Below are 57,671 nucleotides of genomic sequence, written 5' to 3' on the forward strand. Positions count from 1 at the left end.
CGGGAGAGTAGATATTTTCGGGCTTGATATTGACGTGGTCAAGGAAAGTCTCTTTCAAGACAGCAAGGTTGCTAGCCGATTGAGGTGAAAGCGGGTAGAACTCATAGATGTTGAAAACGATAACGTTATCAAAGCTCAGCCCTTCTTCTTTGTGCATACGGATCAGATCCTGAAAGATGGTCTGCGGTGAGTGCCCGCCGGGCAAAGCAAGTACAAACTGCTCGTTCTTGGACTGCTTGCTGCGGATACGCGAAGCAATCTCACGGGCTACTTCCAATGAAGCTTCAACGGATGATTCGTAAATATTAGTGGTGACTTTCTCGAAACGAGACAGAGCGGAAAGCTCGAACTCATTGTCGGATTTGTAGTAGCGCTGTGGGACACGGTCCAGTACAATCTGTGAACTTAAATCTAAACGCATAATTAATTCTATTTGGTGGTTGTAAATGTATAAACAATTAGATGAAAAGCATTTAAACAAACATCAGACAGGGATAAGTGAGTAAACTATATTTTACACAACTAATTCTCCATGTATAGCAAATAATAATTATTTAAAACTCTTCCTTCTGTACACAAACATAATCATTTTTCGAGAATATACACCCAAGTGCAAACAACCAGTCAAGAGCCAAATAGTTAATATATATAAATATTTTCTTACAATAAGAAAGCGTCCGACTATTTACACAAAATTGAAGATACGCCGAAACATAAACAATTGAACAATTCCCCTTACACATAAATAAGATATAAATGCAAACCAAAGAATATTGTTAGTATAAGTTTGGAAAAATTCAGGAACTATATAACTAAAACCGTAATAGATGGCAAAGAAGGCAAGCATTGCTATAAGCATCGAATTACGCATCTGTCGCGAAGCAGTAGCTCCAACAAATATACCATCCCAAAGAAATGCCGAAAATCCAGCAATAGGAATAAGTAAAACCCAAAATTTGTAATCATGAGCAAGGCTAATAACATTTGCTTTGTCCGTAAGAATACTCAAAATAAAATCAAAACCGAAAGCATAAACAGAAGTAAAGCAGACAACTACAACAAAACCCCATTTAAACAAACTTCTCACAAGAGGTTTCAGCATAATATAATCTTTTCGTCCAATGAATTTTCCAGTCAAAGCTTCACCAGAGTATGCAAAGCCATCCATCAGATAGGAGAATAAGGTAAACATTTGCATCATCAGAGCATTGACTGCTAGCATCTCGGTACCTAATCGAGAAGAAGCCGATACAAAAAATGTAGATACAGTTATCAAAGCTAATGTCCGTAGAAAGATATTTGTGTTTACTCGAAAGAACGGAACGAAATCAGATATTTTCTTTAACACAGAGAAATCAAAGAAACTCTTTAAATAGCGGTGTTTACATAATCCCAGCCATAAGGATGTGATCAGACCACCATATTGTGCGCATAATGCAGCCGTAGCAACTCCTTCGAGTTTCATTCTGAAACCGAATACTAACAACAGGCACAACCCAATATTTACAATATTAATTCCAATGGCGATAAACATCGGTGTTATAGCATCCTGCATGCCAACATACCACCCATTGATGGCATAAAGTCCAAGTACAGCCGGAGCTGCCCAGATATAGATATGAAAATAATCGCTAACGTAGCTACGTACATTCGGATCAACTTCGAAGAAGAAGAAGCCAAGTTTCAATATCAAAAATTGAAGGCTGATTAACAATAACCCACCCAAGAATGCTACAAAAAGCGATCGAAGAAGAATATTGGCTTGCTCGAATTTATCTCCTGCACCATATGCCTGAGCAGCAAAGCCGCTTGTACCCATACGTAGGAATCCGAAGTTCCAATATATAAAATTGAATATCGTGACAGCTACTGCAATTGCTGCAATATAACTTTCCGAATCTAAATGACCAACGACCGCCATATCCACCAATCCTAAGAGGGGAACTGTAATATTAGAAATAATATTAGGAATGGCTAGTCGCAGAATCGCTTTATTCATCTATTCTCCTTTCTCGAACGCATAGATAAATAATTATTTATATGTTATCCAGCGGAATATCTCTTTGAATGTAACTTTTTTACCCATCATCAGGATTCCTGTACGATAAATTTTGCCGGCAAGCATTATAGCAACAACAGCCGTCAGGAATAACAATCCCAACGAAAGACAAATTTCCCACATTGGCACATCCAATGGCAAACGCACCATCATCACTATAGGCGATGTAAGAGGTATAATAGATCCCCAGAAAGCAAGCGCTCCCTCAGGATTACGAGCTGCAGCAAATCCCACATAGAATGCAAGAAGAAGTATTATTGTCAATGGCATTACAAATTGCTGGGCTTCCTGCGAATCGTTTGCAGCTGATCCAAACATTGCATACAATGCAGCATACAACAAATATCCTCCTATGAAGTAAAATAAGAAGCAAACTAACAGTTTCAACCAATTTATACTCTGAATAAACATGATACCTTCCATCATTTTTGGATCCATTCCCATAGCAGCCATATCTTGAGGACTACCAGAGCCTGTCAAAGCACTCATATCGATACCGAAAGCCGGAATTGCAATACCACACCCTACAACTATAATGACAGCCCATAAGGCCAATTGAGTCAATCCCGTTGCTGCAACAGCAACAATCTTGCCCATCATCAAGTCGAAAGGTTTTGCCGAAGAAATAATTACCTCAACAATACGGTTCGTCTTTTCCTCAACAACGCTCTGAAGCACCATAGAACCATTCATCATAATAAAGAAAAACATCAGGAACGTAAATCCCATTCCGATAAAAGTTACAGCTTCGTTAGCTGTTTCTTTTTCTTCTCCATCTTCAGTCCATTGTTTAGTTGAAATATGTATACGATCTTTCGAACTAGTTATTTCTTGTATATCTGCTATAGTCTGTGCATCTATATTGGCTTGAGCTGTATAATCGTTCAGCCTTTTATTATTCACAGCCGTAGTCAGCACATCGTTGATATATTGAGTCAACTCGCGCGGAGCTTGCTGTTTTTCAGAATACAATGTTGCTGCTGTCGGCTTATCGTTTAATACCTCATCAATTGTCAACAAAGCAAAAGACACTTCATTTTCTGCCGAACGTGATGGCATCGCACTCATATCACCAATTTTAATAAACTGATAATCGTTATTCGATTCTAACAATGGATAATAAACGTTCGTTCTATCCATAACGTATATCTGCTTGATATCGTCATTACTCAAAGTAGCTAAGTATTGAGGTAAAAGAATTACCACGATCATAAAGATCGGAGTAAGAAGTGTAGTCCAAAGAAAAGCTTTGGTTTTGACTGCCGCCAGATACTCGCGTGCTATAATAAGTTTTAATGCGTTCATTTGCTTGATTGTGATACGATTTGAATAAATATATCATTCATAGTAGGAAGTTCTTCTTCGAAGCTAAGAATTTCATTCTTCTCGATGATAGTTTTTATAATTTCTGAGTTTGGTGTTTCGGGATCAAGCTTCTTAATCTTTACAATTGTACTTTGTTTTTGAGGCTCGATAAACAAAGTACTAAATAATGGAGACGAAACATCAAAGCCATTCGACCCTGCTATTTCTAGAGTAAAGATATACTCACGGAACTGAGCTCTTACCTCTTTCACATCACCCTGAAGCATCACTTTCGATTTATTGATCAGCGTTATACGATCGCAAAGTTCTTCAACCGATCCCATATTGTGTGTCGAAAGAATCACCGTTTTACCTTGCGCTTTCAATTCGAGAATTTCATTCTTCAAAAGCTCAGCATTAACCGGATCCAATCCACTGAACGGCTCGTCAAGAATCAACAATTCGGGCGAATGGATAACAGTCACAATAAACTGAATTTTCTGCTGCATACCTTTCGATAGCTCCTGAACCCGTTTGTTTTCCCAAGTTGTAATTGCAAATTTGTTCAACCAATAATCCATACGCTTACGCGCTTCCGATTTTGACAAACCACGCAATCTGGCTAAAAACATTATATGCTCACCAACGGTCATTTTTTTATACAAGCCACGCTCTTCGGGCATATAACCGATATTGAATATATCCTGAGGCTCGGATGGACGTCCGTTTAACAGTACTTGCCCATCATCTGGAGCTGTAATTCGATTTATGATACGTATCAACGAACTTTTACCTGCACCATTCGGCCCTAGCAGTCCGTAAATACATCCTTGCGGAACACCAATACTCACTCCGCTAAGAGCTGTATGATCTCCGTATTTTTTTACAATATTCTGTGCTTCGAGATAAAACATCTTCTTTTATTGATCTTTATATTATATAATTGGTCGTAAAGATATTATTCTTATTTAGGAAGTACAATTCGTTCACCTAAAAATTTGTTCAACGGAGCTTTTATTCGCAACTGCAATTCTTTCATTTCTTTCATCAGTGCAATTACAGCCATATCGTCGCCTTCTTTTCCTTTTACGGCAATTTCTTCCATTATTTTATCAATCCGTTGTTGAACATAGAAGTTTTTCAGTTCTGCCAAGGCAACTGGAACTGTACGCTGAAGATTATTTTCTTCCGCTAAAGGTGTTTCTTCGGCAGAGACATTCTCACCGAACTGCTTTGTGTGAACTTTACTCAATTCGTAACGATCGCTCACTATTTCGACTGCTATACGGCTGATTTCGGGATCAGGGTGCGCCAAGAAATAACGCGAAGGGGTAAATCCCTCTAAAGTAGAATGATTAATTGCCTCTTCCAACATTTGCTTATATGGCGGGTGAGTCAGCCATAATCCATCCTGCTCCAAATCCATTTTCACATATTCGATCACATTGATGGGACCATTTTCACCTTCTACAATAACCTCTTTGCCGTAACGAACAACATAGTAAAGTACTGCCAGTTCATAAGTCACTATCGACTTTTGTTTTTTAGATTGTTTTGCTCCTGCCTGTGGCTCAGAATACATTCTATCTTCGGGCGGTAAAAACAAATCTTCGGGTGGAGCCTGCTTCGTTTCATTGAAGCGCTGTTCCAAGTGGTTTCCTCGTTTTCTATTAACCTCGCGTACCAAAACACTTTCCGAGATTTCGAGCAATCGGCTGCAGTCGCGAATATACACGGTTCTTATTATATTATCGGGAATAACAGATATACTGTTTACTATATCTGTTATCAGTTGAGCGCGTTTGATAGGATCCTCCCCTGCCTCATCAAGCAAAAGCTGAGTCTTGAAACGAATAAAATCGACCTCACTACTTTTCAGAAACTTATGTAGCGAATCGGCATTCTGTTTACGTGCAAATGAATCGGGGTCTTCGCCATCAGGCAAAAGTACAACTTTGATATTCAATCCTTGCTCGAGCAACAAATCGATTCCGCGCAAAGCCGCTTTAATACCTGCTGCATCGCCATCATACAAAACGGTTACGTTATTCGTAAAACGATGTATCAACTTGATCTGACCTTGCGTCAAAGCCGTTCCGGACGAAGCAACAACGTTCTCAATGCCGGCTTGATGCATCGATATGACATCGGTATAGCCTTCTACCAGATAGCAGCGATCTTCTTTCGTTATCGCTCGTTTAGCGAAGTAGATACCATATAATTCACTGCTTTTATGATAAATTTCACTTTCGGGTGAATTGACGTATTTTGCCGTTTTTTCATTTTTCTTCAGAATACGACCACCGAATGCAATAACTTTACCCGACAGCGTGTGTACGGGAAACATCACACGACCACGGAATCGGTCGGCAGTATAACCTTCGCCCTCGATAGTAAGCCCCGTTTTGACAAGATATTCTTTTTTGTACCCCGTACGAATTGCTTCCTGCGTGAAAGCATCTCTATCTTCGAGGCTATATCCTAATTGAAATTTCTGTATAATATCTTCGCGAAATCCACGCTCGCGAAAATAACTAAGACCGATACTTTTACCCTCGATATGCTCATGCAAAGTTTTCACAAAGTAATCTCGGGCATATTCATTCAGAATAAACAAACTTTCACGCTCACTTTGTACCCGACGCTCATCGTCGGTCAGTTCACGTTCTTCGATCTCGATATTATATTTTTTTCCTAAAAAACGCAATGCATCGTAATACGACAGCTGCTCATGTTTCATTATGAAATGAACAGAAGTCCCCCCTTCACCACATGCAAAACACTTGCATATACCTTTTGAAGGAGACACGTAAAACGATGGCGTCTTGTCTTCGTGAAACGGACAAAGGCCTACGAAGTTGACACCTCTACGTTTGAGTGTAACATACTGTGAAACAACATCTACTATATCTGCCGCATTGACTATGCGGTCTACTGTTGACTGATCAATCATAATAATGCAAATGTACACATTTTTCAGCCAATAGTATTCAGGCAATTGCCATCATGTTACAACATAAAATCCAATTAGCTCAGACCAACAACTTTAACATTGCTTCCATCAACTAGTATAACCTGACTATTCGAAATCGGACACAATTTTAAGTCAGAATTATATTTTGTAACAACATGTTCTGCTGCTTCCTCGAAAGGGAATTCTCCGTAATGCGGCACAGGATAAAAGTCAATTACACCTAAGGACTGATAGGATATCAATTCTGTCGCAGCCTTCGGATCATCCATATCTTTCACATACTCTATGTTGGGAGATACGATTATTGCTCCGGCAGATTCTCCAACATATAATTTACCTGAATTGATTTCTTCTACGATCAACTTATCGGCTCCAGTTCTTTTCAATTCTTGAAGCAAAAAGAACGTATTGCCTCCTGACACGTAGAAAAAATCATTCTTCTTAATCTTTCCGGATATCATTTCTGCTGAAGCTGTCGAAATATCTAATTCATCTATGACAACTTCCATCTCTCGGAAAGCATTTTTTGCTTCATCCACATAAAATGTTACTTCTTCAACCAGACTTGCCGTAGGAATAAACGTTACCGTTTTACCTTTAACGTCATCTATCAGATAACTTTTAAATATATCAACGACATCACCGAATGAAGATGATAGGAATAGTTTTTTCATTTGCGTTTTAATTTCCATTATAATTAATATTTCGAAGATAGAAAAAAGAGGCTTATCCTAAAATCGGACAAGCCTCAAAATTATTTTGATATATAAGTTTTATCAAATCACTCCTTGAGCAATCATTGCACGTGCAACTTTCATAAATCCGGCAATGTTAGCACCTTTTACATAATTGATAAATTCGCCGTCTTTTCCATATTTCACGCATTGCTCGTGAATGCTCTTCATTATCTCGTGAAGTTTCTTGTCCACTTCTTCTTCCGACCACTGAATATGCATTGCATTCTGAGTCATTTCAAGACCTGAAGTTGCAACTCCACCGGCATTAACCGCTTTACCTGGAGCAAACAATGTTTTCTTTTCGATGAATAAATCCACAGCCTCTGCTGTACAACCCATATTCGAAACCTCAGCCACACACATTGTTCCATTTGCAATCAGCGTTGCTGCATCATTTCCGTTCAATTCGTTCTGAATGGCGCAAGGCATAGCAATATCCACTTTTTCCACCCATGGTTTTACACCTGCATGGAACACTGCATTCGGATATTTCTTAATATATGGAGCAACAATATCTTCACCCGAATTACGAAGTTCAAGCATATAGTCAATTTTCTCACCTGAAATTCCATCAGGATCGTAAACATAACCATCGGGTCCAGAGATAGTAACAACTTTTGCTCCTAATTCAGTTGCTTTCGAAACTGCTCCCCAGGCTACATTTCCGAAACCTGATACCGCTACAGTTTTGCCTTTTATATCTATGCTTTTTTCTTTCAACATTTCTTGCACAAAATACAAAGCTCCATATCCTGTAGCCTCTGGACGAATACGTGATCCGCCAAACTCAAGTCCTTTTCCGGTAAATGTTCCGGTATTCTCGCGAGCTAATTTCTTGTACATACCGTACATATAACCAACTTCGCGTCCTCCAACGCCAATATCCCCCGCAGGAACATCTGTATCAGGACCAATATTACGCCACAATTCGAGTATAAATGCCTGACAGAAACGCATAATTTCTCCGTTCGACTTTCCTTTCGGACTGAAGTCTGAACCTCCTTTTGCCCCACCCATAGGAAGCGTAGTAAGTGCATTTTTAAACGTCTGCTCAAACCCTAAGAATTTCAACGATGAAAGGTTTACCGAATCATGGAATCTGATGCCACCTTTGTATGGACCTATCGCATTGTTAAATTGAACACGATAGCCTATATTCACTTGAGTATCTCCTTTATCATCAACCCATGCCACGCGGAAAGTAAAGATACGATCCGGTTCAACTAGCCTTTCAATAATTCGGTGTTTCTCGAACTCCGGATGCTGATTGTATACTTCTTCAATAGTAACAAGAACTTCTTTTACTGCCTGAAGAAATTCTTTTTCGCCTGGATGTTTTGCTTCCAGATTTGACAAAATTGTTTCAATTTTCATATTAGTCGACAATTATAGGTTAACATTCAACAATATTGTATTTAAATAAGAATCATTTTATCGTTAGCCATTCATCCTGAGACAAAAGGCTTTCATCAAATATAATAAATAATCAAAATTTAAATGATCATTTTGTTAGCAAAAATAGCATCGTCCAATGTTAAATAAGCTTTTATCATTACATTTGCACTAAATACTAAATCGATGATTAGCAAGGAGAATAAACAAATTGCACAATGGGCTATCGATACAGCCCTAGCCAATGGCTGCCAACAAGCGCGTGCATCTATCATAACCGGACAAAACAATTCGTTTGAATACCGCGACAGACAATTAGACAAATTACATCAAAGCTCGGAAAACAAGCTTTATATCGAATTATTTGTCGATGGCAGATACGGTAGTTTCTCAACAAATCGCATTGATAAAAGTATTCTCGATAAATTCATTCGCGACGGAATAGATTCAACTCGTCTACTAGCCGAAGATCCTTGCCGTCAACTACCCGATCCAAGCAGATATTACAAGCCGGATGGCCGCGATCTTGATCTGTTTGACAAATCATTTGCATCGATTGACGCAGAGCGGAAGATAGAAATAGCAAAGCAAGCCGTTGAAGAAATTCTCGACTCGGATGATCGCATCATAACCATTACAGCATCCTACAACGACGGCATGGGAGCCGATTATATGATAGCCAGCAACGGATTCGAAACCGAAAGTGCTGATACTGCTTTCGACCTGACCGTTGAAGTTGCTCTGGAAACAGGCAGCGATGCTCGCGCCGAATCTTATTGGTTCGACAGCAGTCTGTATTGGAATGACTTGCAAAAAACGGGGATTGGTAAAACTGCTCTAAAGCGTGCATTACAAAAAATAGGTCAACGCAAAATTAAATCGGGAATTTATCCGATGCTACTTGACAACACGACCTCAAGTCGACTACTGGCACCGATGATCAGTGCTATGTTTGGCTCGGCTCTTCATCAGAAGAATTCTTTTCTACTCGACCGTTTGGGTGATCAAATTCTTTCCGAAAAGCTAACATTAATAGACACTCCCCATCTCAAAAGAGCCTTTGGCGCTCGTTGGCACGACGGCGAAGGTGTTGCAACCAAAGAGCAGCGTATTATAGAAAAAGGAGTACTAAATACATATTTTATCGATACATACTCCTCATTGAAAATGGGTGTAGAGCCTACAATCGCGTCTCCATCAATTCTTAATCTGGAACTCGGAAACAAAAGCTTCGATCAATTGTTATTAACTATTGACAAAGGTATTTGGGTAACCGGCTTCAATGGTGGAAATACGAATAGCACGACCGGCGATTTTTCATTCGGAATTGAAGGATTTCTCATAGAAAACGGCGTTGCAACAACTCCTATCAGCGAGATGAATATAACAGGAAATATCCTTACATTATGGCAAAATCTGATGGAAATAGGAAACGATCCACGCGAAAAATCTACACGCCGCATCCCTTCTTTACTATTCGATAACGTTAATTTCAGTGGACTATAATGTATAAACTTCGAAGCTTTCTACTTTCTGCAATATTCTTATTGACGCTACACATTTCGGCCCGACAACCGGCTATCGAAATCAGGGCTGTATGGCTTACAACAAGCTGGGGACTGGATTGGCCTACACAAAACAGAAGTGTAGATCAGCAAAAAGCCGAATTAAGAGCAATGTTGGATGAGTTTCAGAAATTAAATTTCAATGTCGTATTTTTTCAAACACGTGCGCGCGGAACTGTATTCTACAATTCTAAAATAGAGCCTAAAAACAGCTATTTCAATCGCAATAACAATTTCGATCCTCTAGCATTTACTATCGAGGAATGCCACAAGCGCGGCATGGAATGTCATGCTTGGATAGTTACTTTCCCAATGGGAAGTGAACGTAAGGCAGTTCCTAAAAAAAGACAAAAAGCTTTACTCGCTAAAAAGCCGGAGAACTATAAACTCGTAAATAACATTGAATGGTATCTCGATCCTGGACATCCGAAGACAAACGATCATATAGTTTCTCTTGTACAAGAAATCGTCACCAATTACGATGTAGATGGCGTACAATTCGACTACATTCGTTATCCCAATAACGATCGTACATTTCCCGATAACGATACATACAAAAAATACGGGAATGGCAAATCGCTGCACGACTGGAGACGCGACAATATAAATCGTCTCGTAAGCAATATATACGATGCTGTAAAAGCAATCAAACCATGGGTGCAAGTCAGCAGTTCGCCTTTAGGCAGATATCAGCCACTGCCTCATCGACCTAACGATGGGTGGACTGCCCGCGAAACTGTTTTTCAGGATGCAGCCCGTTGGTTGAAAGAAGGAAAGCACGATATGCTTTTCCCTATGATGTATTACAAAGACGACCTATTCTATCCATTTGTAGAAGATTGGGTTGCCAACTCCAACAATCGCCCTATAGTTCCCGGATTGGGCATCTATCAGATGCTACCCGAAGAAAAGAAATGGCCTTTATCGGACATTACCAAACAGATGGAATTCACAAGAAACAGCAAAGCTGGAGGACAAGCATATTTTAGAGCCAAGAATGTAACAACAAACCTAAAAGGGCTGAAAGATTCTCTAGAGGTATTTTATCCTTATCAGGCCAAGCTGCCGCCAATGACATGGTTGGACAATGTAGCTCCGAATTCACCACTCGACCTACAGGTATACAAAGAAGGCGATTTATTGAATATTGAATGGAATGCTCCTGACAACTCCGAAGGGTTTACTTATACGGTTTACTACTCAACAGAAGAGCAGCCCGATGTAAATGATCCGAAATATATAATAGCTTCAGGAATAAGGGGGAATAAAATAAAATTTCCGGTAAATACCGGCGAATATGGATTTTACTATTCAGTCACGGCAAGCGATCGTTTTCACAACGAAAGTGTACCATGCTTTGCTGCTTACTTCTCGCATTCGGAGAATGAACAATAATTCATTTACTTAGTTCAGCAAGCAATTTCTCTATCGTTCTCCCGAATAATGGATGTTCTACATTTGCAGCTATTTCGGCTAAAGGTTTCAACACAAACTCACGCTTATGCATTTCGGGGTGAGGAATTATCAAGTGAGGATATTCTAATACAAGATCATCATACAGCAGAATATCAATATCAATAATACGATCTTTATATTCTTTATTATATGACTTGGAATTACGCCCCATCTCACGTTCGATAACCTGCGTATATTCCAACACTTCCAAAGGCGACAATTCAGTTTCTATCTTACAAGCCGCATTAAGGAACGAATTGTCGGACTCGAAACCGACTGGTTCGGTCGTAAAAAAAACGGAGCAGGCAATTATCTTGCCCACCCGTTCATCAATATTTTTCAATGCTTGATGCATATTCGCCTCTTTATCGCCCAAGTTCGTACCCAGACTCAAGTAGACTGTATGCAGCTTTGACTCAACCATTATCAGATAATTAACATGGCATCGCCATAAGTACCGAAACGATATTTTTCTTTGATTGCCTGATCGTAAAGATCCATAATCAAATCATATCCACCGAAAGCAGCAGTCATCATCAATAGTGTTGATTCTGGCAAGTGGAAGTTTGTAATCATCGAATCAGCAATTCCAAATTCATATGGAGGGAAAACAAATTTATTTGTCCAGCCATTATTTGGTTTCAACTCGCTATTAGTAGTTACTATAGTCTCGATAGCACGCATCACAGAAGTTCCAACTGCACAAATACGATGACCTCCCGATTTGGCTTTATTCACAAGATCGGCAGTTTCTTGAGTAATAAGTAATTGCTCAGAATCCATCTTATGCTTAGTCAAGTCTTCTACGTCTATTTCGCGATAGTTACCTAATCCTGAGTGCAATGTAATGAAAGCCGAATCAACTCCTTTGATTTCCATACGTTTCATCAATTCGCGACTGAAGTGCAAACCTGCAGCCGGAGCAACAACAGCACCTTCGTTTTTAGCGAAAATTGTTTGATAACGCTCTTTGTCAATTGGCTCTTCGCTTCGGTTCAAATATTTAGGAATCGGAGTTTCGCCCAACGAATAAAGGACTTTGCGGAATTCTTCATCTGGTCCATCATACAAGAAACGCAATGTACGTCCACGCGAAGTTGTATTGTCGATAACTTCGGCTACTAATGAATCATCTTCGCCAAAATAAAGTTTATTACCAATACGGATTTTACGAGCAGGATCCACTAACACATCCCATAGATGAAATTCCTCGTTAAGTTCTCTCAACAGAAAAACTTCGATCGTAGCACCGGTCTTTTCTTTGTTACCATACATACGTGCAGGGAAAACCTTCGTATCGTTGAAGACGAACATATCTTTTTCATTGAAGTAATCGAGTACTTCTTTGAATATTTTATGTTCAACCTCTCCCGTTTTACGGTTGACTACCATCATTCGAGCTTCATCTCTATGATTAGCCGGATACGAAGCTATCAGCTCTTCCGGAAGTTTAAATTTAAATTGCGAAAGTTTCATATATATTTCCTTATTATATTCTCTTTATTTATTCAACATCAAAGCATCAATCATATCTTCGGCTTGTGCGCCATCAATACAATCTGCCAAAGTCACATCACCTACACGTGTTCTCTCCAAAGCAGCCAAATGCGCCCCTGAACCTAGTGCCAATCCGATATCTCGTGTCAAAGCACGTATATATGTTCCCTTGCTGCATACTACCCTAATCTTAACGATCGGCATCGCATATTCCAGCAATTCTATTTCATCAATAACCAATAATTTTGGTTTCAATTCTACTTCTTCGCCCTCACGAGCATATTTGTAAGCACGTTTACCATCAACCTTACATGCTGAGTATACAGGCGGAACCTGTTGTATTTCTCCTACAAATTCTTGAATTTTAGTCTCAACCAACTCTTTCGTTATATGATCGGTCGGAAATACTGCATCTACTTCAGTCTCTTTATCAAAAGATGGTGTAGTTGCTCCTACTTCCAACGTTGCTATATATTCTTTTGTCTGATACTGAAAAGTCTCGATCAGTTTCGTTTTCTTTCCCGTACAAATAATCATTACACCCGTAGCCAAAGGATCAAGCGTTCCGGCATGACCGACTTTTAACTTCTTAATATTCAGATTACGACATATTCTAGTGCGCAATTTCCGTACCAAAGTGAACGATGTCCAATTCAATGGTTTGCTGACGTATAGTATTTCTCCTTCTATAAAATCCATCAAATAACTGCTAATTCGTGTCCGGTAAACATCAGGATCAGGATCAATGCCCCTACTACAATACGATACCAGCCGAATAGTTTAAACCCGTATTTAGTAACAAATCCAATAAAAAATTTAATTGCTAGCAATGCTACAATAAATGCTACGACATTACCTACAATAAGTGCTGACATATTGTCAATCAGTATTGTAAAATCGAAATCGAACAATCCACCATCAGGAACTCGAATCAATTTATATAGGCTGTAACCCGTTGCTGCTGCCATAGTAGGCACAGCTAAGAAGAATGAGAATTCAGCTGCATTCTTACGAGTCAATCCGCGTGTCATTCCCCCCACGATAGTAGCCATCGAACGCGAAACTCCCGGAATCATTGCTATACACTGGAAGAGTCCAATTATGAAGGCACTTTTTTCGGTCATTGTCTGATCTTGTTTAGGCTTGTTAAACCACTGATCGACAAACAACATCACAATACCTCCCAAGACTAACATCACAGCTACAACTGTAACACTCTCCAACATGGCTTCGACATAATCATTCAACAAGAAACCTATTACAGCTGCAGGAATGAATCCGATCAGCAGTTTCCAATAAAAATCGTATTTATAAAGCATTTTCCTCAACCATCCCCCATTCGCTATTTCTGACGGATAGTCTTTCTTCACATTGAAAAAACGTTTCCAGTATAAAACTATGACCGAAAGAATGGCTCCGAATTGAATGATTACTGTAAATGCTTTTACAAACTCGTTGCTCTCTACACCCAGAAGACTTTGGGCAATAATCATATGTCCTGTCGACGACACCGGAAGAAACTCGGTCAATCCTTCGACAATGGCAATGATGATAACTTCAAAAATGCTCATTATTTATTTGTCTTATGCTAGGATGTATATTATTCTTGATCTGATTCTTGATCAACAGCTGTTGAATCTTTCTTTTTATACAGGATACCGACAATCATTAGTATAAATCCTATGAAACATGTTATAGGAGCAACACCTATACGTCGGGTACTGAAAATATCGGGTTCGAATCCGTTTTCGATAGTCGATGCCGGCCCCGTCATCAGTACAAATCCTAAGATAATAACTACAACCGCGACTGCGCAGATTATATAGTTTATCTTTTGAAAAGCAAAGTTTTTGTTATTCATTATTTAAATTAAATATGATAAAGTTTATTCGTTGTCATTCTCAAAAATCTGTTTACAGCAACGATGGCTGCAAGCGCAGTAATTGCAATCCCTGCAATAAGCACAAGTACATATACAAAAATCATCTCTTCGGGACTCACTATATTAGCTAGTTCGGGATAATATTTCACTGCATAATAAGCAAATGCCGTCAAACCTAAATTTGCTAAAATAGCAGCAACAACACCATTCAGCACCATCTGACCTATGAAAGGTCGACGAATAAATCCGTTTGTTGCTCCCACTAGTTGCATTGTATTAATCAAGAAACGCTTAGCGTATATATTCAATTGAATAGTGCTATGTATCAAAACAAAAGATATTGTAAGCAATATAGCAGCAAGTATCAACAGCACTGTACCAACTTTTGTCAGATTCGAATTTGCAAGACTTATATCGTCTTCGCTATATACTATATTTTTTATAGGTTTCAGCCCTTTCAACGAAGATTCGACCAATTTAATGCTATCCGGATTTACATAATCCGACTTGATATAAACATCGTAGAAACTTCGTGCAGGATTGTAGCCCAAAACCTCTTCCGGATCACGTCCGAGATCTCTGATCAACTGCTCTTTAATCTCCTCTTTGCTTATATATTTAGCTTCTTTGACATACGGATTCTTTGTTAGTTTTGTCTTCAGAGCAAGGATGTCAGCATCGGCAGCTTTCTCGTCAATCTCTACTGAGATTGCCATATTTTCTTTAAAATATTCGGAGAAGCTTTTTCCGGTGAAACCCACTAAAAAGATCAAACCCAACAAAAAGAGTACAAGTGCAATACTTATTGTAGTAATCACACCCGATGTAAAAAACGAAATACCTTTAGCTTTGTTGTTAGACATAAATTTTGTCTACGATTAAAAAGGGAACATTATACCTAAAATCGGAGCAAAGAAACAAAATAAATAGCTTTACTCATAAGAAATTCATACTTATTAACTTATTTATGACAAATAAAAAGCTCGAGTTCATACAATTCTATCAAAACTCTAAAAACAAAGTGGACTTTACCAGATGATAAAGCCCACTTCTATATTCAATGTTTAACTAATTCTTAATCTTCCGATTCTTCTTCCTTCGGAGCTTCTGCAGCTTCTTTATTTTTATTCTTTGCCGGAGCTGACTCCTTCTTAGCTACTGGCTTAGCAACTGGTTGCTTTTTAGGAGAAAGCATCATAATCATGCGCTTACCTTCCAATTGAGGCAACTGATCTACTTTTACCAAGTCCTCCAATTCTGTTGCAAAACGAAGCAATAACACTTCACCTTGTTCTTTAAATAGAATTGAACGTCCTTTGAAGAATACATAAGCTTTCACTTTTGCACCTTCTTCCAAGAAGCTTTTTGCATGTTTCAGTTTGAACTGAAAATCATGCTCATCAGTCTGAGGTCCGAAACGGATTTCTTTTACAACTACTTTAACAGATTTAGCTTTAGCCTCTTTCTGCTTCTTCTTTTGTTGATAAAGAAACTTCTGATAGTCCATTATCTTACATACAGGAGGCTCAGCTGTCGGCGATATTTCGACTAAATCAAGTTCTAATTCGTCGGCTAGACGCAAAGCTTCGCTCGTTGGGTATACCCCTGGTTCTACATTGTCGCCTACCAATCTGACTTCTCTGACGCGGATATTATTATTAATACGATGTGCGTCTTCTTTCTTTTTTAAATTAATCCTGCTGTTTCTCATTCAATAATGTTTCTGTTTCTTTATCTACTTTTTAGTTTGTAATTAGTTATTTTCAAGCCTGAGATTTTATTGTTCATTTTCCCAAGCATTCATCATTCTCTCTACTTCGTCGTTTAGTTCTTTTGCAAAGGTAGTAAATTTCATAGAACCTTTATCTCCTTCGCCTTGTTTTCTTACCGAAACGGCTTCTGTCTCTGCTTCTTTCTCGCCTACGATCAACAAATACGGGATACGTTTCAACTCGTTATCACGAATCTTTCGTCCGATTTTCTCGTTACGATCATCTACAGTAGCACGAATATCGTTACGTTTGAAATATGCTGCTACACGGTGTGCATAGTCGTTATACTTATCGCTGATTGGAAGAACCACTACTTGATCAGGAGTCAGCCACAATGGGAATTTACCTGCCGTATGCTCAATCAATACCGCGATGAAACGCTCCATCGAACCGAATGGTGCACGGTGAATCATCACCGGACGATGTTTCTGGTTATCAGCTCCTGTATATTCAAGCTCGAAACGCTCTGGCAAGTTATAGTCTACCTGAATAGTACCTAACTGCCAACGACGGCCTAACGCATCTTTCACCATGAAGTCTAGTTTCGGACCATAGAATGCAGCTTCACCTAACTCGGTACGAGCAGGAAGTCCTTTTTCGGCACAAGCCTCAATGATTGCACGTTCTGCTTTTTCCCAGTTTTCGTCACTACCTATATATTTTTCTTTATTCTCAGGGTCACGAAGTGAAATCTGAGCTTCGAAATTTTCGAAATCCAACGCCTTGAAGATAATGAAGATAATATCCATTACTTTCAGAAACTCGTTTTTCAACTGATCAGGCGTACAGAAGATATGTGCATCATCTTGAGTAAACCCACGAACACGAGTCAAGCCGTGAAGCTCGCCACTTTGCTCGTAACGATACACTGTACCAAACTCAGCCAAACGAAGCGGAAGATCTTTATACGAACGCGGAGTGACTTTATAGATCTCGCAGTGATGCGGACAGTTCATCGGTTTCAACAAGAATTCTTCACCTTCTTCCGGTGTCTGAATTGGCTGAAACGAATCTTTACCATATTTTGCGTAGTGACCAGATGTTACATACAATTCTTTAGAACCAATATGCGGAGTCATTACTTGTTCGTACTCGAAGCGTTTTTGGATTTTCTTTAAGAAATCCTCCAGCTTCAAACGCAATTGAGTTCCACGAGGCAGCCACAATGGAAGACCCTTACCCACTTTTTCTGAAAAAGCGAACAATTCAAGCTCTTTACCAATCTTACGATGGTCGCGTTTTTTAGCTTCTTCAAGTAATACAAGATACTCGTCAAGCATTTTCTTTTTAGGGAAAGTGATACCATACAAACGGGTCAACTGCTTGCGAGTTTCGTCGCCACGCCAGTAAGCACCGGCAGCGCTAAGGATTTTCACAGCCTTGATATACGATGTATTAGGCAAGTGAGGTCCACGGCAAAGGTCGGTAAATACGCCTTGCGTGTATGTTGTTATCGTTCCGTCTTCCAAGTCGTTGATCAGCTCAACCTTGTAATTTTCGTTACGATCGCCAAACATTTTCAATGCATCGGTTTTCGTGATGCTTTGGCGTTTGATTTCTTCTTTGTTAGCTATAAGCTCCATCATTTTGGCTTCGATGCGAGGGAAATCAGCATCTTTGACTGGAGTGTCACCAAAATCGATGTCGTAATAGAATCCGTTTTCGATAGCCGGACCTATTCCGAATTTTGCATGCGGATAAAGTATTTGAACGGCTTCTGCCATCAAGTGAGCCGACGAGTGCCAGTATGCATGCTTTGCATCTTCGTCTTCCCATTTTAGAAGTTCGATTGCAGCATCAGCTTCAATAGGACGGGTCAAATCCCAGATATCTCCATTTACGCGTGCAGCCAATACTTCTTGTGCCAATCGCTGACTAATACTTTCAGCAATTTGCAGCGAGGTAGTTCCTTTTGCGTATTCACGCACCGAACCATCAGGAAATGTAATTTTAATCATGTTTATACTCTGATAAGTTAATATTGGAGCTCTTACGAACGAGCCCACGTTTTTACATAAGCTACAAAGTTAAACAATTTATACATTCAGAATCATTTAGAGACGTTTTTTTATCTTATTGACATTTATGACATCATTCCATATTTTAATTCCCGCTAAAATACCAAATAGCAAGCCCACATATCAACAACAGATACAAAGCCAATAAAACCACTGATATACGAAACAGAATTTTAGCTATTTTAGAATTGTGTAACTTCAAAACGATAAAGGAAACACCCAATAAAACAATCAAACCTAAAAGAATCGAATTTAATGACGACATAATTAATCCTGTAATTTCAATTAGACTATTTTAGAACTAGAAAAATCTCAAAAGAAACAGCTAACGCACCGAAATAAACTTAAAGCGCTTAGCAGCTAATGCAGCTAACAACAATACAATCCCCACTACAATATACTTCGGAGGGTTCTCTCCCTCGCTAGGGTAAAAAAAGAGAATCACACCATTAACAATAAGCAAAGCTCCTATTATTATAAATATATAAACTACAAGCTTTCGATATAGGCGATACAGTTTACTCATATTGCGAAAATACAATTTAAATATTTTTTGGAAACTAGCTCAGCAAAAGGTGCTCCAAAATTACAACAATAATTAGGAATCCGAATAGAAAAGCTAATAGGAGCGTCAATATAAGAGAGACATAAAAGACATTTTTTGCTATCGTCTTATATTTTGGAGAACTTGAATATAACACACCTGACAAGGATATAGCTATCAGTATAGCAGGCTTTAAAAAATTGAATATGGTTAACAACATTCGATTTTAGGTATTTTCTCCAAATATACAAAAACATCGGACATCTCTAACACAAAACAAGAAGACCAATCTTTTATCCAATACTTTATCTATACTATTTTAAGAAAATCATATTTGCAAAATAGAGAAACGTGAACAAACAAAAACATTGAAAAATCTGTACACAAGTGTTACTTTTTAACAATCGCAAAACATAGCGAAAGCAACTATTGCCATATTTCAATAAAAACAGTATATTTGCTTCATTTATAAGATCATTAATTACTAAAACTAAAATACGATAATATGAAATTTGTGGTATCCAGCACAGCTTTACTAAGCCACCTACAGGCTATCAGTAAGGTTATCAACTCAAAAAACACATTACCAATCTTGGATTGTTTTTTATTGGAGCTTAATGGCACCGTTTTGACCTTGACAGCTTCGGATGCCGAAACCCGTTTGGTAACTTCTATCGAAGTTCAAGAATCGACTGGCGACGGAAAGTTTGCAGTGAATGCCAAAAACTTGCTTGATCCGTTAAAAGAATTACCGGAACAACCGTTGACTTTCGAAATCAATGATGATAATCTGGAAACATTCATCTATTTCCACAACGGTAAATACAATTTTATCGGACAAAGCGGCGACGAATATCCTCAGCCTAAAGAGCTAAAAGAATCGGCTATCTCGTTGACTATCGATCCTCAGACATTGTATGCAGGAATCAACCGCACAATCTTTGCAAGTGCCGACGACGAACTTCGTCCCGTGATGAATGGTATCTACTTCGATATCACAACAGACGACCTGACTTTTGTTGCATCAGACGGACACAAATTGGTTCGCTGCAAAGCTTTAGATGTAAAAGGTTCAGAACGCGCATCGTTCATTCTACCTAAAAAACCGGCTAACCTGCTTCGCTCAATCCTACCGAAAGAATCAGAAACTGTAACAATCGGTTTCGACGAGAACAACGCTCAGATCAAAATGTCGGGATACACAATGACTTGTCGTTTCATCGAAGGTCGCTACCCGAACTACAACTCGGTTATTCCACAAAACAACCCTAACAAGGTAACACTTGACCGCATGGCATTCCTTACAGCGTTGAAACGTGTATCGGTATTCTCTAATCAGGCAAGCAACCTCGTAAAACTTCAATTGACAGACAATAAGATTATTATTTCGGCACAAGACATCGACTTCTCGACAGCTGCCGAAGAAACAATTCCATGTCAATACGAAGGCAATGCAATGAATATCGGCTTCAAATCGAGTTTCTTGATCGAGATCCTAAACAATATGCCTTCTGGCGAAGTTTCATTGGAGCTATCTGATCCATCACGCGCAGGACTAATCCTTCCTTCCGAAAACGAAGAAGGCGAAGATCTTCTGATGCTGTTGATGCCGATGATGCTAAACGACTAAGAAAGTAAACATCAATAATATCGAAGACTTTATCATCGGCTTATCAAAGAGGTGATAAAGTCTTTATACTTAAATATACCTCATGGAATTAAACTTAAAAAACCCCATTATATTCTTCGACCTCGAAACAACCGGAACCGATACTGTTCGCGATCGTATCGTCGAAATCTCGTATCTGAAAGTATATCCGAATGGCAAAGAGGAGTCTAAGACCAAACGTCTCAATCCTGAAATGCCAATTCCTGCAGGAGCTTCTGCGATACACGGCATTTACGATGAAGATGTGAAAGATTGCCCAACATTCAAACAAATAGCTAAATCATTAGCAACACAGATGGAAGGCTGCGACCTGGCAGGATTCAACTCTAGTCGTTTCGACATTCCGTTATTGGCAGAAGAATTTCTAAGAGCAGGGATAGACATCGATTTCAGCAAGCGCAAAATGATCGATGTTCAAATTATCTTCCACAAGAAAGAACAACGCACGCTAGAAGCTGCATACAAGTTCTATTGCGACAAGACTCTGGAAAATGCTCACTCGGCCGAAGCCGACACACGAGCTACATACGAAGTGTTGAAAGCTCAGCTGGACAGATATCCAGACCTTGTGAATGATATGGCTTCATTATCTGAAGAATTCTCATTCTTCAACAACAATGTCGATCTTGCTGGACGTATTATCCTTGATGAGAATGGAGTCGAAGTATTCAACTTCGGAAAACACAAAGGCAAGCCTGTAGCCGAAGTTCTGAAGAAAGAACCTAGTTTTTATGCTTGGATGATGGATGCAGATTTCCCGCTAAACACCAAACAGGTTCTAACGAAGATCAAACTAAGAGAGATCAATCAATAAGACAAAAAAAGAGATACCGGATCTGGCATCTCTTTTTTTATATCTTCTCTATACTATTTACAGCAAATCCACTACTTTCTCTAATTGAACGCCACGCGATCCTTTCAATAGCACATAACTGTCTTTGACTGGATTCTTTTCAAGATATTTCTGCAAATCAACTACATCCTCAAAGTACTTATACGAATTACTCAAAGGAGCAAAATTACGACCGACAAGCATTACCTCATCAAAGTCATGATGCTGAACATAATCCACGATATTCTCATGTTCTTTTCCGCTATCAGCACCCAATTCTTTCATTTCGCCAAGAATTAACACCTTACGTCCAACCTCCATCTGATCAAAATTCTGTAATGCAGCAATCATACTAGTTGGATTGGCATTGTAAGCATCTATGATCAGCATATTTGACCCTGTAGCTTTCAACTGCGATCGATTATTAGTCGGCACATATTCGCTGATAGCTTTAGATATCAAATCTCCTTTGATCCCGAAATATTTACCGATGGTTATTGCAGCCAAAGCATTCGAAAGATTGTAGCTACCAATCATCTTTGTCTCTACTTTATGATATTTCGTAGCCATCTTCCATTCAAAAACCAAATAAGGACTGGATGAAAGCACTTTACCTGTTACAAATTGATTATCATCACAGTCAAGCCCATAATATATAGAAGCTATACCTTCTGACATACCACGCAGAAGCTCATTATCGTAATCTACAAAAATCTTTCCATCCTGACGCAAGCGAATATAATCATAAAGCTCTCCTTTAGTCTTGATTATATTTTCATACGAACCGAATCCCTCTATATGTGCATGACCAATATTAGTTATCAAGCCAAAATTGGGTTCAGCTATTTCGCATAGTTCTTTAATCTCTCCCATATGATTAGCTCCCATTTCGACGATAGCAATTTCATGCTCTTTACGAATTCGTAAAAGCGTCAATGGTACACCTATATGATTGTTAAAGTTACCTGAAGTAGCAATAACATTATGTTCTTGAGTCAACACTGCCGACACCAATTCCTTAGTAGTGGTTTTCCCATTAGTTCCGGTAATCCCAATAATTGGAATTCGTAAAGTTTTACGATGATAATTGGCTAATTGCTGCAGAGTTTTAAGGACATCATCTACCAAGATTGTGTTTGGCAATGTAGCATACTCAACCTCGTCAACTATAGCATAACTACAACCCGACTTTATTGCTTGCTCAGCATAAGCATTTCCGTTGAAGCTCGGACCCTTGAGTGCAAAGAAAATAGAATCTGTAGGACAGTTACGCGAATCGGTAGTTATAACGGGGTACTTTTTATAAATCTCGTACAAAGACTGAATACTCATAGCGGTAATATTTACAGACATTTAACCTAAACAAAGGCTAAAAAAATCTAGTCATTTTCTGATTCACTAAGATAATGTATAAATTCGGAATGGATATTGAAATTAACGCTTTTTGACTTAAAAAAACGACACGTAGTTAATCACATTTTTAGGTTTTCTACATCGATATATTTTTCATACATTTGTATTCTTATAAGGAGACTATATTATATGAATGACTATATTGTTTCGGCTCGAAAATATCGCCCGTCAACCTTTCGTTCGGTTGTTGGACAACGCGCGCTAACCACTACCCTACTCAACGCAATAGCATCTAACAAGCTAGCACACGCTTACTTGTTTTGCGGACCACGTGGTGTAGGAAAAACTACTTGTGCTCGTATTTTTGCGAAAACAATAAACTGCTTGACTCCGACTGCTGAAGGCGAAGCATGCAACCAATGCGAATCGTGTACAGCCTTTAACGAAGGACGTTCATATAATATCCACGAACTGGATGCTGCATCGAACAACTCGGTAGAAGATATACGTTCTCTGATCGACCAAGTGCGCATACCTCCGCAGATTGGCAAATACAAAGTCTATATCATTGACGAGGTTCACATGCTATCGCAAGCTGCTTTCAACGCTTTCCTCAAAACGTTGGAAGAGCCTCCTCATCATGCCATATTTATATTGGCCACAACCGAGAAACATAAGATTCTCCCTACAATATTATCTCGCTGTCAGATTTATGATTTCAGCAGAATCACAATCCGAGACATTGTAGATCATCTGGAATATGTAGCTAAGCAAGAAAACGTACAAACTGAACCCGAAGCGCTAAACATCTTGGCACAAAAAGCAGATGGAGGCATGCGTGATGCACTATCCATCTTCGACCAAGCAGTAAGCTTCACAGGAGGTAATGTAACGTATAAGGCTGTTATTGAGAACTTGAACGTCCTCGATTTCGAATATTATTTCAAACTGACAGACAATATCCTTGCAAACAACGTTGTAGAATGCTTCTTAATTCTTGATGAAATCCTCAACAAAGGATTCGATGGTCACAACATTATTACGGGACTTGCTTCGCATTTCCGCGATGTTCTTTTATGCAAAGATACACGCACCGCTCAACTCTTTGAAGTAGGAGCTTCGATCAGACAAAGATATATTGATACCGCAGCCAAATGCAGTAACGAGTTTCTATATAAAGCTATTGATATAACGAACGATTGCGATCTCAAATACAGAGCAAGCCGAAACAAACAGCTTCTAACGCAACTCACTCTGATTCAGCTCTGCCAACTATCTTTACCCTCGGGTGAGGATCAAAAAAAAAAGCAGGTAATTGCTCCGATCAATGCTAATCTGGCAAGCAGTCCACAACAACAGCAAACTGCTTCTGTTCAGCCAAGACAACAAGCTGCTCAGCAACAACCAGCTCAACCGGTAGCAAAAACCGTAACGACAGCTTCTGACACTGTAGGAAAAGTAAACAAGCCCAATATATCAGCTCCACGGACAGGAGGCATAGGCGGTCTTGGCATTTCGTTGTCTGCATTAAACAAAAAAGAGGAGAAAACAGAGTCGGTACAGAACTCGCAAGAGGAAGTTCTCACTGAAAGTTTTACACCGATACAGTTAATTAACGAGTGGAAAAATTTCGCAGAAGCTCTGACTGAAGAGCATCACCTAAAAAACACGATGCTCAACTGCTTACCTTCACTACTGAATAGAGACACTTTCGAGGTGGTTGTAAACAATCCGGTTCAGGAACAACGCATTTTAGATCATGGCGCAGACATTTTGACAAATCTGAAAAGGAAACTCCGCAATACTCAGATAGTCATGCAGATTCGCGTGAGCGAAGACAATGAAAAGAAGTTGGCTTACACACCGATTGAGAAGTTCAATTTGATGGCGGAAGAGAATGAAGCACTACGATATCTGAAAGATCAATTCGGACTGGAACTATCTTAGTATTTCAAATTTTTGAATAGAATTCGACACTCACGTGCCTCGGTCAGATATTTAACAAATTCTTCGCGTGAAAACTCCGAATCAGATTGATTATATATTAATGTAAAGAGATCTTTCATTTCGTCATCAGTCAGCGAATTCAACTGACTATCGAATTCTTCATTATCATCCAACTCAAAATACAATAAGATTATACGTAATTTTACCTCTTTCGAATACGGCTCCATCACAAGTAGTTCTTTCGTAAAGCCTAAAGCTTTCTCATAATTTCCTTTGCGGATATTTATCAACGATAAGCGTTCTACAATATGCGAATTGTCGGGATCATACTCGTAGGCACGCATATAAAAGACATCCGACTTTTCCAGATCATCTTGCTTGAAGTAAATTTCGCCCAACAACATATTCAGTTCTGGGACTAGCATATTTTCATCGTAACAAGAGTTAATTACCTCAAGAGCCTTTTCAAATTCATTTTGCTCCAGAAGAATAGATGCTTTCTTTATCTTTCCGTTCAATGTATCACCTTCAAGTTCTTCGTATATAGTCAAGCATTGCAAAGCATCATCATACATATTGAGAGTGAAATAACACTCAGCCAACAAATAGTACAAAGCTGAATCGTTCGGGTTTTCTTCACTTAAATCTTTCAGAATAGCAATTGCCTCTTCGCCCCTATTCGAAAGCATCAGACAATGAACCTTCAGCTTAAGGAGATCTGAGTCCGAGTCATCGATAGTCAAAGCAAAATCGAACGCATCAATTGCTTTTTCGTACTCGTTTGTCATCGAATAAATCCGTCCTATATTGAACCACGCTACATATGAATAAGGATCTTGATCGAGAACCTTATTGTAAGCAGAAATTGCGCCGTCAAAATCTCCGACTAATTCATAAGCATAGCCTAAATCACTCATAACATCGGCATTAAGCGGATTCAGTTCTAAACTTCGATTAAAGTAGACGATAGCTTGTTCGTATTGATCGACATCCAGATAATTGAAACCCAGTTCTGCCAAAGCATGATCCAAGAACTCACTTTCATAAGACAAGATATTCTGAGCAACTTGATCGGCTTCGTCCATTTGCCCCAAATGAAGCAAACATTCGACACGCAACAAATCGCAATCCATATCCTGCTCTCCAGACAACTTATCCAGAACCGATAGTGCTTTATCATACTCAGCATCGAAGACCCAATAACGAGCACGACGAATTATCAGACCAGTATTACCGGGATGAATCTCCAGAGCACGGGCAATTATCTCTATCGATGTCTCAAAATCATCGTTTTGCTCGAAATAATCAGCAAGATCGATAAATTCATCTGCATCGAAATAAACACTCTGACCCGAAGCCATGCGGTCTTCGTATCTACGAACCAATTCGGTTATGTCTTTCTCAACTTTCATTTAATATATTAAAGTCCGGTAAATCGCTGACGAAATCCGGACTTTATACTTTATTCTATAAATATAGAAATTTATTGTCCTTTCTTCTGCTCTTTACTCCAAGAATCCTTCAGACCGACAGTCTTGTTGAATACCAGATTTTGAGGAGTTGAATCATAATCGACACAGAAATACCCAATACGCTGGAATTGGAATTTATCGAGAGGTTTAGCATCTTTCAAGAAAGGCTCAACCTTACAATTTTTCAACACAGTTAACGAATTAGGGTTCATCATGTCGTGGAAATCTGCATCTTTATCTGCCGAAGTATCTTCGACAGCAAACAGACGATCGTAAACGCGAACTTCGGCATCCAAGCAATCTTCAGTAGATACCCAATGGATTGTTCCTTTCACTTTGCGTCCGCTATCAGGCATACCGCTACGAGTCTGAGAATCGTATTCAGCATACACTTCAACAACATTTCCCGCGTCGTCATACTTACAGCCTGTACACTTTACAATATAAGCATTTTTCAGACGAACCTCGTTACCCGGAGTCAGGCGGAAGTACTTCTTAGGAGCATTCTCCATGAAATCATCTCTTTCGATATATAGCTCGCGAGAGAATAGGAGTTCACGAGTTCCTGCCGATTCATCTTCCGGATTGTTTATAGCGGTTAGCTTTTCGGTTTTTCCTTCCGGATAGTTAGTCAACACCAATTTAACCGGATCGAGAACTGCCGATACACGTGTTGTGTGTTTATTCAGATCTTCGCGAACTGCGAATTCCAACAAACCTACATCTATCAACCCATCGTATTTTGTATATCCAATCTTATCGATAAATCCTTTTACAGCCTCCGGTGTATAACCGCGACGACGATATCCGCAGATAGTAGGCATACGCGGGTCATCCCACCCTGCGACCAATCCTTCTTTCACCAATTGAAGCAGCTTGCGCTTACTCATCACTGTATAAGTCAGATTCAAGCGATTGAACTCGTACTGACGAGGACGATAATCATCGGATTTCAGCCAATCGATGAACAAATCGTAAAGCGGGCGATGCACTTCGAATTCGAGCGTACAAAGAGAGTGTGTAACCCCTTCGAAATAGTCGGATTGTCCATGTGCGAAGTCGTACATCGGATATACTTTCCATGTAGTACCAGTACGATGATGCGGATGGTAAATAATACGATAGATGATAGGGTCGCGCATGTGCATATTTGACGAAGCCATATCTATCTTGGCACGCAACACCATCGAGCCTTCTTCGAATTCACCCTGACTCATTCTCATGAACAGATCAAGGTTCTCTTCAATAGGACGATCGCGAAACGGGCTGTTTTCTCCAGCTTGCGTAGGCGTACCTTTTTGTTTAGCAATAATTTCAGCCGATTGTTCATCGACATAAGCTTTTCCTTCTTTGATCAACTGAACAGCAAAATCGAATAACTGTTGGAAATAATCGGAAGCATAATAGATATTCGCCCAATCGAATCCCAACCATTTGATATCTTCCTGAATAGAATCAACATATTCTACGTCTTCTTTTACAGGATTGGTATCATCAAATCGAAGGTTACAAATTCCATTGTATTTTTGGGCAATACCAAAGTCCATACAAATAGCTTTTGCATGACCAATATGCAAATAACCGTTTGGCTCGGGTGGGAAACGAGTCTGTACCCGTCCTCCATTTACTCCTTCTTTCAAGTCTTTTTCAACGGCTACCTCTATGAAATTGAGGCTGCGTTTTACTTCTTCGTTATTCGAATTTTCGCACATAATTTTATATATTGCTTTATTTATTTTTTATTTCTGAGGAGCTATTGTTTTCTCTCTATAATATTCATTATAGGCTTTCACAAAAGCTTCATAATTATCTGTATTTCTGTACTTAGCTTCTATCTCTCTATATTCTTTATAACGCTCCTCGGCTTTCTTCAGATTTCCTTCTCGGGTATATTCCAACGATTCGGCCACAAGAGTAGCTGCATCTTTAGCATCAGATTTGACTGATGAACAAGAACTTAAAAACGATGAGAATGCTAGAAAAGCAATACTTAAATATTTATTCATATACAATACAAAATAATCAGACAAAGGTAATTAAAATGAACTATATTTGAAACAGAAACACACAATATGAAAGAAATAACATACTTAAAAGGTGACGCTACTCAGCCGCAAGCATCGGGGAACAAAATCATAGCACATATATGTAACGATATCGGCGGATGGGGAAAAGGTTTTGTATTGGCCATATCCCGAAGATGGGCGGAACCAGAGAAAGCCTACCGCGAATGGTACAACAATCGCTTGAGCGAAAGCTTCGAACTAGGAGATATACAAATCGTACAAGCCGAAAATGAAATATATGTAGCAAACATGATAGCTCAGCACGGGATAATACCGACACGCGAAACCGGAGCACCTATCCGCTACGAAGCGGTAAATGATTGTCTAGAAAAACTCCATACAGAAGCTAAAAAGCTCGATGCGAGTGTGCATATGCCGCGTATCGGTTGCGGACTTGCGGGCGGGACATGGGATCGGATAGAACCGATTATCCTAAAAACATTATCAGAGAACGACATTGCTGTTTATGTTTACGATTTTGGATAGAATCATAATGATCAATTTTCTCGATCTTTATCTATACTAAAAAGCGTTCATTGATAAAATTGGGAAAGGAGTATATATCGAAAAAATATAAAAAAATCTGTACACAAGTGTCACTTTTTAAGGAATCCAAAACGACGTAGCATAGACAAATGATCTTCTTCAATCGCAAAAAAAACAAATAAAACACTACTATATGAAAACACATCTATTTATATATCTCATAATTTGCAGTATTAGCATATCTGCACAACAAAAACAAGACCCGATATTCTATGTAAAAAACATAGAGCTAATCGAAGGGTATTATTACATCGATATAACGAAAAATGACTCTACCCTATTTGTTCTATCGAAAAAGAAAGATCCATCAAACTTCAAGTGCACTGGCGAAAAGATAGAAATCGGAAAATCTTATTATTTCGATATTATTGAGCCTGAAAACGACACTGACACCTCTAGTAGAATTCAACCACTGGAGGGTGTAATGAACAAACTAGATATACATTACGTAGCAGCAACTGATCCTGACACTAAAAAAGATATATACTTAATAAACAAACCTCACCGAATGGTGTTTGTGAAAAATCTAATAGACTTGTATCTAATTCCAGCAACTAAGGATGAAAAAGAAAACAAATAAAATTACTCTACCAATAAGGCTTTCTGCCACAGAAAAAATAATTTATATCGTAGATTTCGTAAACCCAATTGACGATGACCACGATCAATACATAATGATTGGCATATTTTCGTCAGAAACAAAAGCAAAAGAAGCTATTGATACACTTTTGCTTAAACCTAGTTTCATCAATTACACAAAAGAAAATTTCATCATAGGCCCTACTCTTATTAACCAAATGGCATGGAGTAGTGGTTTTACTACAATTAAATATTAAAATGGGAAATTACATTTATTACGTTACACACAAATACCTTGCAGCAGACGAAGCCTTTGAAATGAAAGCCATAGGAGCTTTTTCATCTGAAGAAAGTGCAAATCAGGCAATCAACATCTCGTTCAATCTAAAAGGTTTCAAGAAGCATCCTCGCAAATGTTACAATATTGAAATATTTGAAGTTGATGATATTTCCAGATGGGAGAACGGGTTAAATAAAGATGATCTAATCACAATTAAATAACCAAATCTTTATCTATAACAGAAAGGATTTTTGGTAAAGCTAAATGAATAAACGATTAAATACGACAAAAATCTGTACACAAGTGTTACTTTTTATAAAATATGTTAAAGCATGACTAGTTAACTATCAAGAGTCAAGCAATCAGTGAAAAGTTGTGTAAATTTGCAATTCACTTAAACATTCTAAAACATGAAGGGTAAAATTCTCGTTACCGGTGGAACTGGATATATCGGTTCTCACACTGCTGTTGAACTACAAAATGCTGGATACGAAGTAGTCATCATCGATAATCTATCAAATTCGACAGCCGATTCAATCGACGGTATTGAACGCATCACAGGCAAAAGACCAATTTTCGAACAACTGGATTGTAACGATTACGAAGGTTTAAAAAACCTTTTCACAAAACACACTGACATCAAAGGCATTATCCACTTTGCGGCAAGCAAAGCTGTAGGCGAATCGGTTCAAAAACCGCTATTGTACTACCGCAACAATTTAGTATCGCTTATTAACTTACTCGAACTGATGCCTCAATACAATATTCCAAACATTGTATTCTCATCATCTTGTACAGTTTACGGCGAACCCGACATGAATCCGATCGACGAAACAGCACCCATCAAACCAGCTGAATCTCCATACGGAAACACAAAACAGATCAACGAAGAAATTATTCAAGATACAGTTAAATCAGGTGCTCCTATCAAGAGTATCATTCTACGCTACTTCAACCCGATAGGCGCACATCCGACTGCCGAACTAGGCGAGCTTCCTAACGGAGTTCCTCAAAACCTTGTTCCATATATCACTCAAACAGCTATTGGTATCCGCGAGCAGCTGAGCGTATTTGGCGACGACTACAACACACCTGACGGATCATGTATCCGTGACTTCATCAATGTCGTTGACTTGGCAAAAGCTCACGTTGTTGCAATCGACAGAATGGTGGGTAATAAATCGGACGAGAAAGTTGAAATCTTCAACCTTGGTACTGGAAACGGAGTTTCAGTTCTTGAACTGATCCGCGTATTCGAAAAAGTATCCGGCGAGAAACTGAATTACAAGATCGTTGGTCGCCGTGTAGGTGATATCGAGAAAATCTGGGCTGAACCAAAACATGCAAATGAAGTTCTTGGTTGGAAAGCTGTTGAGAATATCGAAGACACAATGGCTTCTGCTTGGAAATGGCAACTTAAACTTCGCGAGAAAGGAATCATGTAATTCCACTCAAGAAATACTAAATAGAAAATGGCTGCAATCGTGATTGCAGCCATCTTTATCTAAAACATATTACTTTCCGAACAATCCGCCTAGCTTTCCAAGCATATCGCCCAGGCCACTATCTTTGCTATCACCGCCGGCTAACGATCCAATGATGGAACCAAGATCAAGACCTCCTTTTCCATCCGCGCCCAGTTTGCTTCCCACGGCACTGATTACCATCGGCAGAACAGCCGCAATCAAACTTTTTGCTACACCCGAATTCAAACCAACTTTCTCGGTCAATGAGGTTACAACAGAATCTTGGATACTATCCAAAATAGCATTACCACCACCTTTTCCAGAAAGCAGTTCGCCTAAACCGGATGCATTACTTGTAAAACCTTGAACAATGGCATCAGTTGCCGTTTCCACAGTTTTACTCTTCTTATCAGCAGGTATTTCAGCATTACCATTAACGGCTTCGCCGGTAACGCTCTTAACAATGTCTAAAATTTCGTTCAACATAATTTGTGCTTGTACTTTTAGTTTAACATATACTTATACAGGATTATATCCATATCTGAATGAACTTATTGAAAAGATAAATAAGGCTCTAACCTTTCGATATCCTGAGAGGTAAACTCTTCCAGCAAATATAATCTTTTTATGCTGGTTAGATTCTTTTTCCTCTTCGATAAATCAAGAACAATCTTGACTTGGTCTTTGTTCAGATAAGGATGTCTGATCAAATCGCCATAATCTGAATGATTAACCCGAAGTTTTTGAGGGACTCCACTTACAATAAAGTATGGACGTATTTTTTCGAACAACACATCATCTATTCCCCACACTTCTTTCAACTGATCAACATTAACATATCCGCCAAGTTGATCTCTATATTTCACGATCCGAACAGCATAAGAAGAACCTATACCGGGAACACGTTTAAGCGTAGTCGTATCTGAAAGATTCAAGTCTACAACTTCTCCTACAGCCATTTTTGAAGACTTAACCGAATCCATTTTCAGACTATATTCATCATATACAATTGGCGAACTTACACTATGATTATATACATAGATATACACCAGAATACTGACAACAATAAGAACGAGAAGCAATAGAATTGCATTCTTGTCTCTTCGATCAAAGTAGAAGTAGTTTTTCCAACTCATTTAACGAACTTTATCAATATTTGAAAAACGTTCTTAAATCAAATAAATATAGTATAAATATAAAACAACTTTCTTAACTTTATGCGCAATTTATCAATTATACCACTTATTTTACATATGAAAAAGAGTTTAATTCTCGCATTTTTTTTATCATTCCTGACATTTTGCTTAAATGCAAACCCCATTAAATGGACGTTTAAAATAGAGGACAAAGGAGCCGGAGAGGTTGAACTTGTAGCCATTGCTACAATTGATGCCGGATGGTATATGTACGATTCCGAAGTTCCCGACGGAGGACCTAATGCGACATCGATTTCTTTTGACGAAATAAAAGGAGCTACATCTATAGGCGACTTAAAATTCACACCAGAGAATCACAAAGTCGGATATGACCAGTTATTCGAAATGAATGTCGGCAAATTCGAAAGAAAAGCAACATTCTATCAACGACTAAAAGTTACAGACAAAGCTGCGTTCTCCCTTAAAGGAGACTTCCGCGCTCAAGCATGTAACGAAGGTGAATGTACCCCTCCACTTCCTACCGAGTTTGCTTTTTCAAGCAAAGATTTACCTGCAACACTGCAAGTGGCTGCATCTACGACAGAAGGAGTTACGACAGATGCAAATACCGCTCAGGCAGATTCGATTGTTGCAACTGAAACCGCTCCAGTAATAGCAACAACTGATCTTTGGGCTCCGGTAATTCAGGAAGTTAAGGCTTACGGCGCAGCAGGCGATACATCCAACCAGTCTTATTGGTATATATTCATTTCTGGTTTTATCTTTGGTTTTGTAGCTTTACTTATGCCATGTATATGGCCAATGATACCAATGACGGTTAGTTTCTTCTTGAAACGAAACAAAAATAATAAGTCTAAGGCCATACGCGAAGCGATGACTTACGGGCTCGGCATAATCATTATATATGTAGGATTGGGAATCATAATAACGGCTATATTTGGAGCCAGTGCTCTGAATGAATTGGCTACGAGTGCCGTTTTCAATCTGATATTCTTTGCAATGCTTTTAGTATTTGGTATCTCGTTCCTAGGTGCATTCGAAATGACACTTCCTGCATCGTGGACTAACAAGATGGACAGCAAAGCAGAGTCAACAACCGGAGTGCTGAGCATATTCTTCATGGCATTTACTCTTGCTTTGGTATCATTTTCTTGTACTGGTCCACTTATCGGCAACTTACTAGTAGATGCTGCCAGCACGGGCGCAGTCATAGCTCCAGCATTGGGTATGTTCGGATTCGCATTGGCTCTAGCAATACCGTTCTCTCTATTTGCTATATTCCCTTCTTGGCTACAAAGTATGCCTAAATCGGGTGGATGGCTGAATTCTGTAAAGGTAGTTTTAGGATTCTTGGAACTTGCACTTGCGCTGAAATTCTTGTCTGTTGCCGACTTAGCTTACGGATGGAGAATTCTAGATCGTGAAGTATTCCTAGTATTATGGATCATCATCTTCGCTCTATTAGGACTATATTTACTTGGCAAGCTTAAATTTGCACATGACAGTGACCTGAAATCAGTTTCTGTTACACGCCTATTTTTGGCTATAGCATCTCTATCGTTTGCTACATATATGGTTCCTGGATTATGGGGTGCTCCGCTAAAATCAATTAGTGCATTCTCGCCCCCTCTATGGACTCAAGATTTCAACTTGTACAAAGGCGAAGTTCATGCTAAGTTTGACGATTACGAAGCAGGTATGAAGTACGCTAAAGACAACAACAAACCGGTTATCATCGACTTTTCGGGATATGGCTGTGTTAACTGCCGTAAAATGGAAGCATCGGTATGGACTGACGCTCGTGTGAAAGGCATACTTGAAAATGACTACGTATTAATCACACTAATGGTGGATGATAAAGCACGTCTTCCGGAAGTGCTGGAAGTAACTGAAGAAAACGGTAAAACTTCGAAACTAAAAACCATAGGAGACAAATGGAGTTATCTGCAACGTCACAAGTTCGGAACAAACTCTCAGCCATACTATGTACTTCTCGACAACGATGGAAAACCAGTAGGTCCATCTTATGCTTACGATGAAGATGTCGACAAATATATCGATTTCCTTAAGTCGGGATTAGTGAACTACAAAAAGCAACAATAAAATTAGAATTGCTATGATAGACAAAGCCGAAAGAGAGCAGATCATTGCTCTTATCAAACGTGAAGTTGTACCTGCTATCGGATGTACTGAACCGATTGCTGTTGCTCTGTGCGTAGCGAAGGCTAGCGAAATCTTAGGCAAGCTTCCCGAAAAAATAGAAGTACTGCTTAGTGCTAATATTTTGAAAAATGCCATGGGAGTCGGAATTCCCGGTACTGGCATGATAGGTCTGCCGATAGCAGTAGCCCTTGGTGCTTTGATTGGCAAATCAGAATATCAATTGGAAGTCCTGAAAGATGCAACTTCGGACGATGTCGAAAAAGGAAAGCAAATGATTGACAACAAGATTATCTCCATTCTGCTGAAAGAAGACATATCCGAAAAACTATATATTGAAGCTAAAGTTTCTAATGGTTCAGATTCTGTTAAAGCAATAATATCCGGTGAGCATACTAATTTCGTTTATCTGGAGAAGAATAACGAAATCCTATTAGACAAGCAGGTTTCAACGTCGAGCGAAGATCCTGAAAGCGATACCCCGAAACTCTCGATGCGCAAGGTATATGATTTTGCGATGGAAGCCCCGCTTGAGGAAATCGAGTTTATGCTCGAATCGGGGCAAATGAACAAACAAGCTGCATTGCAATCCCTGAAAGGTTATTACGGACATGGTCTTGGAAGAATCCTCTCGGAAGGGACTGAGCAAAAAATCATCGGAAAGAATACTTTTTCCAGCATACTATCATATACATCTGCTGCTTGCGATGCACGAATGGCCGGCGCAATGATACCAGTCATGAGTAATTCGGGTAGCGGTAATCAAGGAATATCAGCGACCGTACCGGTAGTTGTATTCGCTGAAGAAAATAATTGTAGCCGCGAGCAGCTTATCCGGGCATTAACACTAAGTAACCTTGCTGTAATTTATATCAAAGAAAGTCTTGGACGCTTGTCTGCTCTTTGTGGATGCGTGGTAGCGTCAACCGGCTCGAGCTGTGGGATTACCTACCTCATGGGAGGAGAATATAAGGAAGTATGCTTTGCTGTCAAAAACATGATAGCAAATCTTACGGGTATGATATGCGATGGAGCTAAACCGAGCTGTGCTTTGAAAGTAACGAGTGGAACATCCACTTCGCTTCTGTCGGCTATGATGGCTATGGAGCAAAGATATGTGACTTCTGTAGAAGGAATCATAGACGACGACGTAGATCAGTGCATATTGAATCTAACTCGTATTGGATCACAAGGGATGAATGAAACGGATAAATTAGTGCTTGATATAATGACCCATAAATGCGGGTAAAAAACAATGAGTTCGAAACAAGAAAAAATGGAAGCATTCGGGCGATTGCTCGATGTAATGGATGAATTAAGAGTAAAATGTCCGTGGGATGCCAAGCAAACTAACGAAAGTTTACGTACAAATACCATAGAAGAAACTTTCGAATTATGCGAAGCTCTTATACAAGGAGATGATAACGAAATAAGCAAAGAATTAGGAGATGTACTTTTACACATCGTATTCTACTCTAAGATAGGGGAGGAGAAAGGAACTTTCGACATCAAAGATGTATGTAATCGCATCTGCGACAAACTCATTTTCCGCCACCCTCACGTTTTCGGCGACGCAACCGCAAATACTGCCGGTGAAGTTGAAAAGTCGTGGGAACAAATTAAGTTAAAGGAAAAAGGAGGCAATAAAACTGTACTTGAAGGTGTACCAGCTTCACTCCCTTCGATACCAAAAGCACATCGTATACAAGATAAGGTTCGCAACGTTGGATTCGACTGGGCTAAACGCGAAGATGTATGGGATAAAGTATCTGAAGAATTTACCGAGTTGAAAAACGAAATTTCATCGATGAATTCGGATAAAATGGAAGCAGAATTTGGAGACTTGTTCTTCAGCCTCATTAATGCAGCCCGTCTATACAAAATAAATCCGGACAACGCACTGGAAAGGACAAATTTGAAATTCATCAGAAGATTCAACTATATTGAGCAACAAGCCAAAGAACGCGGATTAAATCTGAAAGATATGACTCTGGCAGAAATGGACAAATTTTGGAACGAAGCCAAAGAACTGGAAAATGATAATAATTAAAAAGGGATTATCAAGTAACTAGTTTTTGAATTTACAGTTTCACTACATCTTGCATCCAATACTGTTTTTCGCGCGATAGATCTGGAACGAAATAATTTATAGCTATGTCCTATTGGCATAGCTATATTTATTATAAAAGTTATTAAAAACGCGTATCTAAAGTGTATTTTTTCTATAAAAGGCAGACATTGTTACACTTTGAAATTTAGTTTTAATATATTTGCCAAAACAATTTTTCCAACACATAAAATAAAGCCGGCGTGTGAAAAAGATCGTCCTTTTGCTTATTCTGTGCATTTCAAGTATTTGTTCCGTTGCCCAAATCAATACCGACAGGGTTTTGAGAAACGGACGCAACTCATTATATTTTGAAGATTACGTACTGGCAATCCAGTATTTCAATCTTGTCATCCGTTCAAAACCCCATCTTGCTGAACCTTATTATTTCAGAGCAATAGCTAAATATTGCCTTGACGATTATGGCGGAGCCGAAAGCGACTGCACGCTTGCGCTCGAACGCAATCCATACATGAATAATGCCTTTATACTTCGTGCTGATGCACGCCAACGCCAAGAGAATTACGATAATGCGTTAGCCGACTATCGCGAAGGGCTAAAAGAACAACCTAACAATAAGATGGTTATCTTAAATGTAGCCATTATAGAAACTCAACAGAAGAACTTCGAAGAAGCAGAGAAAACGTTAAATAATTTACTCGGCGGACACACACAATTCATTGAAGGTTATCTGGTTCGTGGTATGATGTACCAAGAAAAAGGAGATACTATCAAAGCTTTCGAGGATTACGACAAAGCCATAGAGATTGACAAATACATGCCAAACTCGTATTCTATACGAGGGTTGCTGAATTACGCAACTCATCAATATGACAAAGCTTTAGCCGACTTCGATGAGGCCATAAAACTAGATCCACTCCAAACAGGTAACTACATCAATCGCGGATTGGTAAAATATTCGATGAATGATCTACGTGGAGCAATGGCAGATTACGACAAAGTAATTAACCAGGATCCTAACAACCTGATTGCGAGATTTAACCGAGGGTTGCTTCGTGCTCAGGTAGGAGATAACAACAATGCCATAGAAGACTTCAATATGGTTCTGACATTCGAGCCAAGCAATTATATGGCATACTACAACCGCGCAATATTGAGACATAATATAGCCGACAATAAAGGAGCTATAGCCGACTTGGATGTCGTCCTGAAAGAATATCCTGAGTTCTATCAAGGATTTTATTTCCGTTCGATGATCAAACGCGCACAAAACGATATTGCCGGAGCAAATAGAGATGTTGATTATGCTCGTGCTAAAGAAAAAGAGCTTGTAAAAGACATAAAATCGGGAAAAGAGCAAGACGAAAAAACTCGTGAAAAATCGGACAAAAACATTGACAAGTTCAACCTACTAGTTGTTGCGGACAAAGAGGAAGAGAGCAAATCGAAGTTCAACAGCCAAACACGTGGACGCGTACAAGATCGCAAGGTTAATATCAACCCTGAACCACGATTCGTGATAAGTTACTACGAAAAGATGATCGACTCGCGCCAATATGTACATTTCAGCCAACAGATTGATGCAGAAAACAAGAAGGATATCTATTCTCGTAAATTACGCATAACAAACAGTGAAGCTGCACTGAATGAAATACAGATCGAAAGTCACTTCAACTCAATCTCAGACTACTCTCAGAAAATAGCAGAGAACCCAAGTAATGCAGATTTATATTTTGCTCGTGGACTAGATTACATGCTAGTTCAAGACTTCGAAAATGCGCTTATTGATCTTGAAAAAGCAATCGCATTAAATCCGAAACATCTGCTTGCCTATTTCTGCCAAGCTGTGGTATTAGAAAAACAAATAGAGCTGAAAGAGACGAATGATTACCCGGGAAGAGACAATCAAGAAACTACGAAAGCACAAGAAACAGCTCAAACAATTGCTACTGCGACACTAATGAATCCGAACAAATTAGATTATGATAAGGTCGTAAGAAGCTATAATAAGGTTATAGAACTAGATCCTACTTTTATATATGCATATTACAATCGTGCCGGTATTCGCTTCAAACAACAAGATTACAAATCGGCAATCTTGGATTACAACGAGGCAATACGCATTTCGAATGAAAGATCTAATGTATTTGCCGAAGCTCTCTACAACAGAGGCCTTGCCCGCTTCCATATGAAAGATTATGAGCGAGCATTGGATGACATGCGTAAAGCCGGCGAACGAGGTATCGTGGAGGCATACAGCATTATAAAACGAATGACAGAACCAACGAGATAGACCCGTTGACAAAAAAATACAACTAAATATTCCTACTCTTCTCATTCATACCTGAATGAAGAGTAGGACTGTAAATATTAATGTACAACAAACATGAAAAGCAAGATTCACACTGCACTACTATTTATTTTATTAGCATTTTTCACATCAAGCAGCATCAACGCTCAGGAGCTTAAGTCTCCAAATGGAAATCTTATTCTTAGTTTTTCTCTAAATCAAGCAAATGCTCCAATCTACGAATTATCGTATAAGGGAAAGTCTGTAATACAAGAAAGTAAGATGGGCTTTCTTATCAACACTCCCACCCCATTTAGCGAATCGTTTGTGATAGAAAAAACAGAGTTTTCAGCAATGGACCAAATATGGAAACCAGTATTGGGAGAGCAGAGCGAAATACGAGATCATTACAATGAGATGTTCGTTGCACTAAAACAGAAAAATACTGGATACAGACTAAATATTCGTTTCCGCTTATTCGACGACGGATTAGGGTTCAGATACGAATTCCCAACTCAAGAACATTTACGCCACTTTACAATCAGAGAAGAAATTACTCAATTTAATCTGGCAGGAGATCACAAAGCTTTCTGGATTCCGGCAGACTATGATACGAATGAGTTTCAAACGACTGTATCAAAGCTTTCTGAAGTAGCAAAACTTATCGACAAAGTTCGCGAAGAACCACTGGCAGCAAAAGCTCCAAGCTCGAAATTAGGTGTACAAACACCTTTAATGATGAAATCGGATGATGGATTATATATCAACATACACGAAGCTGCACTTGTAGATTATTCGGCAATGCATCTCAGCCTCGATGATGAAAATTTCTGCCTGCAGGCAGACCTTACCCCAAGCAAATTGCAAAACGATAATAAAGTATTTATGCAAACGGGTAAAACTACACCTTGGCGTACAATAATTGTCAGCGACGATGCAAGAAACATTCTAGCATCAAAACTAATATTGAATCTTAACGAGCCTTGCGCTCTGGCTGATGTATCATGGATTAAACCGACAAAATATATCGGTGTTTGGTGGGAATACTTTACCGGAGGCGGATCTACATGGTCGTATACTGATAATCAAGATATAATTATAGGCAAAACCGATTATACAAAACTTAAGCCTCATGGTCGTCACGGAGCCAATAATGAACACGTGAAGAAATATATTGACTTTGCAGCAAAACATGGATTTGACGCAGTCCTTGTAGAAGGTTGGAATGAAGGCTGGGAAGACAATGCAGCATACGTAAAAGAAGACATCTATAGCTTCACAAAAGCATATCCCGATTTCGATGTAGCAGCACTGAATAAATACGCTGCCGATAAAGGAGTGAAAATCATAATGCATCACGAGACAACATCTTCAGTAAGTGCTTACGAAAGACAACTGGAAGATGCTTTCGCCTTCATGCAAAAATATGGATACAATGCCGTTAAAACAGGATACGTAGGCGGTATCATTCCTCGCAGTGAGCATCACGACGGGCAATGGATGGTAAATCATTACCTACACGTAGCGAAACGGGCTGCCGACTATAAAATAATGGTAAACTCGCACGAAGCAGTAAGACCAACGGGATTGTCAAGAACATATCCGAACTGGGTAGCTCAAGAATCTGCCAGAGGAACAGAGTTTGAATCGTTCAATGGAAATACACCAGAACATACTACAATACTACCATTCACTCGTCTGATGGGTGGTGCGATGGATTACACTCCGGGTATCTTCGAAGGAGATCTTTCGGTATATGGATCGAATCAAGGGAAGCTTAGTTCGACTTTAGTCAAACAGCTTGCATTATACGTAACGATGTACAGCCCACTACAGATGGCTGCCGATTTGATAGAGAATTACGAACGCTTCCCTGACGCATTCCAATTCATCAAAGATGTAGCTGCTGATTGGGATAATACATATATCCTGGAAGCTGAACCGGGTGATTATATCACTATTGCCCGTAAGGCGAAGGGCAAAGACGAATGGTTTGTTGGAGGTATAACCGATGAAAATGCGCGTGAAGCAATTGTAGATTTCAGTTTCTTACCCAAAGGCAAGAAATTTGAGGCGACAATCTATGCAGATGGTAAAGATGCTGATTGGCAAAGCAATCCTAAAAGCTATACTATTTACAGTAAAACTGTAGACAGCAAGACCAAACTTAAACTAAAACTGGCTCGTAGTGGCGGTGTAGCTATCAGCATTAAATAAATAATACAATGAAAAGGTTATCTATTCTTCTCGGATTCATTTCGCTTTTCGGTATGCTTAATCTTAAAGCTCAAGATCCTTGGATCATTCAAGCCGACAAGATTGATGCACAGAATTACTACGGCATATCTGTTTCAAATGGGGTGATAGGTGTGGTTTCATCCCCTACCCCATTACGAGTGAAAGAAGTAATCTTGGCAGGAGTATACGATCAATATGGACGAGGTAGGACGAGCAATTTTCTCCCAAGTTTCAATCTTCTCGATCTCAAACTTACTATAGACTGGGAAGATATCAGTATCAATAATATATCGAATTACAAACAACAGCTGGATATGCAAACAAGTATATTCAGCGGTTCGTTCGACTTCAAAGATATAGCGAGTGTGGAATATTCGTACTGTGCATTACGCCATTTGCCACACAATACGATGTTATCCGTAAAAGTAACTTCGAGAAAGAAAGATATTCATATCGTAGCCGAAAACGTATTGCAGACACCTGCGGCGTTGCGTGACGATCAGCATTTTTATAACGAGATCAATCCTTCGCATGCATATATTCCTCTGCTAACTTCGAAAGCAAAGAGTCCATCTGGGAAAATAGATATTGTTGCTTCCAACACATTCCTATTCGAAGAAGAGCATGGCAACCAGCCAAAGGTGATGTACGAAATGCGTGACTCGGATTCTCATTTGATGAAGTTTGTTAAACGAATAGAAGCAAACGGAGTATATTCATTTTCTCTTGTAGGAACGCTTATATCTTCCGAACAAGTAAATGATCCATACAACCAAGCAGAACGCCTTGCCATTTATGCAAATCTACAAGGTAAAAAAAGCCTTATGAAGAATCACAAGCAGGCATGGGCTAAGCTTTGGGAAAGTGACGTCACAATAGAGGGTGATCCTCAAGCGCAGCAAGATGTGCATAATATGCTTTATCACTTGTATTCGTTTACACGTGAAGGCTCGAAATATCCCTTATCACCGATGGGACTAAGTGGTACCGGATATAATGGACATGTATTTTGGGATACCGAGATATTCATGTTTCCACCTTTGCTCTATCTGCAGCCCAAGATTGCACAAGGGCTTATTGAATATCGTTTCGACAGATTGGGAGCAGCAAAACGCAATGCATCATCTTATGGTTACCAAGGAGCTATGTTCCCATGGGAAAGTGCTATGAGCGGAGAAGAGGAATGTCCGGTATGGGCCCTATCTGGGACATACGAACATCATATAACGGGAGATATTGCTTTTGCCGCATGGCAATATTATCTGGTTACCCAAGATAAAACTTGGCTCGAAGAGAAAGGCTGGCCAATACTACAAGGAACTGCTGACTTCTGGGTAAGCCGTGTTGTAGAGAATCAAGGAAAATATGAAATACGAAACGTTGTTTGTGCCGATGAATGGGCCGAAAATGTAGATAATAATGCTTACACAAATGCTATTGCAAAGCTAAATCTTGAGTATGCAGCAGAGTGCGCCAAACTTTTGAATTATCCAATCAATGACAAATGGCTTACCATAGCGAAGAATCTTGTTTTCTCGAAAATGGAGAATGGCGTTACACGCGAACACGACTCTTACGATGGACAGAATATCAAGCAGGCGGATGTTAATCTGTTGACATATCCACTGAAAGTCATTACAGACAAAAATCAAATTAAGAAAGACCTGGAATACTACATATCGAAAGTTCCGCCGACAAATACACCGGCAATGACCAAATCGATATTTTCTACAATATACAGCCGTCTAGGTGATTCGGAAAATGCATATAAACTTTTCAAAGAATCGTATGAGCCAAATCTGCTACCGCCATTCAGAGTTATGGCAGAAATGCAAGGGAGTACCAATCCTTATTTCATAACCGGAGCTGGAGGAGTTCTGCAATCTATAATCATGGGATTCGGAGGAATTGATATAGATTCTAAAGGAGATATCAACCAGTTAAAAACAGTTCTTCCTTCACAATGGACTAAACTGGAAATTAAAGGAGTAGGCAAAGATAAAAAGACTTACATTGTACGATAAATGAGTAGATCTTCAAACCTGTTTTTCTGACTATTTTTATAGCGTCTGACTCCCTTAAAGTTGAAGATTCTATCTTAAAAATAGTATCTTTACAACACATTACACATAACCCTTAAAGATTCTAACATGCAACTAATAGATGGTAAAGCCATATCGGCACAAATCAAAAAAGAGATAGCTGAAGAAGTAGCCAATATAAAAACTGCAGGTGGTAAAACTCCGCATCTGGCAGCAGTACTTGTCGGCCATGATGGTGGAAGTGAGACCTATGTAGCAAGCAAAGTTCGTACTTGCGAAGAAGTGGGATTCAAATCTACACTTATCCGTTACGAAGAAAATGTAAGTGAAGAAGAACTACTAAAATGCGTAGATCAACTAAACAATGATCCTGATGTAGATGGATTTATCGTGCAACTACCATTACCTAAACATATTTCAGAACAAAAAGTGATCGAAGCAATTGATTACCGCAAAGATGTAGACGGATTTCATCCGATCAACGTTGGACGCATGTCTATTGGCTTACCATGCTTCGTATCGGCAACCCCCGCAGGTATCATTGAATTATTGAAAAGATATAATATCCCTACGCAAGGAAAAAACTGCGTTGTACTCGGCAGAAGTAACATTGTAGGAAAACCCGTTGCCAGCCTCATGATGCAAAAAGGCTATCCGGGCGATGCAACTGTAACTGTTTGCCACAGCCGTACGCCAAACATCAAAGAGATATGCCAGCAAGCCGATATAATAATTGCTGCTTTAGGCTCTCCTGAATTCCTAAAAGGCGACATGGTCAAAGATGGAGTCGTTGTAATAGACGTAGGTACTACACGTGTAGCTTCATCTGAAACCAAATCGGGATTCAAGCTTAAAGGCGACGTTGCTTTCGACGAAGTTGCACCTAAGGCTTCGTACATTACTCCAGTACCAGGCGGTGTAGGGCCCATGACAATTATCTCGCTGATGCGTAATACATTATTAGCCGGTAAAAAAGAAATCTACAAATGAAACTCCATCAAATAATTTTCTTAGCCGGATATATCTTTTTATCCGGCTTTATTTTTTCGTCATGCCAACGGGAAAGTCTTTCGGATAAAGTAGTGAGTTATACAGTCAACCCCAAAAAGCAAGATCTGGAATTCTTTTTGAAAAACGATAGCACAAAACGTATCGGTTCGATACAGAATCTGAAAGATTATGTCAACTCTAAAGGCAAGGAATTGGATTTTGCAATGAATGCAGGAATGTTTCACTACGATTATGCCCCTGTAGGATTACTTATACTGGATCATGAAGAAATCTCCCCTATTAACAAGAGAAAAGCCCACGGCAATTTCTACTTGCAGCCCAATGGAATATTTTACATCACAGATTATAAGTCAGCAGAGATATACCAAACGAGAGACTTTACATACAATTCGCGCATTAGATTTGCGACACAATCAGGTCCGATGCTTGTGATTGATGGTGAAATACATCCTGATTTTGATAAAGAATCAGATAATTTCTATGTCCGTAATGGTGTTGGAATATTGCCGAATGGTGAAATTTTATTCGCAATTTCCAAGAAAAGAATGCGTTTATATGACTTTGCCTTATTCTTTAAAGAAAAGGGCTGCAGAAATGCGCTCTATCTTGATGGACACATATCGCGAGCATACATTCCATCTGAGAATTGGGTACAACTTGACGGCAACTTTGCTGCTATGATTGCCGTTACCAGATCCAAATAAATTTAATCGTTCTTATAAGGTATATTCTTGTGTTCACACACTTCCAGCACTTTATTTTTCACATTCTTCAGATCGGCATACAATAAGCCCGACATATCCATCTTCTGCTGTTTCTGCCCGCCATCCAGCGAAAAAACCAAATAGCTGATACCAACATTTACTCCGGATACGCGACTCCACTCTATGACGAATTTCTGATTACCCATTTCCATATTGATCTCAGAATTATTTATTACCAATAAATTTTTCTTCCGATTTGAGATTATTGTCACTGCTAATACCAATAAGGCAATAACAATATAAGCAATGGAAATAGGTACAAGAATCGAATCGCTTGCGCTACTCTTTTCACGTATAAGTATAAAACACGCATATAAAAAGAATGCTACACATGTTACCAAATACAATAAATAACTGAATTTGGATTTATGTTTGCTTCCGTAATCTACAATCAATTCGTTCATAATATGAGTTTTTAAATTATTCTTTTATAATATCGTGGATAACCAAACTCGCCAGATGCAATCCAAACATAGCTGTTACATGCACCATAGTTCCGTTGATTTGTGCTTTCTTCGTATCCCAAGTATGGTTAGCCAAATTTGGGTCGCCTGGTGCATCATCCGAACCCGCAGCTTTTGATGGAACACTCACTTGCCCTTTATTATCCAAAAGTTCATCGCTGTATACACATTTAAATTTCTTGGCAGGCAGATCTCCTTTTTTCAATTTGCGACGCAATGCAGCACCAAGAGGACAACCTTTTACTTTCCAGAACTCGGCTACCCGGATACGTAACGGATCCATTTTCAAAGCTGCACCCATCGACGAAAAGAACGTAGCACTTGTACGTGTTGCTGTACGAATCAAATGTACTTTATGTTCAAGACTATCGATAGCATCAATAATATAATCATACGAATTCAGATTGAAACTATCACTCACCTCGGCACTATAAATAGTCTGCATAGCTGTGATTTCAGCATCCGGATTGATAGACAACAAACGAGCTTTCAACACCTCAACTTTTACTTGTCCCACCGTATGAGTGGTTGCCAACAGCTGGCGATTAATATTTGAAGTAACAACTCGATCCGAATCTACAATTGTCAGATGTTTAATTCCCGATCTCACAAGGCTCTCGGCGCACCAACTTCCTACTCCACCAACACCAAAGAGGATAACACGCTTACCGCCTATTTTAGATAAAGCTTCTGAACCAATCAGCAGCTCGGTACGCATGAATATATCTTTTTCCATAATTATTCTTAGTTTGTCAATTTATTCTCGATCTCAATTTCAGAGGCCGAAAATAAAAAAATATCCCTTGATATAAAATCAATTTGACAGCTCAATTCAAATTTTAACGTTCCAGCTCTTCAATCTCTTTCATCCAGGCAGCATATGAAGCATCGCTTGGCATACGCCAATTGGCGCGCGGAGAAAGGCTTACCGAAACAACTTTAGGCCCATCGGGCATACACGAACGCTTGAATTGTTGTGTAAAGAATCTTCGGAAGAAAACTTTCATCCATTTCAAGATTTCTTTATCAGAAAATTCGTTTTTAAAAGCATAGCGTGCCAGATAGAATATTTTTGATGGAGTAAAACCATATTTTAAGGCATAATATAAGAAGAAATCGTGCAATACGTATGGTCCAACAACATCTTCTGTAACTTGTACCAATTCTCCATTCTCGGTTGTAGGCAATAGTTCCGGACTTACCGGCGTATCAACAACATCTTTCAAAATTGCCTGCAACTCTGCATCTCCATAATTTTCGGATGCCCATCGTACCACAGCTTGCACCAATGTTTTTGGTATTCCGGCATTTACACCATACATCGCCATATGATCACCATTATACGTACACCATCCCAGAGCTAATTCAGACAAGTCGCCGGTTCCGATAACCATTCCATTGATGCGATTAGCATAATCCATCAAAATCTGAGTACGCTCGCGTGCTTGACTATTTTCGTATGTCACATCGTGCACTTTCGGATCATGACCAATATCTTCGAAGTGTTGCAACACCGATTTTGCAATCGATATTTCTTTGACAGTAATACCAAGCATCTCCATCAGTTTGATGCTATTATTATAGGTACGGCCAGTCGTTCCGAATCCGGGCATCGTGATTCCTACAATATTATCGCGGCTCAAGCCAAGCTTATCGTAAGTCTTAACAACCGAAAGCAGAGCCAGAGTAGAATCCAGACCTCCCGAAACTCCAATAACAGATTTTGTTACTCCGGCATGAGTCAATCGTTTAGCTAATCCCTCAGCTTGAATTTCCAAAATATCCTCAAAATACTCAGAAGAAGCGCCCCCGCTTGCAATAAAAGGATATGTCTCAACCACGCGATCAAGATCGAATACTTTATCTTCAGACTCAATGTTTATATGACGATACTGCAAGTTAAAGAAGCCTTTATATTCTAATGTTGAAAATGATTTATTCTTCAGTCTTTCATGGCGAATTAGATCAACATCAATGTCTGCAGTTATCAACTGATTCTCATGGCACATTCTAGTACCTTCGCTCAGGATATCTCCGTTCTCGGCTATAATCGTATGTCCAGAGAAAACACCATCGGTAGTAGATTCACCAAATCCAGACGATGTATATACATAAGCACCCATACAACGAGACGATTGCTGACTTACCAAATTTCGGCGATATACAGTTTTACCTGTTACCTCGTTACTAGCCGAAAGATTAAAAATAATTTCGGCTCCATGCAATGAATGGAAACATGATGGTGGAATAGCAGTCCACAAGTCTTCACATATCTCGATAGCAAAGCTGAACGTAGGTGTATCGAATACAATATCAGCGCCGATAGGTACTTCTTGCCCCAAAAGAGTCATTGTGCTCCTATTCAATTCGGCAGCTGGCGAAAACCATCTTTTCTCGTAAAACTCATTATAGTTCGGTATAAAAGTCTTAGGTACAATTCCTTTAATCTTACCTCTGTGTATAACTACTGCTACATTATATAGCTGACTATCTACTTCGAGAGGCATACCTATGATGATAATTGGTGACACTTTGTGAGAATGTACGTAGATTCGCTCCAACGATTCGACTGCCGAATTCAACAGTGTATGTTGCAGGAATAAATCAGCTGCAGTATGCGCTGTCAGCGAGTTCTCGGTGAAAAGTACTGCAGCAGCAGACTGTTTTTCAGCTTCGTCAACCATGCTGATAATAGTATCCGTATTGAACTCACAATCTGCTATTTTAACGATCGGGCTAGCTGCCGCAACACGCACAAATCCATAATTTTTCATAGGTCGATAAGAATTGATAATATGATAGCACAAACTTACAAAATGTTTTTTATCATCACATAAAATACTTTATCTTTGTGTAAAGCACGATAACCTAAAATAACAAGAAAACTATGAGCTTAAGTATTACCAATATTCTTAGTATTACGATTTTCCTATTTGCTCTAATCGATGTATTGGGATCTGTCCCTATATTTCTAAATTTTACGAGTAAAGGATTAAAGATAAATGCATCATATGCTGTAATACTTTCTTTCATCATTATGGTAGCGTTCTTGTTTGTAGGTGAAGGGCTGCTTAGATTGTTAAGCGTAGATATTCAAGCATTTGCCGCAGCAGGAGCGATTGTAATATTCATCATGTCAGTAGAAATGACTTTCGGCGTCGAAATTTTTAAGAACGATGCCCCCGGCGGATCAGCTACGCTCATTCCCGTAGTTTTCCCTTTACTGGCAGGTCCTGCGACATTTACATCACTCCTTTCGATGCGAGCCGAATATAGCTATGGCGAAATCATTATAGCTCTGCTAATCAATATGCTATTCGTATTCTTTGTATTAAGCAATCTGAAACGGGTAGAAAAATGGTTTGGCAAATCGGGAGTATATGTGCTTCGCAAATTTTTCGGAATCATCGTCATGGCCATTGCCGTTAAGTTATTTACGTCCAATATTAGCGTTCTGATAGGTCATGTACAAGGCTCAGCTAACTAATTATTAGCCAATTATACAGACGAATAGTCAAAGTTGTTTAAAATATCACAGACTATAATTATTTTCTCAGATTGGTACTTTCCGAACTGAGAAAATAATTGTACTTTTGTTCGTTCGAAAAAGTACACGACAAAAACAATATAAATTCAATAATTTAACCATTACTTAAAACGTTAAAACAATGAGAATTGAAAAAATCTTCGCACGCGAAATCCTTGACTCAAGAGGTAACCCTACAATCGAAGTTGATGTAACTTTGGAATGTGGTGTTGTAGGACGTGCAGCAGTTCCATCAGGAGCTTCAACAGGTGAGCACGAAGCTCTAGAACTTCGTGACGGCGACAAAAAAAGATACCTAGGTAAAGGTGTTTTGAAAGCTGTTGAAAATGTAAACAACGTTATTGCTCCGGCATTGGAAGGCGACTGCGTATTGAACCAAAGAGCAATCGACCTTAAAATGATCAAACTTGACGGAACTCCAACAAAATCGAAACTAGGTGCTAACGCTATCCTAGGTGTATCTCTTGCTGCGGCTAAAGCTGCTGCTGAATACCTAGAAATGCCATTGTATCGCTATATTGGTGGAACAAACACTTATACACTACCAGTTCCGATGATGAACATCATCAACGGAGGATCTCACTCTGATGCTCCTATCGCATTCCAAGAGTTCATGATCCGTCCGGTAGGTGCTCCTTCTTTCAAAGAAGCTCTACGTTGCGGTGCTGAAATTTTCCACGCATTGAAAAAAGAATTCCACGACAGAGGTCTTAGCACTGCTGTAGGTGATGAAGGAGGTTTCGCTCCAGCTCTTGCAGGAACTGAAGACGCTCTTGAATCTATCATGAAAGCTATCAAAGCTGCAGGATATGAGCCAGGAAAAGAAGTAACTATCGGTCTTGACTGTGCTTCTTCTGAATTCTTCAAAGATGGCGTTTACGACTATTCTAAATTCGAAGGTCCTAACGGAGCTAAACGCACATCAGCTGAACAAGTTGAATTCCTTGCTAGCCTAGTTGCTAAATTCCCTATCGATTCTATCGAAGATGGTATGGGCGAAAATGACTGGGATGGTTGGAAACAACTTACAGACAAACTTGGAGATAAAGTTCAGCTAGTAGGTGACGACTTGTTCGTAACTAACGTTGACTTCCTTCAAAAAGGTATCGAAATGGGTTGTGCAAACTCAATCCTTATCAAAGTTAACCAAATCGGTTCGTTGACTGAAACTTTGGATGCTATCGAGATGGCTCACCGCGCAGGTTACACTTCAGTAACTTCTCACCGTTCGGGTGAAACTGAAGATGCTACTATCGCTGACATCGCAGTTGCTACAAACTCAGGACAAATCAAGACTGGTTCTTTGAGCCGTTCTGACCGTATGGCTAAATATAACCAACTACTTCGTATCGAAGAACAACTTGGAGATCTAGCTGTATACGGATGGAAACGCGTACAACGTAAATAATAAGATTCCATAAGAATCTACATATATCGAAAGAGCCGCTCGAATGAGCGGCTCTTTCTTTTTTATATTTATTAACAAAAAAACTTGTTAGCTAAAACATATATACTATATTTGCATCCGATTAGGAAATCATATATTAACACATTTATTTATTTTTTATGAAAACAATCAAACTATTGCTAGCTGCTACACTAATTATGGTAGGAGTAAGCCTTAACGCACAAGACAATCAATTCACTTTCGGAGTAAAAGCTGGTGTTAACATGTCAAACATGAATGGGGATGTAAACGGCAACAAAGTAAGATTCGGCTATAACATCGGAGTAACTTTGGATTATGCTATCAATCAAGATTGGTATATCCTTTCAGGCTTACAATACACAACTAAAGGTATGAATGGAGAGAATAAGGAATCACTACACGCAGCCTATCTACAACTTCCTATCCACGCAGGATACAAACTAGAAGTAACCCCTGCGACTACATTAGTTTTCCATGCTGGACCATATTTAGCATATGGAATTAATGGTGATCTTTCAAGCAAAGAAGAAGGAGTAAAAATAAGTGTAAGCACATTCGACTTTTTAAAAAGATTCGATGCTGGATTGGGCCTTGGTGTCGGTGCTGAATTCGGAAAAATTGCTTTAGACTTGGGATGGGACTTTGGTCTAGTAAATGTTCTGGATAAAGGCGAAGGCAGTATTCGAAATGGCAATGCATACCTTACAGTAGGCTACAAGTTCTAATAAGAACAACTCATCATATAAGGAACAGCAAGAATTATCTTGCTGTTTTTTTTATACCTTTGCGAAACAGAATCAGAAAACGATGGAAAAACTTACAATTATAAAAGTCGGAGGCAAAATTGTAGAAGAAGAAGCTACATTGAAACAATTATTATCAAACTTTGCTCAGATTGAGGGAAAAAAGCTTCTTGTACATGGCGGAGGAAGATCGGCAACCAAGATCGCCGAAAAACTCGGGATCAAAAGCCATATGGTTAATGGTCGCCGTATAACCGATGCCGAGACTTTAAAAGTTGTAACCATGGTTTATGGAGGTTTGGTCAACAAGAATATTGTTGCCGGACTGCAAGCTTTAGACATCAATGCCTTGGGATTGACCGGAGCCGACATGAACGTTATCCGCTCGGTGAAACGTCCCGTAAAAGATATCGATTACGGATTCGTAGGCGATGTAGTAGAAGTTAATGGCAGTATGCTTTCAACTCTCATCAGTCAGGGAGTAGTGCCAGTCATGGCTCCGCTAACACACGATAAGGCAGGTAATATTCTAAATACAAATGCCGACACCATTGCCGGAGAAACAGCTAAGGCTTTGGCAAAATATTTTGATGTAACACTTATCTTCTGCTTTGAAAAAAAAGGCGTATTATCTGACGAAAATAATGATGATTCTGTTATTCCATCAATTAACAGAGAGCTGTACAAAAAGCTAGTAGAAGAAAAAGTTATCCAAGGCGGAATGATTCCGAAACTCGATAACTCATTCGAAGCTATCGATGCCGGAGTGAAAGAAGTAATTATCACACTTGCATCCGAGATAAGCAACAGCCAAGCCGGTACTCACATTGCCTGATCAATCGGCTAATTTATCGATATACAGAACTCCTTCCAGATGATCGAATTCATGTTGGAAAATTATACCCGTAAAATCGGTGTCACGCGAATGGCCCGATAGGCGTTCTCGTATCCTTTCGCCTTTTTCGTTATAATATTCAACATCTACGTAAGCATATCGTAAAGAGTTTCCCGATCTATTCGGAATAGACAAACATCCATCATCTTCGAAACAGATTCTTTCTTCGGGATGAGCTATTATCTTAGGATTGATTGCCACCTGATAAGGTGCTCCCGGATCGGAAATTCTCATAAATAGGAATAAATTCCGGCTAATACCCACCTGCGGAGCCGCAAGACCGACACCACCCTCATCATCTAGGGTAACAGCCATACGCTTAATTAGCTTCTGCAATGCTTCATCCGTTGCTATTTTCTCCACATCCAAATCTTTCGCTAGCAAGCGAAGGAATAATGAGTCTTTTTCATTTTCGATACTCAGAACGCGCATTCTCATCGTGTCCGCGCCATCATTGATTAAGCTTATTTCTTCTTGTGTCATCACTATTCTATTTTCTTTGCATGACAACGAAACAAATGCCATTATCACACAAAACAATATTACAACATTACGCATAGTTTTTTCTTTTAATCGTGGAATAAATATGACTTTCGCAATTTCGCGACATTCACACCTAAAGCTTGCTTTAAGTACTTCTCCACACTACCATATTCTGTTTTCAGATATTCGAAAGCACTAGTTAGGTAATCAGCCTTAACGCTAAACATTGGCTCCAATTGCGGATATTTTTCAATTACAGAATTATATTTATCCTTTAGATTTGAATTCGACTCGAGATAATTTTCCACAATCAAATCTTCTTCAACCCCCAATGCAGCTAACAGCAAAGCTGAAGCCATCCCGGTACGGTCTTTCCCTGCCGAACAATGATATATAACGGGTATTTTTTTTGTATCAGTAATTACCGCAAAGAATTTACGATAGCAATCCATACACTCCTTGCTGCTTACAAGATCAATATACGAGTCTTTCATCAGCTTATCCAGCGACAACGAAGCCGAAGCCCTTACAATAGCTTCTTTGCTCAGACTGGCTGTACTAATCGGCAACCAATAGGTGTTAAGCAGAGCATGCAATCGATCGGGAGAAACCTTAACTTCTTCTTCAGTACGGAAGTCTATAATGGAAAGGATCGACAACTCTGCTAAATATTCGAGATCAGCATCAGTCAAATTCATCAAGTCATCCGATCGAAAAAATTTACCCCATTTCACAGATTTTCCTTCGGTAGTCTTTATTCCTCCCAAGTCCCGAAAGTTATAAGCGCCTTCCATCGGCAGTTTATTTTCCGAGAAAAGATGCCTTTTATTATTCACTCGTAAATCGAAATAACTACGTCGATCTGCAGGTATATCTAATTCAAAGACACCACTACCCTCACCCTCCAACAAAGGATGATCGTAATCTATATCACGTATCAACTGTCCGGCATACAACACCCAAGCCGAGTCACTTTCAATCTCGAGCGTAGCCGCTTTAGTTATTTTATCGCGATTAATTTTAGTCTTTGCCATAGAAATGAGCTGATTATCCCGGATAACAAACGTAATCATTCTAAATATGAAAAGCAATCTCTTCGACTACGAATATTAAACATTCGAAGGTATGACAATTTTGGAAAAAATAACACTTAAATATTGTCAAAACATACTTTCGAGCGTATATTTGTTAATAAACTATTAGATCAAAGTATAACTGCAATTATATACCACTAGATGAAGCCTTGGATCATAAAATCGTTGGCTATTGTGCCTTTTTTGTGTTGCTGTACCTCCAGCGAACGCAGCATTTCTGTTGTTTGCGACAAAGGTAATAGAGGTGATTATGAAATAAAATGGGAGATATATCCCGAACCCGCAAATACCCCTGTCTATATATATTCATCCAACAATGACAGCATATTCTTCGACACACCTACAGTAACAGCACAAAGTGATGATTATATTGCCGTAATCAACATGATGGATTCCTTGAATCGTCAATACTTTAAGATAAAAGTAGGAGATTACACATCAGGCGTGATTTCAAACCGTTTTTTTTTACTTGACAACATTCAAAATATTCGTGACGTAGGTGGATATTACAACTCGCAAGGGAGACAAGTAAGATGGAATAAAATATTTCGATCAGGATCGCTAATGGGTATTGGCCAGAACGATCAACAAGCTTTAAATAATTTACAGATAAAAACTGTTATAGATCTCCGTGCTAGAGACGCCACTGAAGTTCAGGAGAAATCAGATTCCATAAACTACGTTCGCCTTCCGATGAGCTACAGTAGCATAGAGATGATAACCTATAAAATCAAGAACGAACGCTTCCTTCGCGGAGATGCTGTTATATACATACAAGATCTTTACAAAGATATTATAGATAATGAGACCGAAAATATGGCCAAACTATTTGATTATCTATGCGATGAATCGAATTATCCCATTGTCTATTATTGTTATTTTGGAAAAGATCAATCAGGACTGGCAACTTATTTTCTGCTAAGAGCTCTGGATGTACCTATGGAAGATATAGAAGATGATTATTTAGCATCGAATCAAGGCATTCGTAAGATTCTCCTTGAACCTGATGGGAAAGAACTATCTGAAATAGGACAAGAAGCTCTCACTCTGATAACAAGCACAGAAATCAGCTACCTAAGATATGCCCTTTCGTGCATCCGCAAAAAAAGCGGTTCGGTAGAAGAATACATGACTAAAGACTTGGGCTTAACGCAAGAGAAACGCAACAAACTAAAAAAGATATTACTGTATCCTCAGAGTCAGAAAGATTTTTTAAGCATAAAGCATTAAAATCTAAAAAATTACTCTTATCTTTGTGCGCAATTTCTAAAATCTATTTTTAGACAAATAAACTTTTAATAATTAACAAGATGCCAAAAATTAAGACTAATTCCGGTGCCAAAAAGAGGTTTGCCCTTACCGGATCAGGAAAAATCAAAAGAAAACATGCATTCAAAAGTCACATTTTGACAAAAAAGACTAAGAAGCAAAAAAGAAACCTTACTCACACGTCTACTATCCACCATTCGGATGAAGCTGGAGTAAAACGTCTTCTTGGACTACAATAACCAAAAGCAAGTTTTCTAACAAAGATTTATTAACCGGATGTACGCACCAAAGAGTTCATATATAAATTGAACCGCTAACATTCAAAACATCGAAAAATTATGCCTAGATCAGTGAATCATGTTGCGTCTCGCAACCGCAGAAAAAAAGTATTAAAATTAACAAGAGGTTATTACGGAGCACGTAAAAACGTTTGGACTGTAGCTAAAAACACTTGGGAAAAAGGTTTGACTTATGCATTCCGCGACCGTCGTGCTAAAAAACGTAACTTCCGCGCACTTTGGATACAACGTATCAATGCTGCAGCTCGCCTAGAAGGAATGTCTTATTCTCGTCTAATGGGAGCTCTTCACAAAAACGGTATCGAAATCAACCGTAAAGTGTTGGCAGACCTAGCAGTGAACCACCCTGAAGCGTTCAAAGCTATCGTAAACAAAGTAAAATAAGTTATACCACTTATTATATACATAAAAAAGCTATCCGAATGGATAGCTTTTTTATGTATTATATATTACCTATGCAGGCCAGCAATTATAACTAATGACTTTGAAACATATGTACTTCATGCTTGAGTATACATCCGCCCCTATATTAATACGATTATCTTCCCAAGAACTCATACCTCATGGTGATTTGTGATGTATTTAGTATTTCGCTAAGAGTAGGATATGCATAATAACTTCCTACAATTCCAATAAGTCCTTTTGAATAGTAATAAAAATTAATCCTTTCTTGGTGATTAACACTAGAAGATATTCCATCATTATAATTAATAATTATAGAAACATATCCATCCTTATTTCCGTCTCGATAATGAATATTATCAGTTTTAGCAGGCTCTTCATTAGGTTTGTTTGCTCCACGACTAATTCTATTATGAGTATCATCATTACTAGTAATATCAGTCATACTTAGATTAGCTGTTAATACTGTTCCAATTATAGGGATTCTCCATGATATTCGCATTCTACGACGCAATGTTAGTTGTGTCAAATTGGCATCACCAGTAAAGTCCAATATGCCATATTTTAAATCTTTAATAGAGAAGTTCTTTTTATATGTTTCTTTATTAGAAGTATTCGACGTCATATTCTTTTGGTATTCTGAGAGAGCATGGAAAGATAAAGTCAACACGTCTCCTTCACTTCTTGTATAATAGTTGCCTATAGTAAATGATGTTGTTTGGTATGACGGTCTATAAGCATCACCTTTCGAACCAGCTAATATTTCAGACACAATAACATTACTGGTAAGCAACGTATTTGGGCGAGTTAAATATTCTTGTGCAGCATTATTTACACCTCGATACAATGGTATATTACTTACTTCTGCAACCTTAAATAAAATTTCAGCTCCAGCTTTTAATTCCTCTAATGATATTGATGGCTTCTTTAAAGCATAAGATATTGTATGAGTCTGACCTTTATAATCCCTTTTCACATTACTTAACGCAGCAACACGAACCTCCGATACCGAAATATTACCCGTAGCTATGTCATCGAAATAATACCGCCCTTCTTCATACATTATAACCCTTTGCGTTAGTCCACCTAAAGTTATAGACCAACTTGTAGGCACTTTTACAACACCATCATCATCAAGTATCGTATAATTAATATTACCTGAAGCAAAGGTATGAACTTTAAATTCACAAGCCTGACTATTAACATTGACAGTATATGTAACATCGCCATACGCAGTAGGAGTACCTGATGCAGGAACTTTTACGACCTGAGTAGATGACCCGTCATAAGTTGTTTCCATTTCAAACTTAATTCCATTAACTTCATTAGAATATATGTGTAATGGTTTACCTCTTAACGATTCAGGAATATTGGTCAATGTCAGACTGACATAATCTTGATCTCCATTGACGGCTTTGTTTTGTATATATTTACCAGAAAGTTTTGTGGCTTTACAATCGATTGTATGCTCGACCTCAATAGTTACAGAACATTGTGCGTAATTAATATATAGATCATAAGAGAAAGTACCTGCACTTTCAGGTTTTCCTTTCGCAGAAACTTTAACAGTTTGAGTTGATTCGCCGGAATATTCTCCCTCATACTCGAATTCCATTCCATTCTCGTTATTAGAATATATGTAAAAATACTTGCCTTTTGCTGATGCTGGAATATTAGTCAACGTTAGACTGATATAATCCTGATCTCCATCTACAGTTTTGCCTTTTACATAAGTTCCTTGAACACTCGCTTCATCACAGTTTACTGAAGGATTAGGGATTTCTCCTATTTCTATAACAAAGGTACAACTTAAATCATTCACATATATATCATGATGAAAAGTTCCTCCCCCTACAGGAATACCATATGCTGGAATTTTAATTATCTGATCCGGTTCCCCTGAGAA

At 39.0% G+C, this 57,671-nt stretch carries 52 protein-coding genes (1 of these 52 running past the window's edge); 25 read left to right on the plus strand and 27 right to left on the minus strand.

Annotated features, from left to right (window positions below; translation table 11 throughout):
- From C1A06_RS08075 to gdhA, 7 genes are all read right to left on the minus strand, one after another.
- Positions 1–421, minus strand: a 421-nt coding sequence (locus C1A06_RS08075) for a 6-phosphogluconolactonase (protein WP_185116831.1), incomplete at its 3' end; no start/stop codon positions are given.
- A gap of 264 nt (positions 422–685) precedes the next feature.
- Complete coding sequence (locus tag C1A06_RS08080; RefSeq protein ID WP_101689752.1) at positions 686–1,999, minus strand: MATE family efflux transporter; 1,314 nt, start codon at positions 1,997–1,999, stop codon at positions 686–688.
- A 33-nt stretch (positions 2,000–2,032) separates the two neighbouring features.
- Complete coding sequence (locus tag C1A06_RS08085; RefSeq protein WP_101689753.1) at positions 2,033–3,364, minus strand: ABC transporter permease; 1,332 nt, start codon at positions 3,362–3,364, stop codon at positions 2,033–2,035.
- Entirely contained in the window at positions 3,361–4,278 is a 918-nt protein-coding gene (locus tag C1A06_RS08090; protein WP_101689754.1) for an ABC transporter ATP-binding protein, read from the minus strand. Before C1A06_RS08090 ends, C1A06_RS08085 begins: the two co-directional genes overlap by 4 nt.
- Before the next feature lie 50 nt (positions 4,279–4,328).
- Positions 4,329–6,317: a DNA primase gene (gene dnaG, locus C1A06_RS08095; RefSeq protein WP_101689755.1), complete on the minus strand. Its 1,989-nt coding sequence runs from the start codon at positions 6,315–6,317 to the stop codon at positions 4,329–4,331.
- A 74-nt stretch (positions 6,318–6,391) separates the two neighbouring features.
- On the minus strand, positions 6,392–7,012 hold the full coding sequence (locus C1A06_RS08100; protein ID WP_101689946.1) for a Type 1 glutamine amidotransferase-like domain-containing protein: 621 nt from the start codon (positions 7,010–7,012) through the stop codon (positions 6,392–6,394).
- 102 nt (positions 7,013–7,114) lie between these two features.
- Positions 7,115–8,449: an NADP-specific glutamate dehydrogenase gene (gdhA, locus tag C1A06_RS08105; RefSeq protein ID WP_101689756.1), complete on the minus strand. Its 1,335-nt coding sequence runs from the start codon at positions 8,447–8,449 to the stop codon at positions 7,115–7,117.
- Positions 8,450–8,653: 204 nt separating this feature from the next.
- Here gdhA and C1A06_RS08110 point away from each other — a divergent pair, with 204 nt between their 5' ends.
- Complete coding sequence (locus tag C1A06_RS08110; RefSeq protein ID WP_101689757.1) at positions 8,654–9,973, plus strand: TldD/PmbA family protein; 1,320 nt, start codon at positions 8,654–8,656, stop codon at positions 9,971–9,973.
- Positions 9,973–11,427, plus strand: a complete 1,455-nt coding sequence (locus tag C1A06_RS08115; protein WP_101689758.1) for a glycoside hydrolase family 10-like protein — start codon at positions 9,973–9,975, stop codon at positions 11,425–11,427. Before C1A06_RS08110 ends, C1A06_RS08115 begins: the two co-directional genes overlap by 1 nt.
- A gap of 1 nt (position 11,428) precedes the next feature.
- Here C1A06_RS08115 and folK read toward each other — a convergent pair whose 3' ends face one another.
- From folK to thrS, 8 genes are all read right to left on the minus strand, one after another.
- Positions 11,429–11,911 carry a 2-amino-4-hydroxy-6-hydroxymethyldihydropteridine diphosphokinase gene (folK, locus tag C1A06_RS08120; RefSeq protein WP_101689759.1) on the minus strand — a complete coding sequence of 161 codons (483 nt, stop codon included), beginning with the start codon at positions 11,909–11,911 and terminating at the stop codon, positions 11,429–11,431.
- Positions 11,912–11,913: 2 nt separating this feature from the next.
- A complete protein-coding gene (gene queA, locus C1A06_RS08125) occupies positions 11,914–12,963 on the minus strand; it encodes a tRNA preQ1(34) S-adenosylmethionine ribosyltransferase-isomerase QueA (protein ID WP_101689760.1) in 1,050 nt (349 codons plus the stop codon).
- Between the two features lie 24 nt (positions 12,964–12,987).
- Positions 12,988–13,683 carry a tRNA pseudouridine(55) synthase TruB gene (gene truB, locus C1A06_RS08130; protein WP_101689761.1) on the minus strand — a complete coding sequence of 232 codons (696 nt, stop codon included), beginning with the start codon at positions 13,681–13,683 and terminating at the stop codon, positions 12,988–12,990.
- Positions 13,683–14,555 (minus strand): undecaprenyl-diphosphate phosphatase, encoded by an 873-nt coding sequence (locus C1A06_RS08135; RefSeq protein ID WP_101689762.1) that lies wholly within the window; start codon positions 14,553–14,555, stop codon positions 13,683–13,685. The genes truB and C1A06_RS08135 overlap by 1 nt, the downstream gene beginning before the upstream one ends.
- A 29-nt stretch (positions 14,556–14,584) precedes the next feature.
- Positions 14,585–14,845: a DUF3098 domain-containing protein gene (locus C1A06_RS08140; protein WP_101689763.1), complete on the minus strand. Its 261-nt coding sequence runs from the start codon at positions 14,843–14,845 to the stop codon at positions 14,585–14,587.
- A gap of 8 nt (positions 14,846–14,853) precedes the next feature.
- On the minus strand, positions 14,854–15,729 hold the full coding sequence (locus C1A06_RS08145; RefSeq protein ID WP_101689764.1) for a cell division protein FtsX: 876 nt from the start codon (positions 15,727–15,729) through the stop codon (positions 14,854–14,856).
- 212 nt (positions 15,730–15,941) lie between these two features.
- On the minus strand, positions 15,942–16,577 hold the full coding sequence (gene infC, locus C1A06_RS08150; protein WP_101689765.1) for a translation initiation factor IF-3: 636 nt from the start codon (positions 16,575–16,577) through the stop codon (positions 15,942–15,944).
- Positions 16,578–16,643: 66 nt separating this feature from the next.
- Complete coding sequence (gene thrS, locus C1A06_RS08155; protein ID WP_101689947.1) at positions 16,644–18,596, minus strand: threonine--tRNA ligase; 1,953 nt, start codon at positions 18,594–18,596, stop codon at positions 16,644–16,646.
- 1,109 nt (positions 18,597–19,705) lie between these two features.
- Between thrS and dnaN the strand changes: the two genes are divergently transcribed.
- On the plus strand, positions 19,706–20,830 hold the full coding sequence (gene dnaN / locus C1A06_RS08165) for a DNA polymerase III subunit beta (RefSeq protein WP_101689767.1): 1,125 nt from the start codon (positions 19,706–19,708) through the stop codon (positions 20,828–20,830).
- An 82-nt stretch (positions 20,831–20,912) separates the two neighbouring features.
- On the plus strand, positions 20,913–21,683 hold the full coding sequence (locus tag C1A06_RS08170; protein ID WP_101689768.1) for a 3'-5' exonuclease: 771 nt from the start codon (positions 20,913–20,915) through the stop codon (positions 21,681–21,683).
- A 57-nt stretch (positions 21,684–21,740) separates the two neighbouring features.
- Here C1A06_RS08170 and C1A06_RS08175 read toward each other — a convergent pair whose 3' ends face one another.
- A complete protein-coding gene (locus C1A06_RS08175; RefSeq protein ID WP_101689769.1) occupies positions 21,741–23,033 on the minus strand; it encodes a UDP-N-acetylmuramoyl-tripeptide--D-alanyl-D-alanine ligase in 1,293 nt (430 codons plus the stop codon).
- Positions 23,034–23,243: 210 nt separating this feature from the next.
- Between C1A06_RS08175 and C1A06_RS08180 the strand changes: the two genes are divergently transcribed.
- Positions 23,244–25,001 carry a DNA polymerase III subunit gamma/tau gene (locus C1A06_RS08180; protein WP_101689770.1) on the plus strand — a complete coding sequence of 586 codons (1,758 nt, stop codon included), beginning with the start codon at positions 23,244–23,246 and terminating at the stop codon, positions 24,999–25,001.
- Here C1A06_RS08180 and C1A06_RS08185 read toward each other — a convergent pair.
- From C1A06_RS08185 to C1A06_RS08195, 3 genes are all read right to left on the minus strand, one after another.
- Positions 24,998–26,413, minus strand: coding sequence for a tetratricopeptide repeat protein (locus tag C1A06_RS08185; protein WP_101689771.1), 1,416 nt, complete (start codon positions 26,411–26,413; stop codon positions 24,998–25,000). The two genes, C1A06_RS08180 and C1A06_RS08185, sit on opposite strands and share 4 nt — an antisense overlap.
- A gap of 71 nt (positions 26,414–26,484) precedes the next feature.
- Positions 26,485–28,185, minus strand: coding sequence for a glutamine--tRNA ligase/YqeY domain fusion protein (locus tag C1A06_RS08190; RefSeq protein ID WP_101689772.1), 1,701 nt, complete (start codon positions 28,183–28,185; stop codon positions 26,485–26,487).
- Between the two features lie 27 nt (positions 28,186–28,212).
- Positions 28,213–28,479 carry a hypothetical protein gene (locus C1A06_RS08195; RefSeq protein ID WP_101689773.1) on the minus strand — a complete coding sequence of 89 codons (267 nt, stop codon included), beginning with the start codon at positions 28,477–28,479 and terminating at the stop codon, positions 28,213–28,215.
- A gap of 66 nt (positions 28,480–28,545) precedes the next feature.
- On the opposite strand from C1A06_RS08195, the gene C1A06_RS08200 reads away from it, so the two are divergent.
- From C1A06_RS08200 to galE, 5 genes are all read left to right on the plus strand, one after another.
- The gene (locus C1A06_RS08200) at positions 28,546–29,025 is read left to right on the plus strand and encodes a macro domain-containing protein (protein WP_101689774.1); all 480 of its coding nucleotides are present in this window, start codon (positions 28,546–28,548) and stop codon (positions 29,023–29,025) included.
- 193 nt (positions 29,026–29,218) lie between these two features.
- Positions 29,219–29,665 carry a hypothetical protein gene (locus tag C1A06_RS08205; RefSeq protein WP_101689775.1) on the plus strand — a complete coding sequence of 149 codons (447 nt, stop codon included), beginning with the start codon at positions 29,219–29,221 and terminating at the stop codon, positions 29,663–29,665.
- Positions 29,646–29,921, plus strand: a complete 276-nt coding sequence (locus C1A06_RS08210; protein WP_101689776.1) for a hypothetical protein — start codon at positions 29,646–29,648, stop codon at positions 29,919–29,921. Before C1A06_RS08205 ends, C1A06_RS08210 begins: the two co-directional genes overlap by 20 nt.
- Position 29,922: 1 nt before the next feature.
- On the plus strand, positions 29,923–30,165 hold the full coding sequence (locus C1A06_RS08215; protein WP_101689777.1) for a DUF7336 domain-containing protein: 243 nt from the start codon (positions 29,923–29,925) through the stop codon (positions 30,163–30,165).
- A gap of 189 nt (positions 30,166–30,354) precedes the next feature.
- Positions 30,355–31,389: a UDP-glucose 4-epimerase GalE gene (gene galE / locus C1A06_RS08220; protein WP_101689778.1), complete on the plus strand. Its 1,035-nt coding sequence runs from the start codon at positions 30,355–30,357 to the stop codon at positions 31,387–31,389.
- 69 nt (positions 31,390–31,458) lie between these two features.
- Here the strand turns inward: galE and C1A06_RS08225 are convergent, their stop codons facing one another.
- Together C1A06_RS08225 and C1A06_RS08230 are read right to left on the minus strand one after the other, a co-directional pair.
- Entirely contained in the window at positions 31,459–31,803 is a 345-nt protein-coding gene (locus C1A06_RS08225; RefSeq protein ID WP_145996367.1) for a hypothetical protein, read from the minus strand.
- Positions 31,804–31,961: 158 nt separating this feature from the next.
- On the minus strand, positions 31,962–32,546 hold the full coding sequence (locus C1A06_RS08230; RefSeq protein ID WP_101689780.1) for a ComEA family DNA-binding protein: 585 nt from the start codon (positions 32,544–32,546) through the stop codon (positions 31,962–31,964).
- Positions 32,547–32,663: 117 nt separating this feature from the next.
- Between C1A06_RS08230 and C1A06_RS08235 the strand changes: the two genes are divergently transcribed.
- The 8 genes from C1A06_RS08235 (at position 32,664) to C1A06_RS08270 (ending at position 45,080) form a co-directional block, all read left to right on the plus strand.
- Positions 32,664–34,670 carry a protein-disulfide reductase DsbD family protein gene (locus C1A06_RS08235; RefSeq protein WP_101689781.1) on the plus strand — a complete coding sequence of 669 codons (2,007 nt, stop codon included), beginning with the start codon at positions 32,664–32,666 and terminating at the stop codon, positions 34,668–34,670.
- Between the two features lie 13 nt (positions 34,671–34,683).
- Positions 34,684–35,976 (plus strand): L-cysteine desulfidase family protein, encoded by a 1,293-nt coding sequence (locus C1A06_RS08240; RefSeq protein WP_101689782.1) that lies wholly within the window; start codon positions 34,684–34,686, stop codon positions 35,974–35,976.
- A gap of 6 nt (positions 35,977–35,982) precedes the next feature.
- Positions 35,983–36,777 (plus strand): nucleoside triphosphate pyrophosphohydrolase, encoded by a 795-nt coding sequence (gene mazG, locus C1A06_RS08245; RefSeq protein ID WP_101689783.1) that lies wholly within the window; start codon positions 35,983–35,985, stop codon positions 36,775–36,777.
- Positions 36,778–37,039: 262 nt separating this feature from the next.
- Positions 37,040–39,088 carry a tetratricopeptide repeat protein gene (locus C1A06_RS08250; RefSeq protein ID WP_101689784.1) on the plus strand — a complete coding sequence of 683 codons (2,049 nt, stop codon included), beginning with the start codon at positions 37,040–37,042 and terminating at the stop codon, positions 39,086–39,088.
- A 93-nt stretch (positions 39,089–39,181) separates the two neighbouring features.
- Positions 39,182–41,302, plus strand: a complete 2,121-nt coding sequence (locus tag C1A06_RS08255) for a glycoside hydrolase family 97 protein (protein WP_101689785.1) — start codon at positions 39,182–39,184, stop codon at positions 41,300–41,302.
- An 8-nt stretch (positions 41,303–41,310) separates the two neighbouring features.
- On the plus strand, positions 41,311–43,347 hold the full coding sequence (locus C1A06_RS08260) for a kojibiose hydrolase (protein ID WP_101689786.1): 2,037 nt from the start codon (positions 41,311–41,313) through the stop codon (positions 43,345–43,347).
- Positions 43,348–43,473: 126 nt separating this feature from the next.
- Complete coding sequence (gene folD / locus C1A06_RS08265; RefSeq protein ID WP_101689787.1) at positions 43,474–44,355, plus strand: bifunctional methylenetetrahydrofolate dehydrogenase/methenyltetrahydrofolate cyclohydrolase FolD; 882 nt, start codon at positions 43,474–43,476, stop codon at positions 44,353–44,355.
- Positions 44,352–45,080, plus strand: a complete 729-nt coding sequence (locus C1A06_RS08270; protein WP_101689788.1) for a phosphodiester glycosidase family protein — start codon at positions 44,352–44,354, stop codon at positions 45,078–45,080. The genes folD and C1A06_RS08270 overlap by 4 nt, the downstream gene beginning before the upstream one ends.
- 2 nt (positions 45,081–45,082) lie before the next feature.
- Here C1A06_RS08270 and C1A06_RS08275 read toward each other — a convergent pair whose 3' ends face one another.
- From C1A06_RS08275 to C1A06_RS08285, 3 genes are all read right to left on the minus strand, one after another.
- On the minus strand, positions 45,083–45,544 hold the full coding sequence (locus C1A06_RS08275) for a hypothetical protein (RefSeq protein WP_101689789.1): 462 nt from the start codon (positions 45,542–45,544) through the stop codon (positions 45,083–45,085).
- Between the two features lie 16 nt (positions 45,545–45,560).
- Positions 45,561–46,340 (minus strand): tRNA threonylcarbamoyladenosine dehydratase, encoded by a 780-nt coding sequence (locus tag C1A06_RS08280; protein WP_185116832.1) that lies wholly within the window; start codon positions 46,338–46,340, stop codon positions 45,561–45,563.
- Between the two features lie 103 nt (positions 46,341–46,443).
- Entirely contained in the window at positions 46,444–48,378 is a 1,935-nt protein-coding gene (locus C1A06_RS08285; RefSeq protein ID WP_101689791.1) for an NAD(+) synthase, read from the minus strand.
- Between the two features lie 113 nt (positions 48,379–48,491).
- Here C1A06_RS08285 and C1A06_RS08290 point away from each other — a divergent pair, with 113 nt between their 5' ends.
- The 4 genes from C1A06_RS08290 to argB all read left to right on the plus strand — a co-directional run bounded on the left by C1A06_RS08290 (position 48,492) and on the right by argB (position 52,158).
- Entirely contained in the window at positions 48,492–49,091 is a 600-nt protein-coding gene (locus tag C1A06_RS08290) for a MarC family protein (RefSeq protein WP_101689792.1), read from the plus strand.
- A 181-nt stretch (positions 49,092–49,272) separates the two neighbouring features.
- On the plus strand, positions 49,273–50,559 hold the full coding sequence (gene eno / locus C1A06_RS08295) for a phosphopyruvate hydratase (protein ID WP_101689793.1): 1,287 nt from the start codon (positions 49,273–49,275) through the stop codon (positions 50,557–50,559).
- A 158-nt stretch (positions 50,560–50,717) separates the two neighbouring features.
- Positions 50,718–51,305, plus strand: coding sequence for a porin family protein (locus tag C1A06_RS08300; RefSeq protein WP_101689794.1), 588 nt, complete (start codon positions 50,718–50,720; stop codon positions 51,303–51,305).
- A gap of 82 nt (positions 51,306–51,387) precedes the next feature.
- Positions 51,388–52,158 (plus strand): acetylglutamate kinase, encoded by a 771-nt coding sequence (gene argB / locus C1A06_RS08305; protein WP_101689795.1) that lies wholly within the window; start codon positions 51,388–51,390, stop codon positions 52,156–52,158.
- On the opposite strand, the gene def is transcribed toward argB, so the two are convergent.
- Both def and C1A06_RS08315 read right to left on the minus strand, forming a co-directional pair.
- On the minus strand, positions 52,159–52,776 hold the full coding sequence (gene def, locus C1A06_RS08310) for a peptide deformylase (protein ID WP_245872030.1): 618 nt from the start codon (positions 52,774–52,776) through the stop codon (positions 52,159–52,161).
- Positions 52,777–52,787: 11 nt separating this feature from the next.
- Entirely contained in the window at positions 52,788–53,735 is a 948-nt protein-coding gene (locus tag C1A06_RS08315; RefSeq protein WP_159461393.1) for a tyrosine-protein phosphatase, read from the minus strand.
- Between the two features lie 201 nt (positions 53,736–53,936).
- Between C1A06_RS08315 and C1A06_RS08320 the strand changes: the two genes are divergently transcribed.
- From C1A06_RS08320 to rplT, 3 genes are all read left to right on the plus strand, one after another.
- Positions 53,937–55,025 carry a tyrosine-protein phosphatase gene (locus tag C1A06_RS08320; protein WP_101689797.1) on the plus strand — a complete coding sequence of 363 codons (1,089 nt, stop codon included), beginning with the start codon at positions 53,937–53,939 and terminating at the stop codon, positions 55,023–55,025.
- 80 nt (positions 55,026–55,105) lie between these two features.
- Positions 55,106–55,303, plus strand: coding sequence for a 50S ribosomal protein L35 (rpmI, locus tag C1A06_RS08325; RefSeq protein WP_101689798.1), 198 nt, complete (start codon positions 55,106–55,108; stop codon positions 55,301–55,303).
- Between the two features lie 99 nt (positions 55,304–55,402).
- Positions 55,403–55,747 carry a 50S ribosomal protein L20 gene (gene rplT / locus C1A06_RS08330; protein ID WP_101689799.1) on the plus strand — a complete coding sequence of 115 codons (345 nt, stop codon included), beginning with the start codon at positions 55,403–55,405 and terminating at the stop codon, positions 55,745–55,747.
- Between the two features lie 154 nt (positions 55,748–55,901).
- Here rplT and C1A06_RS08335 read toward each other — a convergent pair whose 3' ends face one another.
- Positions 55,902–57,671 carry the 3' portion of a phage tail-like protein gene (locus C1A06_RS08335; protein WP_145996368.1) on the minus strand. 552 nt of this gene lie beyond the right edge of the window, so the window shows 1,770 of its 2,322 coding nt (coding positions 553–2,322); its start codon lies off the right edge, out of view; its stop codon occupies positions 55,902–55,904.

Origin of the sequence: Dysgonomonas massiliensis, from assembly GCF_900240225.1 — a bacterium.
Lineage (GTDB): Bacteria > Bacteroidota > Bacteroidia > Bacteroidales > Dysgonomonadaceae > Dysgonomonas > Dysgonomonas massiliensis.

Excerpts from the sequence above, each read along its gene's own strand:
- C1A06_RS08320 (WP_101689797.1), top strand. The coding sequence starts at position 53,937 with ATGAAGCCTTGGATCATAAAATCGTTGGCTATTGTGCCTTTTTTGTGT.
- infC (WP_101689765.1), bottom strand. The coding sequence starts at position 16,577 with ATGAGAAACAGCAGGATTAATTTAAAAAAGAAAGAAGACGCACATCGT.
- C1A06_RS08110 (WP_101689757.1), top strand. The coding sequence starts at position 8,654 with ATGATTAGCAAGGAGAATAAACAAATTGCACAATGGGCTATCGATACA.
- C1A06_RS08285 (WP_101689791.1), bottom strand. The coding sequence starts at position 48,378 with ATGAAAAATTATGGATTTGTGCGTGTTGCGGCAGCTAGCCCGATCGTT.
- C1A06_RS08215 (WP_101689777.1), top strand. The coding sequence starts at position 29,923 with ATGGGAAATTACATTTATTACGTTACACACAAATACCTTGCAGCAGAC.
- truB (WP_101689761.1), bottom strand. The coding sequence starts at position 13,683 with ATGGATTTTATAGAAGGAGAAATACTATACGTCAGCAAACCATTGAAT.
- C1A06_RS08235 (WP_101689781.1), top strand. The coding sequence starts at position 32,664 with ATGAAAAAGAGTTTAATTCTCGCATTTTTTTTATCATTCCTGACATTT.
- C1A06_RS08145 (WP_101689764.1), bottom strand. The coding sequence starts at position 15,729 with ATGTCTAACAACAAAGCTAAAGGTATTTCGTTTTTTACATCGGGTGTG.
- C1A06_RS08115 (WP_101689758.1), top strand. The coding sequence starts at position 9,973 with ATGTATAAACTTCGAAGCTTTCTACTTTCTGCAATATTCTTATTGACG.
- C1A06_RS08200 (WP_101689774.1), top strand. The coding sequence starts at position 28,546 with ATGAAAGAAATAACATACTTAAAAGGTGACGCTACTCAGCCGCAAGCA.
- C1A06_RS08190 (WP_101689772.1), bottom strand. The coding sequence starts at position 28,185 with ATGTGCGAAAATTCGAATAACGAAGAAGTAAAACGCAGCCTCAATTTC.
- C1A06_RS08275 (WP_101689789.1), bottom strand. The coding sequence starts at position 45,544 with ATGAACGAATTGATTGTAGATTACGGAAGCAAACATAAATCCAAATTC.
- argB (WP_101689795.1), top strand. The coding sequence starts at position 51,388 with ATGGAAAAACTTACAATTATAAAAGTCGGAGGCAAAATTGTAGAAGAA.
- C1A06_RS08175 (WP_101689769.1), bottom strand. The coding sequence starts at position 23,033 with ATGAGTATTCAGTCTTTGTACGAGATTTATAAAAAGTACCCCGTTATA.
- dnaN (WP_101689767.1), top strand. The coding sequence starts at position 19,706 with ATGAAATTTGTGGTATCCAGCACAGCTTTACTAAGCCACCTACAGGCT.
- C1A06_RS08185 (WP_101689771.1), bottom strand. The coding sequence starts at position 26,413 with ATGAAAGTTGAGAAAGACATAACCGAATTGGTTCGTAGATACGAAGAC.
- galE (WP_101689778.1), top strand. The coding sequence starts at position 30,355 with ATGAAGGGTAAAATTCTCGTTACCGGTGGAACTGGATATATCGGTTCT.
- gdhA (WP_101689756.1), bottom strand. The coding sequence starts at position 8,449 with ATGAAAATTGAAACAATTTTGTCAAATCTGGAAGCAAAACATCCAGGC.
- C1A06_RS08290 (WP_101689792.1), top strand. The coding sequence starts at position 48,492 with ATGAGCTTAAGTATTACCAATATTCTTAGTATTACGATTTTCCTATTT.
- C1A06_RS08205 (WP_101689775.1), top strand. The coding sequence starts at position 29,219 with ATGAAAACACATCTATTTATATATCTCATAATTTGCAGTATTAGCATA.
- rplT (WP_101689799.1), top strand. The coding sequence starts at position 55,403 with ATGCCTAGATCAGTGAATCATGTTGCGTCTCGCAACCGCAGAAAAAAA.
- C1A06_RS08100 (WP_101689946.1), bottom strand. The coding sequence starts at position 7,012 with ATGAAAAAACTATTCCTATCATCTTCATTCGGTGATGTCGTTGATATA.
- C1A06_RS08255 (WP_101689785.1), top strand. The coding sequence starts at position 39,182 with ATGAAAAGCAAGATTCACACTGCACTACTATTTATTTTATTAGCATTT.
- C1A06_RS08085 (WP_101689753.1), bottom strand. The coding sequence starts at position 3,364 with ATGAACGCATTAAAACTTATTATAGCACGCGAGTATCTGGCGGCAGTC.
- C1A06_RS08240 (WP_101689782.1), top strand. The coding sequence starts at position 34,684 with ATGATAGACAAAGCCGAAAGAGAGCAGATCATTGCTCTTATCAAACGT.
- C1A06_RS08170 (WP_101689768.1), top strand. The coding sequence starts at position 20,913 with ATGGAATTAAACTTAAAAAACCCCATTATATTCTTCGACCTCGAAACA.
- C1A06_RS08315 (WP_159461393.1), bottom strand. The coding sequence starts at position 53,735 with ATGGCAAAGACTAAAATTAATCGCGATAAAATAACTAAAGCGGCTACG.
- folD (WP_101689787.1), top strand. The coding sequence starts at position 43,474 with ATGCAACTAATAGATGGTAAAGCCATATCGGCACAAATCAAAAAAGAG.
- eno (WP_101689793.1), top strand. The coding sequence starts at position 49,273 with ATGAGAATTGAAAAAATCTTCGCACGCGAAATCCTTGACTCAAGAGGT.
- def (WP_245872030.1), bottom strand. The coding sequence starts at position 52,776 with ATGCGTAATGTTGTAATATTGTTTTGTGTGATAATGGCATTTGTTTCG.
- C1A06_RS08180 (WP_101689770.1), top strand. The coding sequence starts at position 23,244 with ATGAATGACTATATTGTTTCGGCTCGAAAATATCGCCCGTCAACCTTT.
- folK (WP_101689759.1), bottom strand. The coding sequence starts at position 11,911 with ATGGTTGAGTCAAAGCTGCATACAGTCTACTTGAGTCTGGGTACGAAC.
- C1A06_RS08300 (WP_101689794.1), top strand. The coding sequence starts at position 50,718 with ATGAAAACAATCAAACTATTGCTAGCTGCTACACTAATTATGGTAGGA.
- thrS (WP_101689947.1), bottom strand. The coding sequence starts at position 18,596 with ATGATTAAAATTACATTTCCTGATGGTTCGGTGCGTGAATACGCAAAA.
- rpmI (WP_101689798.1), top strand. The coding sequence starts at position 55,106 with ATGCCAAAAATTAAGACTAATTCCGGTGCCAAAAAGAGGTTTGCCCTT.
- C1A06_RS08210 (WP_101689776.1), top strand. The coding sequence starts at position 29,646 with ATGAAAAAGAAAACAAATAAAATTACTCTACCAATAAGGCTTTCTGCC.
- C1A06_RS08090 (WP_101689754.1), bottom strand. The coding sequence starts at position 4,278 with ATGTTTTATCTCGAAGCACAGAATATTGTAAAAAAATACGGAGATCAT.
- C1A06_RS08195 (WP_101689773.1), bottom strand. The coding sequence starts at position 28,479 with ATGAATAAATATTTAAGTATTGCTTTTCTAGCATTCTCATCGTTTTTA.
- dnaG (WP_101689755.1), bottom strand. The coding sequence starts at position 6,317 with ATGATTGATCAGTCAACAGTAGACCGCATAGTCAATGCGGCAGATATA.
- C1A06_RS08080 (WP_101689752.1), bottom strand. The coding sequence starts at position 1,999 with ATGAATAAAGCGATTCTGCGACTAGCCATTCCTAATATTATTTCTAAT.
- C1A06_RS08260 (WP_101689786.1), top strand. The coding sequence starts at position 41,311 with ATGAAAAGGTTATCTATTCTTCTCGGATTCATTTCGCTTTTCGGTATG.
- mazG (WP_101689783.1), top strand. The coding sequence starts at position 35,983 with ATGAGTTCGAAACAAGAAAAAATGGAAGCATTCGGGCGATTGCTCGAT.
- C1A06_RS08270 (WP_101689788.1), top strand. The coding sequence starts at position 44,352 with ATGAAACTCCATCAAATAATTTTCTTAGCCGGATATATCTTTTTATCC.
- queA (WP_101689760.1), bottom strand. The coding sequence starts at position 12,963 with ATGAAACTTTCGCAATTTAAATTTAAACTTCCGGAAGAGCTGATAGCT.
- C1A06_RS08135 (WP_101689762.1), bottom strand. The coding sequence starts at position 14,555 with ATGAGCATTTTTGAAGTTATCATCATTGCCATTGTCGAAGGATTGACC.
- C1A06_RS08140 (WP_101689763.1), bottom strand. The coding sequence starts at position 14,845 with ATGAATAACAAAAACTTTGCTTTTCAAAAGATAAACTATATAATCTGC.
- C1A06_RS08230 (WP_101689780.1), bottom strand. The coding sequence starts at position 32,546 with ATGAGTTGGAAAAACTACTTCTACTTTGATCGAAGAGACAAGAATGCA.
- C1A06_RS08280 (WP_185116832.1), bottom strand. The coding sequence starts at position 46,340 with ATGGAAAAAGATATATTCATGCGTACCGAGCTGCTGATTGGTTCAGAA.